62 protein-coding genes and 3 pseudogenes (1 of these 65 running past the window's edge) are annotated in these 55,286 nt (G+C 66.4%); 43 read left to right on the top strand and 22 right to left on the bottom strand.

Features of this window, described 5'->3' with window-relative positions; genetic code table 11:
- Window positions 1-960, top strand: the 3' portion of a protein-coding gene (locus tag ACLBYA_RS23030) for an RNA polymerase sigma factor (protein WP_447711774.1). It extends 267 nt beyond the left edge of the window; the window shows 960 of its 1,227 coding nt (coding positions 268-1,227); its start codon lies beyond the left edge, outside the window; the stop codon is at window positions 958-960.
- 48 nt (window positions 961-1,008) lie between these two features.
- Complete coding sequence (locus tag ACLBYA_RS23025) at window positions 1,009-2,088, top strand: RES domain-containing protein (RefSeq protein ID WP_447711773.1); 1,080 nt, start codon at window positions 1,009-1,011, stop codon at window positions 2,086-2,088.
- A 4-nt stretch (window positions 2,089-2,092) separates the two neighbouring features.
- Here the strand turns inward: ACLBYA_RS23025 and ACLBYA_RS23020 are convergent, their stop codons facing one another.
- Window positions 2,093-2,704, bottom strand: coding sequence for a cupin domain-containing protein (locus tag ACLBYA_RS23020; RefSeq protein ID WP_447711772.1), 612 nt, complete (start codon window positions 2,702-2,704; stop codon window positions 2,093-2,095).
- Window positions 2,705-2,991: 287 nt separating this feature from the next.
- Between ACLBYA_RS23020 and ACLBYA_RS23015 the strand changes: the two genes are divergently transcribed.
- The 12 genes from ACLBYA_RS23015 (at window position 2,992) to ACLBYA_RS22960 (ending at window position 14,464) form a co-directional block, all read left to right on the top strand.
- Complete coding sequence (locus ACLBYA_RS23015) at window positions 2,992-4,197, top strand: FAD-dependent oxidoreductase (RefSeq protein ID WP_447711771.1); 1,206 nt, start codon at window positions 2,992-2,994, stop codon at window positions 4,195-4,197.
- Between the two features lie 29 nt (window positions 4,198-4,226).
- On the top strand, window positions 4,227-4,613 hold the full coding sequence (locus tag ACLBYA_RS23010; protein ID WP_447711770.1) for a RidA family protein: 387 nt from the start codon (window positions 4,227-4,229) through the stop codon (window positions 4,611-4,613).
- Entirely contained in the window at window positions 4,610-5,467 is an 858-nt protein-coding gene (locus ACLBYA_RS23005; protein WP_447711769.1) for an alpha/beta fold hydrolase, read from the top strand. The genes ACLBYA_RS23010 and ACLBYA_RS23005 overlap by 4 nt, the downstream gene beginning before the upstream one ends.
- A complete protein-coding gene (locus tag ACLBYA_RS23000) occupies window positions 5,464-6,930 on the top strand; it encodes an amidohydrolase family protein (RefSeq protein WP_447711768.1) in 1,467 nt (488 codons plus the stop codon). Before ACLBYA_RS23005 ends, ACLBYA_RS23000 begins: the two co-directional genes overlap by 4 nt.
- Window positions 6,930-7,802: a fumarylacetoacetate hydrolase family protein gene (locus ACLBYA_RS22995; protein ID WP_447711767.1), complete on the top strand. Its 873-nt coding sequence runs from the start codon at window positions 6,930-6,932 to the stop codon at window positions 7,800-7,802. Before ACLBYA_RS23000 ends, ACLBYA_RS22995 begins: the two co-directional genes overlap by 1 nt.
- A gap of 139 nt (window positions 7,803-7,941) precedes the next feature.
- Window positions 7,942-9,186, top strand: coding sequence for an ABC transporter substrate-binding protein (locus ACLBYA_RS22990; RefSeq protein WP_447711766.1), 1,245 nt, complete (start codon window positions 7,942-7,944; stop codon window positions 9,184-9,186).
- Window positions 9,187-9,191: 5 nt separating this feature from the next.
- Window positions 9,192-10,052 (top strand): branched-chain amino acid ABC transporter permease, encoded by an 861-nt coding sequence (locus tag ACLBYA_RS22985; protein ID WP_447711765.1) that lies wholly within the window; start codon window positions 9,192-9,194, stop codon window positions 10,050-10,052.
- 5 nt (window positions 10,053-10,057) lie between these two features.
- Window positions 10,058-11,038 (top strand): branched-chain amino acid ABC transporter permease, encoded by a 981-nt coding sequence (locus ACLBYA_RS22980; protein ID WP_447711886.1) that lies wholly within the window; start codon window positions 10,058-10,060, stop codon window positions 11,036-11,038.
- Window positions 11,038-11,829, top strand: coding sequence for an ABC transporter ATP-binding protein (locus ACLBYA_RS22975; protein WP_447711764.1), 792 nt, complete (start codon window positions 11,038-11,040; stop codon window positions 11,827-11,829). The genes ACLBYA_RS22980 and ACLBYA_RS22975 overlap by 1 nt, the downstream gene beginning before the upstream one ends.
- Window positions 11,819-12,550 (top strand): ABC transporter ATP-binding protein, encoded by a 732-nt coding sequence (locus ACLBYA_RS22970; RefSeq protein ID WP_447711763.1) that lies wholly within the window; start codon window positions 11,819-11,821, stop codon window positions 12,548-12,550. The genes ACLBYA_RS22975 and ACLBYA_RS22970 overlap by 11 nt, the downstream gene beginning before the upstream one ends.
- A complete protein-coding gene (locus ACLBYA_RS22965) occupies window positions 12,547-13,533 on the top strand; it encodes an aromatic ring-hydroxylating dioxygenase subunit alpha (RefSeq protein ID WP_447711762.1) in 987 nt (328 codons plus the stop codon). Before ACLBYA_RS22970 ends, ACLBYA_RS22965 begins: the two co-directional genes overlap by 4 nt.
- Window positions 13,526-14,464, top strand: a complete 939-nt coding sequence (locus ACLBYA_RS22960; protein WP_447711761.1) for a PDR/VanB family oxidoreductase — start codon at window positions 13,526-13,528, stop codon at window positions 14,462-14,464. The genes ACLBYA_RS22965 and ACLBYA_RS22960 overlap by 8 nt, the downstream gene beginning before the upstream one ends.
- Here ACLBYA_RS22960 and ACLBYA_RS22955 read toward each other — a convergent pair.
- Both ACLBYA_RS22955 and ACLBYA_RS22950 read right to left on the bottom strand, forming a co-directional pair.
- On the bottom strand, window positions 14,449-14,868 hold the full coding sequence (locus tag ACLBYA_RS22955; RefSeq protein WP_447711760.1) for a pyridoxamine 5'-phosphate oxidase family protein: 420 nt from the start codon (window positions 14,866-14,868) through the stop codon (window positions 14,449-14,451). The two genes, ACLBYA_RS22960 and ACLBYA_RS22955, sit on opposite strands and share 16 nt — an antisense overlap.
- Window positions 14,865-15,698 (bottom strand): NAD(P)H-binding protein, encoded by an 834-nt coding sequence (locus ACLBYA_RS22950; RefSeq protein ID WP_447711759.1) that lies wholly within the window; start codon window positions 15,696-15,698, stop codon window positions 14,865-14,867. Before ACLBYA_RS22950 ends, ACLBYA_RS22955 begins: the two co-directional genes overlap by 4 nt.
- 81 nt (window positions 15,699-15,779) lie before the next feature.
- Between ACLBYA_RS22950 and ACLBYA_RS22945 the strand changes: the two genes are divergently transcribed.
- From ACLBYA_RS22945 to ACLBYA_RS22925, 5 genes are read left to right on the top strand one after another with little or no spacing between them, the layout of a single operon-like run.
- The gene (locus ACLBYA_RS22945; RefSeq protein ID WP_447711758.1) at window positions 15,780-16,736 is read left to right on the top strand and encodes an AraC family transcriptional regulator; all 957 of its coding nucleotides are present in this window, start codon (window positions 15,780-15,782) and stop codon (window positions 16,734-16,736) included.
- A 56-nt stretch (window positions 16,737-16,792) separates the two neighbouring features.
- Window positions 16,793-17,575, top strand: a complete 783-nt coding sequence (locus tag ACLBYA_RS22940; protein ID WP_447711757.1) for a cutinase family protein — start codon at window positions 16,793-16,795, stop codon at window positions 17,573-17,575.
- Between the two features lie 10 nt (window positions 17,576-17,585).
- Window positions 17,586-19,028: a serine/threonine-protein kinase gene (locus ACLBYA_RS22935; protein ID WP_447711756.1), complete on the top strand. Its 1,443-nt coding sequence runs from the start codon at window positions 17,586-17,588 to the stop codon at window positions 19,026-19,028.
- A gap of 9 nt (window positions 19,029-19,037) precedes the next feature.
- On the top strand, window positions 19,038-20,231 hold the full coding sequence (locus tag ACLBYA_RS22930) for a DUF7373 family lipoprotein (RefSeq protein WP_447711755.1): 1,194 nt from the start codon (window positions 19,038-19,040) through the stop codon (window positions 20,229-20,231).
- Window positions 20,232-20,271: 40 nt separating this feature from the next.
- A complete protein-coding gene (locus ACLBYA_RS22925) occupies window positions 20,272-21,264 on the top strand; it encodes an LLM class flavin-dependent oxidoreductase (RefSeq protein WP_447711754.1) in 993 nt (330 codons plus the stop codon).
- Here the strand turns inward: ACLBYA_RS22925 and ACLBYA_RS22920 are convergent.
- The 10 genes and pseudogenes from ACLBYA_RS22920 to ACLBYA_RS22875 all read right to left on the bottom strand — a co-directional run bounded on the left by ACLBYA_RS22920 (window position 21,245) and on the right by ACLBYA_RS22875 (window position 27,857).
- Entirely contained in the window at window positions 21,245-21,583 is a 339-nt protein-coding gene (locus ACLBYA_RS22920; protein ID WP_447711753.1) for an STAS domain-containing protein, read from the bottom strand. The two genes, ACLBYA_RS22925 and ACLBYA_RS22920, sit on opposite strands and share 20 nt — an antisense overlap.
- Window positions 21,584-21,684: 101 nt before the next feature.
- The gene (locus tag ACLBYA_RS22915; RefSeq protein WP_447711752.1) at window positions 21,685-22,659 is read right to left on the bottom strand and encodes an AraC family transcriptional regulator; all 975 of its coding nucleotides are present in this window, start codon (window positions 22,657-22,659) and stop codon (window positions 21,685-21,687) included.
- Between the two features lie 233 nt (window positions 22,660-22,892).
- Window positions 22,893-23,606 (bottom strand): GAF and ANTAR domain-containing protein, encoded by a 714-nt coding sequence (locus ACLBYA_RS22910; RefSeq protein ID WP_447711751.1) that lies wholly within the window; start codon window positions 23,604-23,606, stop codon window positions 22,893-22,895.
- Window positions 23,607-23,647: 41 nt separating this feature from the next.
- Window positions 23,648-24,404: pseudogene (locus ACLBYA_RS22905) on the bottom strand (alpha/beta fold hydrolase).
- Window positions 24,353-24,850, bottom strand: a complete 498-nt coding sequence (locus ACLBYA_RS22900) for a hypothetical protein (protein WP_447711750.1) — start codon at window positions 24,848-24,850, stop codon at window positions 24,353-24,355. The pseudogene ACLBYA_RS22905 and the gene ACLBYA_RS22900 overlap by 52 nt, the downstream one beginning before the upstream one ends.
- Window positions 24,851-24,974: 124 nt before the next feature.
- Entirely contained in the window at window positions 24,975-26,210 is a 1,236-nt protein-coding gene (locus ACLBYA_RS22895; RefSeq protein ID WP_447711749.1) for an MFS transporter, read from the bottom strand.
- Window positions 26,207-26,668, bottom strand: coding sequence for a MarR family winged helix-turn-helix transcriptional regulator (locus tag ACLBYA_RS22890; RefSeq protein WP_447711748.1), 462 nt, complete (start codon window positions 26,666-26,668; stop codon window positions 26,207-26,209). The genes ACLBYA_RS22895 and ACLBYA_RS22890 overlap by 4 nt, the downstream gene beginning before the upstream one ends.
- A gap of 25 nt (window positions 26,669-26,693) precedes the next feature.
- Window positions 26,694-27,026, bottom strand: coding sequence for a rhodanese-like domain-containing protein (locus tag ACLBYA_RS22885; RefSeq protein WP_447711747.1), 333 nt, complete (start codon window positions 27,024-27,026; stop codon window positions 26,694-26,696).
- Window positions 27,023-27,442, bottom strand: coding sequence for a hypothetical protein (locus ACLBYA_RS22880; RefSeq protein WP_447711746.1), 420 nt, complete (start codon window positions 27,440-27,442; stop codon window positions 27,023-27,025). Before ACLBYA_RS22880 ends, ACLBYA_RS22885 begins: the two co-directional genes overlap by 4 nt.
- Window positions 27,443-27,452: 10 nt before the next feature.
- Complete coding sequence (locus ACLBYA_RS22875; RefSeq protein WP_447711745.1) at window positions 27,453-27,857, bottom strand: MarR family winged helix-turn-helix transcriptional regulator; 405 nt, start codon at window positions 27,855-27,857, stop codon at window positions 27,453-27,455.
- Window positions 27,858-27,931: 74 nt separating this feature from the next.
- Between ACLBYA_RS22875 and ACLBYA_RS22870 the strand changes: the two genes are divergently transcribed.
- The 9 genes and pseudogenes from ACLBYA_RS22870 (at window position 27,932) to ACLBYA_RS22830 (ending at window position 34,280) form a co-directional block, all read left to right on the top strand.
- Window positions 27,932-28,933, top strand: coding sequence for an AAA family ATPase (locus tag ACLBYA_RS22870; protein WP_447711744.1), 1,002 nt, complete (start codon window positions 27,932-27,934; stop codon window positions 28,931-28,933).
- A gap of 7 nt (window positions 28,934-28,940) precedes the next feature.
- Window positions 28,941-29,810 (top strand): DUF58 domain-containing protein, encoded by an 870-nt coding sequence (locus tag ACLBYA_RS22865; protein WP_447711743.1) that lies wholly within the window; start codon window positions 28,941-28,943, stop codon window positions 29,808-29,810.
- Window positions 29,800-30,270 (top strand): hypothetical protein, encoded by a 471-nt coding sequence (locus ACLBYA_RS22860; RefSeq protein WP_447711742.1) that lies wholly within the window; start codon window positions 29,800-29,802, stop codon window positions 30,268-30,270. The genes ACLBYA_RS22865 and ACLBYA_RS22860 overlap by 11 nt, the downstream gene beginning before the upstream one ends.
- Entirely contained in the window at window positions 30,261-31,190 is a 930-nt protein-coding gene (locus ACLBYA_RS22855) for a hypothetical protein (RefSeq protein ID WP_447711741.1), read from the top strand. Before ACLBYA_RS22860 ends, ACLBYA_RS22855 begins: the two co-directional genes overlap by 10 nt.
- A complete protein-coding gene (locus tag ACLBYA_RS22850) occupies window positions 31,187-32,056 on the top strand; it encodes a vWA domain-containing protein (protein WP_447711740.1) in 870 nt (289 codons plus the stop codon). Before ACLBYA_RS22855 ends, ACLBYA_RS22850 begins: the two co-directional genes overlap by 4 nt.
- On the top strand, window positions 32,053-32,643 hold the full coding sequence (locus tag ACLBYA_RS22845; protein ID WP_447711739.1) for a hypothetical protein: 591 nt from the start codon (window positions 32,053-32,055) through the stop codon (window positions 32,641-32,643). Before ACLBYA_RS22850 ends, ACLBYA_RS22845 begins: the two co-directional genes overlap by 4 nt.
- Window positions 32,644-32,658: 15 nt before the next feature.
- Window positions 32,659-33,498, top strand: a complete 840-nt coding sequence (locus tag ACLBYA_RS22840; protein WP_447711738.1) for an SDR family oxidoreductase — start codon at window positions 32,659-32,661, stop codon at window positions 33,496-33,498.
- A gap of 8 nt (window positions 33,499-33,506) precedes the next feature.
- Window positions 33,507-33,866: pseudogene (locus ACLBYA_RS22835) on the top strand (DNA topoisomerase IB); the annotation flags it as partial.
- A gap of 156 nt (window positions 33,867-34,022) precedes the next feature.
- Window positions 34,023-34,280 (top strand): DUF7218 family protein, encoded by a 258-nt coding sequence (locus ACLBYA_RS22830; protein ID WP_447711737.1) that lies wholly within the window; start codon window positions 34,023-34,025, stop codon window positions 34,278-34,280.
- Here ACLBYA_RS22830 and ACLBYA_RS22825 read toward each other — a convergent pair.
- Window positions 34,274-34,822, bottom strand: a complete 549-nt coding sequence (locus ACLBYA_RS22825) for a hypothetical protein (protein WP_447711736.1) — start codon at window positions 34,820-34,822, stop codon at window positions 34,274-34,276. The two genes, ACLBYA_RS22830 and ACLBYA_RS22825, sit on opposite strands and share 7 nt — an antisense overlap.
- Window positions 34,823-34,845: 23 nt before the next feature.
- On the opposite strand from ACLBYA_RS22825, the gene ACLBYA_RS22820 reads away from it, so the two are divergent.
- Window positions 34,846-35,610: an endonuclease/exonuclease/phosphatase family protein gene (locus ACLBYA_RS22820; protein WP_447711735.1), complete on the top strand. Its 765-nt coding sequence runs from the start codon at window positions 34,846-34,848 to the stop codon at window positions 35,608-35,610.
- Here ACLBYA_RS22820 and ACLBYA_RS22815 read toward each other — a convergent pair.
- Window positions 35,607-35,774 carry a hypothetical protein gene (locus tag ACLBYA_RS22815; RefSeq protein WP_447711734.1) on the bottom strand — a complete coding sequence of 56 codons (168 nt, stop codon included), beginning with the start codon at window positions 35,772-35,774 and terminating at the stop codon, window positions 35,607-35,609. The genes ACLBYA_RS22820 and ACLBYA_RS22815 overlap by 4 nt on opposite strands.
- A gap of 53 nt (window positions 35,775-35,827) precedes the next feature.
- Here ACLBYA_RS22815 and ACLBYA_RS22810 point away from each other — a divergent pair, with 53 nt between their 5' ends.
- The 3 genes from ACLBYA_RS22810 to ACLBYA_RS22800 all read left to right on the top strand — a co-directional run bounded on the left by ACLBYA_RS22810 (window position 35,828) and on the right by ACLBYA_RS22800 (window position 38,469).
- On the top strand, window positions 35,828-36,019 hold the full coding sequence (locus tag ACLBYA_RS22810) for a hypothetical protein (protein WP_447711733.1): 192 nt from the start codon (window positions 35,828-35,830) through the stop codon (window positions 36,017-36,019).
- A 2-nt stretch (window positions 36,020-36,021) separates the two neighbouring features.
- Complete coding sequence (locus tag ACLBYA_RS22805) at window positions 36,022-37,200, top strand: zinc-dependent alcohol dehydrogenase (protein WP_447711732.1); 1,179 nt, start codon at window positions 36,022-36,024, stop codon at window positions 37,198-37,200.
- A gap of 135 nt (window positions 37,201-37,335) precedes the next feature.
- Window positions 37,336-38,469 carry a 1,4-beta-xylanase gene (locus tag ACLBYA_RS22800; RefSeq protein WP_447711731.1) on the top strand — a complete coding sequence of 378 codons (1,134 nt, stop codon included), beginning with the start codon at window positions 37,336-37,338 and terminating at the stop codon, window positions 38,467-38,469.
- Here the strand turns inward: ACLBYA_RS22800 and ACLBYA_RS22795 are convergent.
- The 3 genes from ACLBYA_RS22795 to ACLBYA_RS22785 are packed head-to-tail and all read right to left on the bottom strand — an operon-like array spanning window position 38,444 to window position 39,335.
- Window positions 38,444-38,836, bottom strand: a complete 393-nt coding sequence (locus ACLBYA_RS22795) for a VOC family protein (RefSeq protein ID WP_447711730.1) — start codon at window positions 38,834-38,836, stop codon at window positions 38,444-38,446. The two genes, ACLBYA_RS22800 and ACLBYA_RS22795, sit on opposite strands and share 26 nt — an antisense overlap.
- Complete coding sequence (locus tag ACLBYA_RS22790; RefSeq protein ID WP_447711729.1) at window positions 38,833-39,120, bottom strand: ArsR/SmtB family transcription factor; 288 nt, start codon at window positions 39,118-39,120, stop codon at window positions 38,833-38,835. Before ACLBYA_RS22790 ends, ACLBYA_RS22795 begins: the two co-directional genes overlap by 4 nt.
- A gap of 41 nt (window positions 39,121-39,161) precedes the next feature.
- Complete coding sequence (locus ACLBYA_RS22785) at window positions 39,162-39,335, bottom strand: hypothetical protein (protein WP_447711728.1); 174 nt, start codon at window positions 39,333-39,335, stop codon at window positions 39,162-39,164.
- Between the two features lie 88 nt (window positions 39,336-39,423).
- Between ACLBYA_RS22785 and ACLBYA_RS22780 the strand changes: the two genes are divergently transcribed.
- Entirely contained in the window at window positions 39,424-40,092 is a 669-nt protein-coding gene (locus ACLBYA_RS22780; RefSeq protein WP_447711727.1) for a winged helix-turn-helix transcriptional regulator, read from the top strand.
- Here the strand turns inward: ACLBYA_RS22780 and ACLBYA_RS22775 are convergent.
- Window positions 40,089-42,587: a DEAD/DEAH box helicase gene (locus ACLBYA_RS22775; RefSeq protein ID WP_447711726.1), complete on the bottom strand. Its 2,499-nt coding sequence runs from the start codon at window positions 42,585-42,587 to the stop codon at window positions 40,089-40,091. The genes ACLBYA_RS22780 and ACLBYA_RS22775 overlap by 4 nt on opposite strands.
- A 290-nt stretch (window positions 42,588-42,877) precedes the next feature.
- Here ACLBYA_RS22775 and ACLBYA_RS22770 point away from each other — a divergent pair, with 290 nt between their 5' ends.
- From ACLBYA_RS22770 to ACLBYA_RS22750, 5 genes are all read left to right on the top strand, one after another.
- Entirely contained in the window at window positions 42,878-43,135 is a 258-nt protein-coding gene (locus tag ACLBYA_RS22770) for a hypothetical protein (RefSeq protein ID WP_447711725.1), read from the top strand.
- 352 nt (window positions 43,136-43,487) lie between these two features.
- Window positions 43,488-44,792, top strand: a complete 1,305-nt coding sequence (locus tag ACLBYA_RS22765) for a DUF1963 domain-containing protein (RefSeq protein ID WP_447711724.1) — start codon at window positions 43,488-43,490, stop codon at window positions 44,790-44,792.
- A gap of 86 nt (window positions 44,793-44,878) precedes the next feature.
- Window positions 44,879-45,631: an SDR family oxidoreductase gene (locus ACLBYA_RS22760; protein ID WP_447711723.1), complete on the top strand. Its 753-nt coding sequence runs from the start codon at window positions 44,879-44,881 to the stop codon at window positions 45,629-45,631.
- Window positions 45,632-45,641: 10 nt separating this feature from the next.
- Entirely contained in the window at window positions 45,642-46,418 is a 777-nt protein-coding gene (locus ACLBYA_RS22755) for an SDR family oxidoreductase (RefSeq protein ID WP_447711722.1), read from the top strand.
- Window positions 46,419-46,430: 12 nt separating this feature from the next.
- Window positions 46,431-47,345 carry a hypothetical protein gene (locus ACLBYA_RS22750; protein WP_447711721.1) on the top strand — a complete coding sequence of 305 codons (915 nt, stop codon included), beginning with the start codon at window positions 46,431-46,433 and terminating at the stop codon, window positions 47,343-47,345.
- Here ACLBYA_RS22750 and ACLBYA_RS22745 read toward each other — a convergent pair.
- Window positions 47,262-47,882: a potassium channel family protein gene (locus ACLBYA_RS22745; protein WP_447711885.1), complete on the bottom strand. Its 621-nt coding sequence runs from the start codon at window positions 47,880-47,882 to the stop codon at window positions 47,262-47,264. The two genes, ACLBYA_RS22750 and ACLBYA_RS22745, sit on opposite strands and share 84 nt — an antisense overlap.
- Window positions 47,883-47,938: 56 nt before the next feature.
- Between ACLBYA_RS22745 and ACLBYA_RS22740 the strand changes: the two genes are divergently transcribed.
- Window positions 47,939-49,435, top strand: a complete 1,497-nt coding sequence (locus tag ACLBYA_RS22740; RefSeq protein WP_447711720.1) for a potassium/proton antiporter — start codon at window positions 47,939-47,941, stop codon at window positions 49,433-49,435.
- A gap of 9 nt (window positions 49,436-49,444) precedes the next feature.
- Here the strand turns inward: ACLBYA_RS22740 and ACLBYA_RS22735 are convergent, their stop codons facing one another.
- The gene (locus ACLBYA_RS22735; protein ID WP_447711719.1) at window positions 49,445-50,263 is read right to left on the bottom strand and encodes a mycofactocin-coupled SDR family oxidoreductase; all 819 of its coding nucleotides are present in this window, start codon (window positions 50,261-50,263) and stop codon (window positions 49,445-49,447) included.
- Window positions 50,264-50,344: 81 nt separating this feature from the next.
- Between ACLBYA_RS22735 and ACLBYA_RS22730 the strand changes: the two genes are divergently transcribed.
- Window positions 50,345-50,932, top strand: a complete 588-nt coding sequence (locus ACLBYA_RS22730; RefSeq protein WP_447711718.1) for a hypothetical protein — start codon at window positions 50,345-50,347, stop codon at window positions 50,930-50,932.
- Here the strand turns inward: ACLBYA_RS22730 and ACLBYA_RS22725 are convergent.
- A complete protein-coding gene (locus tag ACLBYA_RS22725) occupies window positions 50,906-51,487 on the bottom strand; it encodes a TetR/AcrR family transcriptional regulator (RefSeq protein WP_447711717.1) in 582 nt (193 codons plus the stop codon). The genes ACLBYA_RS22730 and ACLBYA_RS22725 overlap by 27 nt on opposite strands.
- Window positions 51,488-51,643: 156 nt before the next feature.
- Between ACLBYA_RS22725 and ACLBYA_RS22720 the strand changes: the two genes are divergently transcribed.
- From ACLBYA_RS22720 to ACLBYA_RS22710, 3 genes and pseudogenes are all read left to right on the top strand, one after another.
- Window positions 51,644-52,108: an MmpS family transport accessory protein gene (locus ACLBYA_RS22720; RefSeq protein WP_447711716.1), complete on the top strand. Its 465-nt coding sequence runs from the start codon at window positions 51,644-51,646 to the stop codon at window positions 52,106-52,108.
- A gap of 61 nt (window positions 52,109-52,169) precedes the next feature.
- On the top strand, window positions 52,170-55,064 hold the full coding sequence (locus ACLBYA_RS22715; RefSeq protein WP_447711715.1) for an MMPL/RND family transporter: 2,895 nt from the start codon (window positions 52,170-52,172) through the stop codon (window positions 55,062-55,064).
- A gap of 11 nt (window positions 55,065-55,075) precedes the next feature.
- Window positions 55,076-55,286, top strand: a pseudogene (locus ACLBYA_RS22710) (DUF732 domain-containing protein); the annotation flags it as partial.

The following is a 55,286-nucleotide window of genomic DNA, read 5'->3' as shown; positions in this document are numbered from 1 at the left end:
CAGATGGAGGTGGCCGAGGTGCATCCGGTGCGTGATGATGAACTGCGCATGATGTTCACCTGTGCGCACCCGGCGCTCGAGCCGGCCTCGCAACTGGCGCTGACGCTGCGGCTGATCTGCGGGCTGACGGTACCCGAGATCGCCAGGGCGCTCATGCAATCCGAGGTCGCCGTCGGTCAGCGGATCACCCGCGCCAAGGCCAAGGTGCGCGGTGCGAACATCCCGTTACGGGTGCCGCCGGCCGACCGGCTGCCCGATCGCCTTCCCCATGTCCTGGCGTGCATCTACTCGGTGTTCACCGAGGGCTACTGGTCGACGGCCGGACCGTCGGCGGTCCGCGACGATCTGTGCGACGAGGGGGTCCGACTCGGCGGTGAACTCTGCCTGCAGATGCCCGATTCTCTTGACGCACAGTCACTTGCGGCCCTGGTACTGCTGCACGACTCACGCCGCGCCACCCGGGTGGACGGCTCCGGCGCGCTGGTTCCGCTGGACGAGCAGGACCGCTCGCTGTGGAACCGGGCGACTATCGAACGCGGACTGGCCCGGTTGCGGCGCGCGCACGGTGCGCCCGGGAGCTATCTGCCGCAGGCGGTCATCGCCGCGACGCACGCCACCGCGGTGCGGTGGGAGGACACCGACTGGACCTTGATCTGTGCCGCCTACGATCGGCTGATCGTGTTGACCGATTCGCCGGCCGCGCGGGCCAACCGGGCGGTGGCGATCGGGTTCCGGGACGGCCATCGGGCGGGTCTACGGGCGCTCGACGAGGTCGCCGACGATCCACGGTTGGCGCGTTCGTCGACGGTGGCGGCGATCCGGGCCGACCTGCTGCGCCGTTCGGACCGGCCCGCCGAGGCCGCCGAATGGTATCGAAAAGCGCTGGCATTCAGTGGTTCCGCACCGGCTGAGGCCTTTCTGCGGCGAAGGCTGGCCGAGTGTCTGGACCAGCCGATATAGTCGGCTCCCGTGGAGGCGGTCGACCCTCGGGCAGTATGCGCGGCCCACGTGGCGGATGACTTTCTGCAGTCGCACATCCGGTCGGCGGCGACCGAAACGCACTGCAGCTACTGTGCTGCGACCTCGGACACCCCGTTCGCGGTGACCCACGTGGAGTTCGTCGCCGCGTTAATGGTGGGTGTCGGCGTCTACTACCAACAGCAGACGGCATCCGGCGAGGCGGTCGCCGCCCGCGAGGTGGCGGTCGACATCCTGGCCATCGCCGGGGTGTCGGACCCGGCCCTGGTCGAGGATGTCGTGACATCGCTGAGCGTCACACCGGGCTGGATGCACCGAGATCACCGCAGCGGCAATAGAATCGAACAGTTGACCTACAGTTGGGAAGCCTTCAAGCACATCGTCAAACACGAAATGCGGTACTTCTTCTCCACCCAACCCACCGGTGACGAGATGACGGCGGGCCAGGTACTCAAGGCGGTGTCCGATCTCGGCGAGCGCCATCCGGCAGTGTGGCCCGCGCCTTGTCCGTCGCCGCTGTTCCGGGCGCGGATGGCCACCTCGCACGGTGAGGCGTCGAGTTGGCAACACGCCTCCGAGATCGGGCCACCGCCGCCGGAGTGGGCCGCCGCCAACCGGATGAGCCCCGCGGGGATCAGCATCTTCTACGGGGCGACGGACCGCGTCACCGCGATCGCCGAGGCCGGTGCGCACGCCGCGTTCCGGTATGTCACCACAGCCGAATTCACGCCCACCCGCGAAATCCGGTTGATCGATCTGACGAACCTGCCCGAACCGCCCAGCATCTTCGATGCCTCCGCACATCAGGAGTTCTTCGTGCTGCGGTTCCTGAAGATGTTCATCCACGACATCACCCTGCCCGTCGAACTCGACGGCCACGAGCACATCGACTACGTACCGACCCAGGTGTTCACCGAATACTTCCGGTACGCCTTCCCCGGCCGGGTCGACGGACTGATGTTCCCCAGCGCCCAGGGGCCGGGGAACAACGTCGCCGTCTTCGTCGGACCGGATCTGTGCGCGGACGCCGGTGCCGAGGACGAGCGCACCACTCTGGTGATGGACCAGGGCACCCTGCAGGTCAGCCGCGTGATGACGGTGGCCCGCTGATCGGTCAGTGGCCGTACTGACCGTGGATGGGCAGGCGGACGACGAGGTAGAGGTGCGTCTGCTCGGCGCCGTCGTTCGCGAAGCGATGCGGTGCCTCGGCGTCCAGTCGAATCGAGTCGCCGTCGGCGAGATGGTAAGTGTCATCGTTGATCTGGACGGTCACAGCCCCCGATTGCACAATGACGATCTCCTGTCCCTCATGTCGCACGAACTCGGCCCCGGTGTGTGCCCCGGGCTCGAGGTGTAGCGCGGCGACCTCGATCCCGTGTTCACGGCTGCGTTGCAGGATGCGACGGGTGACGCCCGGGCCGATGGACAACTCGGTCTGCTGATCCGCGCGCACCAGCGACGAATCGGGTGTGGATGCGGGATGGAACAGATCGCCCACCGCGACGCCGAGCGCCGACGCGACGGCCACCAGTGAGCCGACCGAGACGCCGGTTTTCCCGCGCTCCAGCATCGAGAGCATCGACACACTCAGACCGGTCGCTGCTGCGATATCGACGAGCGTGAGTCCCTTCTCGACGCGGGTGCGCCGGATCTCCGAACCCAGTCGTCGTGTCGCGATATCCGACACCGCCTGCGGATCGGCTGGCGTGCTGTCCCCCACGGTCATGGCCGTTTCATCCTTCAATCTGACTGTCACTGAACTAGAGCGTGTGCAGTCACCCTGCCACAGTCGCGGCCAATCGTCGCATCCAACCAGGCACTTTCCCTGACGGTTACAGTCGTAATGAAGTATTTACAGTGCGGGTACGACTAAAACCGCTGGTCGTGATTACAGTCAGACTCAACTTCTTCGGCTGGTCCGAGAAGGTCACAGAGGAAATGAACCGCGGACGCACATTGCGTGCCGCGTCGGCCGTCCACGTCTTGCGGACGGCCTCACCACAAGGAGTCTTGGTGTCAGAAGACAAGATCGTCATCGTCGGCGCAGGTATCGGAGGCCTGGTCCTCACGCTCGCCCTGCAACGCGCGGGGATCGAGGTACAGGTTTACGAAGCGGCTGAAACTCTGGACGAGGTCGGCGCCGGCGTCGCGCTGTGGTCGAACGCGACCCGACTGCTGCGCGGCCTGGGTCTGGAGGACGAACTGGCCGAGTTCGGTTCCGAGCCCACCCAGCTGATCATCCGTGACGGCGTCGACGGTGCCGACGTCATCCGCCTCGAGCTCACCGAGAACAGTTGGTACCGCGAGGAGTTCGGTGCCCCCTATTACGGCATCCATCGCAAGAGCTTCCAGAAGATCCTCGCCGACCGCGTCGAGCCCGGCACCATCAACCTCGGTCATCGCCTGGTCGGTCTCGAGCGCCACGGCGCAGTCACCCGGCTGCGGTGGGCCAACGGAACCACCACCGACGCCACCCTGGTGGTGGGCGCAGACGGAATCCGGTCGGTTGTGCGCTCGTGGATGTTCGACGGCCTGGACTACACCATGTTCTCCAAGACCAGCGGCTTCCGCGGGGTTGTCCCGATGGCCGATCTCACGCAGCTGCCCGACCCGACCGCGACCCAGTTCTGGGTCGGCGACGGAAAGCACTTCCTGCACTTCCCGATCGGGCCGGACTACACCCACATCACCTTCCTGGCAGTCGTCGAAGATCCGAAGATCTGGCCGAACCCGTACGGTTCGCGCGTCGATTGCACGCCGCAGGATGCGGTGGAGCCCTTCCTGGATTGGCACCCCGCCATCGCGGAGATGATCAACGCCGCTGCTCCCGAGGAGCGGTGGGGCCTGTTCGGTGTGGGCCCCATGCCGACCTGGACCAAGGACAATGTGGTGCTCCTCGGCGATGCCGCCCATGGGTTGCTCCCGCATCACGGGCAGGGCGCCAACCAGTGCGTCGAGGATGCCGTGATCCTGGCGGACCTGTTGGCCGAGCCCAGCGATGCGTCGTTGGAGGAACGACTTCAGCGGTACTGCGATCTGCGGATGGATCGCGCCCAGCGGGTCCAGAAGATCTCCTGGGTCAGCAACCGGTTGTTCCACCTGCCTGCCGGTCCGGAGATCCCGCTGCGCGATGCCACATTCCGCAATCTCTACGAGAACGTGCGCTGGATCCACGAGTACGACGCCAGCACCGCTGTCGCGCAACCCTCAGTCGTCTGACCCCCACTCCCTCAGCCCAGGAGCACCACATGATCAGCTACATTCCCACCGTCGAGGGGCTCGGGTCCTTCGGCGACTATTCGCCGGTATCGACGGCCGACGGTCTGGTGGCCGTCGCCGGACAGTTCGGCACCGACGACGCGGACCCGGCGGGTCAGGTGCGCGGTGCGTTCGCCAACGTCGGTAAGGCACTGGCGGCGGCCGGCCTCGGATTCGACGATGTGGTGAAGTTCAACACCTATGTCGTGGGCAGGGAGACGATCCCGGTGTTCATGGCCACCCGTAAAGAGGTGTTCGCCGAGATCTATCCCGCCGGTGTGTACCCGCCCAACACGCTACTGGTGGTCGCGGGGCTGGTGGAGGAACGCTTCGTCGTCGAGATCGAAGCGCTCGCGCAACCCAAGGCCCGTCCGTGACCACGGCCTTGGCGTTCAGCTACGGCCGAGATGACGTCATCTCGTATCCGTTGACGGTCAACGGAATCCGAACCCGGGTCATCGAGTCGCAGGGTGGGACCACACCGCTGCTGTGCCTGCACGGCGTGGGTTCGCGTGCCGACAGGTTTGTGCCGGTGATCCCGGGTCTGGTGGCCGCCGGATTCCACGTCTATGCCGTCGACTTTCCCGGCCATGGGTTCGCGGACAAGTCCGACACCATCGATTACCGGCCGCGCGGATTCGCCGACTTCATCGGCGGTGTACTGGATACGCTCGGGCTGTCCGAGGTGATGATCGCCGGCACGTCGTTAGGCGGCCAGGTTGCCGCCCGAATTGCCTGTGACAGGCTGGATCTGGTGTCCGCGGTCGTGCTCATCGGCACCATGGGTATCTCCGAACTGGCCGAAGCGGACATGGTGGCGCCGGAGAATGTCAGCAACGGCAGTGTCGAGGCCGTGCGCAACAAATTGGGTTTCCTGGTCTCGGACCCGGCGATGGTGACCGACGCCTGGGTACGGGAGGAGTCCATGATCAACTCGTCCGCCGGCGCCGCGACGGCACTGGCATCCGCTGCAGCGCTGCTGAATTCGGAAGCCAATGCCGACCGCCAAGACGATCGCCTTCGGACGTTGCGGCCCGATCTCCCGGTGTTGATCGTCTGGGGTGAGAACGACCGGTGGACCCCGCTGCCCATGGGTCGTGCCGCCCATGATCTGCTGCCGGGATCACGGTTCGAGGTGATGACGGGCTGCGGTCATGCCCCGTACTTCGAGGACCCGGCCACCTTCGTCCAGATCGTTTCCGACTTCGCCGTGAAGGAGGGCGTGCTGTGAGCGACCGGTGGTTGTTGATCGAGAACGGCACGGTGGTCGACGGGGATGCGAATCCTGCGGTGCCGGATTGTGCTGTGCTGGTGTGTAATGCGCGGATCGTGAAGATGGGCCGTGTTGATGTCGAGACCGATGTGCCCCGCGGTGCGCAGCTGACGCGGATCGATGCCCGGGGCAAGACGGTGATGCCCGGTCTGATCGACGTGCATTGCCATATGACCTACGGGTTGGCGCGCACCGAGGAAGAGATCTCGATCTACACCCCGCCGGAGCTGCGGACGTTGATCGCCGCGGCGAACGTGGAGAAGGTGCTCTCGGCCGGGGTGACGTCGTTCTCGCAACCGGGTGGTTCCTACTTCATCGGCGTCGGGCTGCGTGAGGGCATCAAGCGGGGGTTGGTGCACGGCCCGCGAATGACTTCGGCGGGACGGTATCTGACCACGAGTAACGGTTTGACCGACTGGTTCCCGGATGCCACCGGTAACCCGGAATCGTCGATCGGCAAGCTCACCAACACCGCCGATGAGATGAAGGCCGAGATCCGTCGCCAGGCCAAGGCAGGCGTCGATCTCATCAAGCTCGCCGATTCGCCCTACGGCGACTTCCAGGCGTTCACCGATGACGAGTTGAAGATGTGTGCCGATCTGGCCCATCAACTCGGATTGAAGATCACCATCCATGCCCGTGGTGATGGGGAGATGAACGCGGCGGTCAATGCCGGGTTCGATCACATCATGCACGGCAACTACATGTCCGATGCCACCATCGAGAACCTGGCCGAGAGTCAGATTCCGTTGGCGCCGACGCAGTTGTTCATGCATCACATCGTGGAGTTCGCGCAGATCTCCCGCAATCGCCCGTCGATCGTGGAGGCGACCAAGCGAATGAACGACGCGACGATGGAGACGCTGCACCGTGCGCATGCGGCGGGGGTGAAGTTCGCGATGGGCACCGACAGCGGCTTCGCCACCGTGCCCTACGGGGTGTGGCATGCCCGTGAGCTCGAGATGCTGATGCTCTACACCGGGATGTCGAGCCTGGAGGCTATCCGGGCCGGCACCAAGCATGGTGCCAATGCGGTGAATCTGCCCGATGATGTCGGTGTCCTTGCGGTGGGGAAGTTGGCCGACATTCTGGTGGTGGACGGGGACCCGGTCGCCGACATTCGGGTGCTGTACACCCCGGGCAAGATCGAGACCGTCATCCTCAATGGTGAGGTGCAGACGTTCCCGGACAATATTCGGGAGCGGTTCATGCGCAATGACTACCTGCCGCACGAGTACGGCTGGGAAGTGCTGTCCTATGAGCGGGTCTACGAGGGCGCTCCACAACCCAGGACGCAGCTGGACTGGACCAGCGACCAACGCCTCGACGTCGTCAACGACGTCCGTAAGCACGAAAAGGTCGGCGCTGCAGCCAAAGCCGACAATCTCGCATATCTCAACGGCGAAGGGACGGGGCACTGATGCGGTACGTGAGTTTTGCACACAACGGCAGGCCGGCGGTCGGTGAACTCGCCGACGACGGCATCGTCACCGAGTTGTACTGCGGAGCACCGTCGCTCGGAGTGCTGGCACTCATCGAGGACGGAGTCGGAAACGGTGTCACCGCGGCACCCCGCCGCGGTCGCACCTACCACGTCGACGAGGTGACCCTGGGCGCACCGTTTCCGCGATTGCGGCGAAACATCTTCTGCGTCGGCAAGAACTACCGGGAGCACGCCGCCGAATTCGCCGGTAGTGGCTACGATTCCAGTGCGGCACAGGTGATTCCCGAACGACCGATCATCTTCACCAAGGCGCCGTCGACAGTCTGTGGTCCCGACGCGCGAGTGACGGTGCCCGCGGGGCTTTCCGCCGAGGTGGACTACGAGGCGGAACTCGCCGTGGTGATCGGTGTCGGCGGGCGCGGCATCATCGCCTCCGACGCGATGGACCACGTGTGGGGGTACACGTTGTTCAACGATCTGACCGCACGTGATCTGCAACGGGACCACAAGCAGTGGTTTCTGGGAAAGACGCCCGACGGCTTCGGCCCGATGGGGCCCTGGGCCGTCACCAAGGATGAGATCGACCTGGCCAACACCATGATCACCTGCACGGTCAACGGTGAATTGCGACAGAAGGCCACCACGGCCGACCTGATCTTCGATGTGCCGACGCTCATCGAGGTCATCTCATCGGTGATGACCCTGCAGCCCGGTGACGTGATTGCCACCGGTACACCCGCAGGCGTCGGAATCGGTTTCGATCCACCACGATTCCTCGCCGACGGTGATCTCGTCGAGGTTGCTGCCACCGGCCTCGGGGTCTTGCGTACCCGGATGATCCTCGAATAGCTCCGAGCGGTCAACAGTCAACACCGCCGTAACTTCAGTGCAACTTAGTCAGAACTAAATGCAGCTTAAATACGGACAAGCAGTCATTCCCGCCCAGCCAACTCGACGCGGGCCTGACTCAATCGAAGGGATATCCACAGTGAAGAGAAGTCTGATCGCCTTCGGGGCGGCGCTGTCGTTGGGGGTGGCGCTGACAGCCTGCGCAGACGGCAGTACCGGTGCGGACGGCAGTGGGTCGATCGTGTTCGGGCAACTGGTCGGTGTCACAGGCGATTACGCGCCGTTCACGCCGCCGGCCATCGCCGCGGCCGAGATCGCCATCGACGAGATCAACGCCGACGGAGGCGTTCTGGGCCGGCAGGTGCGCCTGGTCACCGAAGACAATCGGTCCACCGTCGACGGCGCCGTCGCCGGTTTCTCGAAGCTGACCACCGCCAGTGGTATCGCGGCCCTCGGGAGTCTGGAATCCGACGGACAGATCGCGCTGTTCGACAGCATCGCCCAGCGGCAGGTGCCCAACATCTGCCCCTCGTGCGGCACCACCTTCCTCGACGAACGTGGCGGGGACTATTCCTTCCGCATCACCGCCTCCGACAGCGATGCGGGGCTGATCGTGGCACAGGTCGCCCGCGATACCGGGGTGCAGCGCCTGGCCATGATCGTGCAGAACACCGAGGGCGCTTCCGGGCCCGCCGAGGTCGCCGCCGAGGCTTTCCGTCGCGCGGGTGGCGAGGTCAACATGGTGACCATCGAACCGGGCGCGTCGTCGTACAACAGCGAGGTGGCCCGGGCGCTCACCGGTAATCCGGACGCGTTGTATCTGGCGGCGGGTATCGAGGCGGGTATTCCGATCCTCCGCGAGATCGATCGCCGCGGCTATGACGTGCCGATCTTCGTGTCACCCGACCTCATCACCAACGAGATCGCCGCGTTGCCCAACGCCGACAACCTGCAGGCTGCGCTGACGGCATTCGACACCGACAGTCCCGCGTATCTGTCCTTCGCCGAGCGATTCGAGCAGAAGGTCGGGCATGCACCCGAACCCGGCATGTACGACGCCAACAGTTATGACCAGTACATCCTCTTCGCGCTGGCGATGGAGGCCGCCGGTACCACCGACGGACCGGCGGTGGCCGCCGAGATCATCGATGTGGCAAGCGCTCCGGGCACGGTGGTCTACTCGTACAAGGAGGGCAAGGAGGCACTCGAGCGCGGCGAGGACATCAACTACGAAGGCGCCTCCAGCTCGCTGGACCTCAACGAGAACGGCAACCTGCTGTCCCCGCTGTTGTCGATCATGACGGTGCAGGACGGCGCCTGGGTCCCCGGCGAGGCGATCGCGGTCGATGCCTCACTGCGTCCCGCCGAAGCGGGCGGGAGCTGAGCGGCGTGCAGAATCTGCTGTTCGGGATCCTCACGGGTGCGGTCCTGGCGGTCGCGACCTCGGGATTCGCCCTGTTGCGCAACACCGAGAGATTCCTGCATATCGCACATGGACAGTTCATGGCATTCGGTGGGCTGCTCGCGGTTCTGCTGACCGAGTATGTCGGTCCACTGGTCGCCCTGCCCGCGGCGGTGCTGATCACGGCCGGCCTCGGGGTGGCGTGCGGCCGGTTCCTGTTCGATCCGGTGAAACCCCAAGGGGCGAACGTCATGCTGTTCACCTCGGTGGGGCTGGCGTTCGTGGTCTTCTCGATCATGCTGGTCGCCTTCGGGGCCAAGATCAAGGTGTTCCCGATCGAGCTCGGAATCGCCCGCAGTGTGGGACCGTTCGCGATCGCACCGGGCGAGGTCGTCCTGCTGCTGGTGGTCTTCGCGGTCATCGGCGGACTGTGGGTGCTGCTCAGCCGGACAGCCACCGGCCGCAGCATCCGCGCGGTGTCGTCCAACCGGGAGCTCGCCCAGATCCGCGGTGTGCCGACCGCCAGGATCAGCTCGATCGTATGGGCGCTCAGCTCGGGCCTCGCCGCGGTGGCGGGCATCATGATGGGAATCCTGGGTTCGACATCGGCCGAGGCCGGTTGGACCTACATCCTGCTCGTGCTGGCTGCTGCCGTGCTCGGAGGTGTCAGCAATATCCTCGGTGTCGTCGCCGCCGCGATGCTGCTCGGCATCGTGATGGATCTCAGTGCGCTGGTGGTGGATACCGCCTTCCGGCCGGTGATCGCCTTCTCCTTGCTCATCGCCGTGCTGCTCGTCAGGCCGCAGGGCATCTTCTCCTTCGCCGCACGAAAGGAGGCCGTCGCGTGATCTCGATGTCCTTTCTGGCCACGGTCGCCACTCTCGCGCTGGTGTACGCCATGGCCGCCCAGCTGCTCAACCTCGAATCGGGTTGGGGCGGAATGTGGGATCTCGGCGTCGCCGGTCTGATCGCCATCGGTGCCTACAGCTACGTCCTGCTGACATCGGCCACCGACGCCATGATCCCGGGCCTGGGCCTACCGGTGCTCGCCGGCATGATCGGAGCCGGAGTGGTCACCGCCGCGGTGGCGCTGCTGATCGGCTGGCCCGGCCTGCGATTACGTGGCGAGTACTTCCTGATCTCCACCTTCGCCTTCGCCGAGATCATCAGACAACTGCTGATCATCGGAAAGGAGTTCACCGGAGGCACTTCCGGTATCGCGTTCGTGGCGCGTCCCCTGGAGTCGGCCTTCCGGTTCGATGCCTATCCGTATGTGCTGCTGGCGATCACCGCGGTGCTGACCGTCGTGGTCTACCTGATCTGTTCCAGGATTGCAGGCTCGGTCTACGGCATGGTGTTGCGGGCGGCCCGGGACAACGAACCGCTGGCGATGGCCACCGGAACGTCGATCAAGCAGATCCGGCTGACGACGTATGGTTTCGTGGGTCTGCTCATCGGTGTGTTCGTGGCACCGTCGCTGGTCTGGTTCCTCGGTGCCGTGGTGCCGTCCGCCTTCGGTGCCACGCTGACGTTCACGATCTGGGCGGCACTGGTCATCGGCGGCCTCGGCAGCCGGATAGGCCCGATCGTCGGGGCGTTGGCACTGACGGCGGCCAGTGAAGCGGTACGGATGATCGAGGTGGCTCCCGCGCAGGCACATCTGCTGTCCGCGGTGCAGCCCGCACTCGTCGGCATCCTGCTGATCGCGGTCCTGCGATTCCGGCCATCCGGATTGTGTTCGGAACAAGCCTCATTCGTGCAGATGCGCCGGGGACTGGGCGGGGCGGCCCGACCACAGATCACCCGCCGCCTCGTGAAGGAAGGGGTCGCCTGATGGTCGACCAACTCGTGCTCACCGGTGTCGACAAGTCCTTCGGTGGCGTCCACGCCGTCCGCGACGTCAACCTGGCAATCGACGCCACCAAGGTGACCGCCCTGATCGGGCCGAACGGTGCGGGCAAGACCACGCTGTTCAACGTGATCTCCGGATTCGGCACACCGTATGCCGGGACCATTCGATTCGGGGACACGGACCTGACCGGCTGGGCACCGCACCGGGTGGCCCGCGCGGGTGTGGTGCGGACCTTCCAGACCCCGATCGGATTCCCGACCATGACCGTCGCCGAGAACATTGCGGTGGCCATCGCGGTGGGCTCCGTCGGTCAGGGTCTGACCCAGCCCTGGAGCCCGTTCCTGCGCTGGCGTCGGGACCGAGCGGAACGCAGGAACGCGATGACGCAGGCACGGGAGCGGTTGGCGGCGGCCGGAATCGAGCAGCTGGCCGATGTGCCGGCGGCCGAGCTGTCACCCGGTAACGCCAAACTGGTCGAGATCACCCGTCAGCTCGCACTGAAACCGCGGATGCTGCTGCTCGACGAACCGGCCGCTGCTATGGCCGTCGATCAGATCAAGACGTTGTCACGGTTGATCAGGGGCATCGCCGACGACGGGATCGGGGTGCTGGTGATCGACCACAACCTGGGATTTGTCCTGGAACTGGCCGACACCGTGCACGTACTCGAGTTCGGTGCCGTGGTCGCCTCGGGAACGCCGGAGGAGATCGGCAAGAACGCACGCGTACGCGAGATCTATCTCGGAGGAACGGAGAATGCCGATGCTGCTTGACGTACGGGAACTGGTCACCGGATACGGCAGCCTGGAGGTGGTGCGCGGTGCGTCGGTGCGGGTGCGCGCCGGAGAGATCGTGGCCGTCGTCGGGCCCAACGGGGCGGGTAAGTCGACCCTGCTGAAGGCCATCGCCCGGTCGCTGCCGGTGCTCGGCGGGGCCCTGGAGTTCGGCGGCGTAGACATCTCCACCATGCCGCAGACCAAGATCGCCGAACGCGGTATCGGTTACGTACCGCAGAGCGGCAACGTCTTTCCGGAGCTCTCGGTGGCGGAGAATCTGCAGGTGTCGTTCCGTGGGTCCGCGACAGCACTGAAGACCGAGTCCGAGAAGATCTTCGAACGGTTCCCGCGGCTGCGCGAACGCAAGACACAGGCTGCCAGCACCCTGTCCGGCGGTGAACGGCAAATGCTCGCGATCGCGTGCGCACTGCTGGGGCAACCGTCACTGCTGCTGCTCGACGAGCCGACCACGGGACTGGCGCCGATCGTGGTGTCCGAACGTATCGATGACATCCTGCGGCTGCGTGACGATGGCGCCGGGGTGTTGTGGGTGATCGAGGAACACCCGCGGATCTGCCTGCCCGCGGTCGACCGGGTGCACTTCATGGCCGACGGCAACCTGGCGCCGGCCATCCCCGCTGCCGACCTGCTGGTCGAGGGCGCCTTGGAAGAGCTGTTCTTCGGAGCGGCGACGATGGGCGAAGGAGCTCAGCTGTGAACGGTCTCAACGGTTTCTGGCACCCGCTGACCACCTCGGATCGGGTGGCCGACCAGCCCCGCCGGTTCACCCTGCTCGACGACTACGTGGTCGCCTACCGGGACGACGAGGGTAATGTCGCGGCGTTCCGGGACATCTGTATCCACCGTGGCGCGGCGCTGTCGCTGGGCTGGGTGCGCGAGGGCAAGCTGGTCTGCCCCTACCACGGTTGGCAGTACGACCAATCCGGTGCGTGCGTGCGGATTCCCTCGCGGCCTGCCGAGGCGCCGATCCCGAGCTCCGCCCGTGCGTATCGGTACGAGGTTCGGGAACGGTACGGCCTGGTATGGGTTGCGGTCAGCGATCCCACGCTCGGGGTGCCCGATTTTCCCGACGATGTCGAGCAGCCCGGCTGGAAATCGTTCATCAGCTACAACGAGGTATGGAAGACCTCGGCGGCGCGGGCGGTCGAGAACTTCATGGACTTCTCGCATTTCCCCTATGTGCACGAGGGGTTGCTCGGCACCGAGGACAACGCCGAGATCGCCCCGTACACCGTCGAGAAGCGTCCCGATGGGTTGCACTACTGGCTGGAACAGGAGGAACCCAGCGACCTCTACGGCGCCGGCGGTAGCCAACTGGTCCGCTACGAGTACACGCTGATGGTGCCCTTCACCATCCACCTCAAGAAGATCGAGGTCGGCACCGGTCGGGAAACCTACATCACCCAGTTCACCTCACCGCAGACCGCGACCAGCACCGAGCTGTTCGTGTTCATCGTGCGCAACCACAGCCACGACGAGCCCGACAGCAAGTTCGGCGATTTCACAAACAAGATCATGGAACAGGACCGGGTCATCGTGGAAAGCCAACGACCCGAACATCTTCCCGAGTCGCTACGCGAGGAGTTGCACATCAAGGTCCCGGATGCCGCGAGCCTGCTCTACCGGCAACGACTGGCCTCGCTGGCCGCGGTCGAGGTCGCCGGACCGTACGGTGCCTGACACCCACCGGGTGCGCATCATCGAGCGGATCCTGGTCGGTGCCGATGTGGCGATCCTGCGGCTCACCGGTGATGCGTTGCCCGGGTGGACTCCGGGCGCGCACATCGACGTGGTGCTGCCCTCCGGTCTGGTCCGGCAGTACTCCCTGTGCGGTCGACCCGACGCGACCGGCGAGTACACCATCGCGGTGCTGAACCAGCCCGACGGCCGCGGCGGCTCGCAGGAGGTGCATCAGAAGCTGGACGTCGGAACGGAACTGACGATATCGGCACCCCGCAACCGGTTCGAACTGATCGCCGCGCCGCGATATGTGTTCGTCGCAGGCGGCATCGGGATCACCCCGATCCTGCCGATGATCGAGCAGGTGGCCGCGGGCGGACTGCCGTGGCGGCTGATCTACGGTGGGCGGTCACGCTTGTCGATGGCGTTCCTGGACCGGCTCGAGCAATGGGCCGAGCACGTCGAGCTGGTCCCGGAGGACGAGCGGGGGCGCATCGACATTGCCACCGCGTTGGCCGGCGAGCGAGGCGCCGCGGTCTACGTCTGCGGACCCACCGGCCTGATCGACGCGGCGGTACACGGATGTGATTCCGGCCGAGTGTATTTCGAACGGTTCACCGGTGTGGAGGCAACCGCTGCCGGTGACCGGCCCTTCGAGGTCCAGCTCGGGCCAGGCGGGCCGGTCGTGGCGGTGCCCGCCGACCAGACGATCCTTGCGGCCGTGCTGTCGGCGGGAGCCGATGTGCTGTACTCCTGTGAAGAGGGCAGCTGCGGCAGCTGCGAGACGACCGTGCTCGACGGTGAAGTGCTCCATCGTGATTCGGCGCTCACCGATGCCGAGCGGGCCGCGGGTTCGATGCTGATCTGCGTGTCACGGGCGAACTGTCCCCGGCTGGTCCTCGATATCGAGGCGCCTCACGTGATGCTGTAACGGCTCACCTTGTCCGGTGCGATGATCACCCGGAGCAGCTCGCCGGCTGCCATCGCCTCCAGGCTGTCGGCCAGCTTCGGGTCGGTCAGGTCGTAATACCGGGCACCGAGTCGGCGCGCCAGATCCGCCGCACCGTCCGGGGTGATGGTGACGGCCCCGGCCACCGAAACCCAGTGCTCGGGTTCGCCGACCGGCGCGGTGACCACCAGCGAGGCCCGCGGATCGCGCCGCAGCCGACGGACCTTGACCGCGTCCGCCTCGGTGAAGATCTCGACGGTACCGTCATCGCTCGCCTCGAACCACACCGGCCGTGGCTGGGCCGGGTCGGGTCCGACTGCGGCGGTGAAGAATCCGTAGAGCGGCCGATGTAACAGCTCCAGATCCGTTGCAGTCAGTGCACTCATCGGTCCCACGCACCCGCCGCGGCGGCCCGCGCCACGTAATCCTCGAACCGCCGGGGTTCGCGCCCGAGCACGGTGGCGACCGTGTCGGTGGTCTCGGCGATCCCGCCATCGGCCATCAAGGTGAACATCGCCGCGACATGCTCGGCATCGGCTTCGGCCGCGCCGGCGTCCACCAGCGCTTCGCGGTACTCGTCCGCGGTGGTCTGCTTGTAGGTGATCGTCCGGTCGGTGGCACGCGAAATCAGTTCGGCCGCTTCGCCGAACGTAATCGATCGCGGCCCGCTCAGTTCGTACACCCGGCCGCCGTGTCCCGGCTCGGTCAGCACCCGTGCCGCAACATCGGCGACATCGTCGAGGTCGATGAAGGGTTCGGGCACCTCACCGGCCGGTAGCGCCAACTCGCCTGCCACCAGCGGAGCGTGGAAGATGTCCTCGTCGAAGTTCTGGGCGAAGTTGTTGGGCCGCAGTATGGTCCACTCCAGATCGGATCCGCGTACGGCATCCTCGGCCGAGCGCATATCCAGCCCGAACGTCGAATCGCCGTAACCGTCGGCGCCGCGCCCGGACAGTGCCACCACTCGTTTCACACCGGACTGCTGCGCGCGGGTGATGAAATCGTGGGCCGGACCCGGCCATGGTGGCGCGACGAGATACACCGTCCCGACGCCGTCGAGCGCGGCACCCCACGTCTGCGGTTGCGCCCAGTCGAAGGTGGTGCCGGCCGACCGGGATGCCCCCCGCACGGGCACACCGCGTAAGCGCAGTCGGGGCAGGATGCGCCGACCGGTCTTACCGGTGGCGCCCAGGACCAAAGTGATGTCATTGCTCATGACACCTATTCGACCCGTAGGTGCCGGACGATTCCATGGCTGAATGGCCCCGATACATGTCCATTCCTCTACGCTGACGATATGGATGCCTTCGGTGACCTCTTCCGCGGGGTACGGGCACACGGCTCGCTGTTCGGCGGTTCGACGCTGGCGCCGCCATGGTCGCTGCATTTTGTCGACGGCGCGCCGCTGACCCTGTGCACCGTGCCGACCGGCGGCGGCTGGGTGATCACCGAGGGCGGCATGTCCGAACCGTTGCGTGCCGGGGACACCGTGATCGTGCGCGGGCCGGAGACGTTCACCTTCGTCGACGACCCGGATACCGTGGCCGACCCCGTCGAATGCGGTGCGGAATGCGCGGCGCCGGAACTAGGCGGGACCCGATACCGCCTGGGCTGGAACGATTTCGGTGACCGGGGCCATGATGCGACCACACTGATCGTCGGCGCGTATCCAGTACGCGGTGAGATCAGCCGACGGCTGCTCGACGAGCTGCCGCCGGTGCTGCGGGTGCCCGGCGGTGGCGAGGGCGACGCCGTACTGGAACACCTGGCCGCCGAGGTCGCCATCGACGCGCCCGGCCAGCAGGTGGTGCTGGACCGGCTGCTGGACTGGATGCTGGTGTGCACACTGCGCGCCTGGTTCGACCGGCCGGGCGGTCAGCCGCCGGCCTGGTGGGCCGCCCAGCGCGACCCTGTGGTGGGCGCCGCGTTGCGGCTGTTGCATGCCGACCCGGCTGCGTCCTGGACCGTGACGACGTTGGCCGACCGGGCCGGGGTGGCGCGCTCCACCCTGGCCAAGCGGTTTGCCGAGCTGGTCGGTGAGCCGCCGTCGGCCTACCTCACCCGATGGCGGATGACGCTGGCCGCGGACCTGCTGATCGAGGCCGATGCCACGGTGGCCGAGATCGCGCGGACGGTCGGTTACTCCGATCCGTTCGGGTTCAGTTCGGCGTTCAAACGGGTCCGCGGTGTCAGCCCCACCGAGTTCCGGCGTGAACAGGGTCGCCAGTTCGCAGGGTCAAGCCTGCGGGCGTAACACCTGCATGCCCCGCCGCCGATATAGAGCGCGTGATCATTGCATTGCGAGCGGCCGTGGCAGCGTCCGTGTTGGCCGCATCTGCCCTGCTCGTGGCACCCACCGCGAGCGCCGAGCCGACGTGTGCGGATGTGCACTGGATCGGTGCGGCGGGCTCGGGGCAGCGCGACGGTGCCCAACTGGCCGCCGACGCCGGCATGGGCGACGTGGTGTACGACTCCTACCAGCAACTTTCCGCGGAACTCGCGGCCAGCGGTAAGACCATGACCGCCGAGGCCGTGCAGTACCCGGCCGCGCCGGTGCCGTTGGCCGGCGGGCTGGGCGGCTGGATGAACTTCATGGACAGCGTCGAGGACGGTACCGACGCCACCGCGGAACAGCTCGAGGCGTTCACCGAGCGCTGCCCGATGACCAAGGTGGTGCTGGCCGGGTACTCCCAGGGCGCCATGGTGGTCCACCGAAATCTGCACGATCTCGCCGACAACCCGCAGGTGGCCGCCGCGCTGTTGGTGGCCGACGGTGACCGGTTGCCGGCCGACACGACCATCAACATGGGCTCCACCGCCGCCCTGCCGGGTGCCGGCAAGGGCGTCGCGCAGGAGCACTCGTTCCTGGCGTCCACCGATACCTCACCGCTGGATCCCGTGATGGGTGCCCGCACGGTCAGTGTGTGTGACGTGGGTGACCCGGTGTGTGACTACAACCCGGAGGCCGACGAGATCCCCGCGGCCTCGATCGCCATTCACACTGCGTATGCGCCTGCGACCAGCGGTCTGCACGCCTGGGGTGCCCCGCTCTATCAGCTCGTGATGAATTCCGTTGCGGCGCCGTTGACCTAGTGTGGGTGTGGTGTCAATCCGGTTGGGCACCCGATTCGGGCCGTACGAGCTGCGGTCACTCATCGGGGTCGGCGGAATGGGCGAGGTGTACCGCGCCTACGACACCGTCCGTGAGCGCATGGTGGCCATCAAGCTGCTGCGCCCCGACCTCGCGACCGACCGCAGCTTCCAGGAGCGGTTCCGCCGGGAATCCCGGCTGGCGGCTCGCCTGCAGGAACCGCATATCGTCCCGGTGCACGATTTCGGTGAGATGGACGGCGTCCTCTACATCGACATGCGGCTGGTCGAGGGACCCAGCCTGAAGGATCTGCTGCAGACCGCGGGCGCACTGGCGCCGCGGCGGGCGGTGTCGGTCATCGGGCAGGTGGCGATGGCGCTGGACGCCGCCCACACAAACGGTCTGGTCCACCGCGACGTCAAACCCGAGAACGTCCTGCTGACGCCCGATGACTTCGCCTATCTGGTCGATTTCGGCATCGCCCACCACGGCGCCGAACCGGCGGTGACGTCGACGGGTCTGGTCGTCGGCTCCAGCGGTTATCTGGCACCCGAACGATTCAGCGGGGAGCGGGGCGGTCCGGCCGCCGATGTCTATTCGCTGGCCTGCGTGCTCTACGAATCACTGACGGGCATGGAACCGTTTGCCGCGGGCGATGTGCGACAGGTGTGGGCCGCGCACATGTTCTCCGCGCCGCCGCGGCCGAGCATCATGCGCCGCGGTGTCAGCCGGGCATTCGACGATGTCATCACCCGAGGGATGGCCAAGGACCCCCGGGACCGGTTCGCTACCGCGGGTGAGCTGGCCCGCGCCGCCGCCCAGGCGGTGGACGGATCTGCACCGGTCGCGATGCCGGTCGTCCCCGTCGCGCCGCCGACCACGCAGCAGTACTCCGCGGTTTATGCCAATCCGAATCCGTCGGTGGTCGCGCCGGTTCCCGAGCGTCCGCGCCGGCGTCTGTCCGGACGCTGGGTCCTGGCCGGCACGACAGTCGGATTATTCGCCGCCGCAGCCGCTTTGGCTTCGGTGCTGGTATTCGGTGCCGATTCGCCGACCCCGCGGTCGCCGCTGGCCGTGCCGTCCTCGGCCCCGCCGGCCCCGCCGACCTCGACGACCGCCGCGGTGTCCGCCGTCTCGGGGACAGACGAACAGGGATTCGTGGGGCACACCGCCCGGTGTGATCCGAAGAGCACGCCGGTGTCGCTGATCCGCACATCGCAGTCCCTGGCCATCATCTGCGAAACCACGAACGGCGATTTCTACTACCGCGGTGAGCGCCTACGGGACGGTGCAAACCTGCGAATCCAACACGCACAGCGATCCGGTGACGGATTCGTCGCCACCAATCCCTCCGATGGCGCGCGTTATGAGGTCATGCCGGGCATGCTGACCATTTCCAGTAACGGCAACGTGGATTCGGCCGAGCCTGCCCTGGAGTACGGCGCCACCGACTAGGGTCGGGGCGTGAAACGGATCGGGGTGCTCGCCGTCGCGGTCGGTGTACTGACGGCGTGCGGATCTCCCGATGGGCCCGCGACGGACAGTTCCCAAGCCCTGGCCACAGCGCAGACCTCGCTGCCACCGACCGTGAGTGCCGCCCAACTGGACGTCGGCACTTACCCGATCGCGCCCCGGCCGCCGCTGGGCCGGGCCGGTGATCCAAAGACCGGCGCGGTGGTCGACGCCCAGCGCCTGGCCGATCACGTCATCGGGCCCTGGGATGCCGACAAAGAGCTCGTCGAGCCGTACCTGAGCACCTTCTACCTGCTGGACACCCCGATGACGCTGGCCCAGTTCTCACCGGATGCCATGGCGCTGCAGGCCGAGAGTCATGGATTCATCAATGGTTTCGCCTCCGCGCGGCAGGCCACGGACAAGCACGTGATGATCAACGCCGTGCTGCGCTTCCCGGACGATGCCGCGGCTGCCGCGGCCGCCGCCGCGATGAACACGGCCACCGCCGAACAATCGATCCGCGGTGTCACGCCGTCACCCGCGACCATTCCAGGCCATCCCACGACGGTGGCCTCTACCTATCCGTTCACCCCCACCGGATCCGACCGCGAGTGGGCGGTCATCCGGGCGTTCACCCCGCACGGCCCGTTCGTGTTCATGCAGCTGGTGCAGTCCGCCGAGGGGATCGATCGGGCGGCGACCCTGGTGCAGAAGGCAATTGAGGTGCAGGGACCGCGGGTGGACGAGTTCGTCGCGGCCCCACCCGATGCCCTCGCCGATGTCGAACTGGACCCGACGGGGTTGCTGGTCAAGACGCTGCCCGTCGCGTCGAATCCGAATTCCACCAAGAATGCCGTCTACAGCGCTCGCGGCGCCATGCACTTCCAGACCAATCCCGTCGAATCCAAGACGCTGTTCACCGACACCGGGGTCAAGGCCGTCGCGATGGGCGCCGCCAACGTCTACCAGGCACGTAACCCGGGCTCGGCGTTGATGATCGTCAACGCGTTCAGCAAAGAGATCCTGGGTGCGGGTGAAGCCGCGGATGCGGTGCCGAACCTGCCGGAGAGCCATTGCGCCACCCGTGGCAAGGCCTTCTACTGTGTGGCGCTGGCCGGCGAATATGCGGTGGAGGTCAACGGCGAGGCGCTGCCGGATGTGCAGCAGCGCACCGCGGCACAGTACGTCCTGCTCACTGCCTGACCCGTGGTTCAAACACGGTTGTTAGGCTACCCTAATAACTGTGAACCCTCGGCACAGCGGACCGTCCTTCGGCGTCTTCCTCAATATGGGTGCGGCGCTGGGGTCGACACCGGCCGAAGTCTTCGATCTGACGGTCCGGCAGGCCGTCCTCGCCGAACAGCTTGATTACGAACATCTTTGGATCACCGAGCATCACTTCATCCGATTCGGCATCAATCCGAGCGCTCTGACCGCGGCGGCGTTTCTGCTGGGCAGGACGACCCGTGTCACAGTCGGCACCTCGGTGGTGCTGTCCCCGTTGTGTCACCCGGTGGACCTCGCCGAGCGCACGGCGCTGCTCGACCAGTTCAGTGGTGGCAGGTTCGCCCTCGGTCTGGGCCGCGGTGGTTACCGGCGCGATTACGAGCTGCTCGACGTCGATTTCACCCGCTGGGACTCCGAACCGCACGGTAGTGCACAGCAGCTCATCGACCTGTGGGCAGCCGGCGGTGAGCTCCAGCCGGCGCCCCGGACCGACCCCCATCCGCAACTGCTGCTGGCCACCTCCAGCGCACCGGGTCTCGCGGTCGCCGCCAAACACGGTCTTGCCCTGCAGCATTACTTCGCCACGCCGGCGGAGGCCAGGCGGCAGCTGGAGGAGCACTACCGGGAACTGCGCGCCGAGGCGGCACCGGAACCGGATCACCTGCATACGATCATCGCGATCGTGGACGGCCGTCCGGACGCCCGCGACCGGCTGGCGGCAGCACTGCGCGTCTCGTTCCGGGAGGGTGACCACCCGCATGTCCCGCAGGCCACCAACCGTCACGTCGACAAGGACGGTAACGAACTGCAACCCAGCGATATGGCGGGTGTCGTCGCCGCCGGTGCGATCATCGGGTCTGCCGCGCAGGTCACCGACGAACTCGGCGCGTTCATCGAACAGACCGGCGCGCGCAGGCTCGCGGTGTTCCACGAGGCGATCGGTGACCCGCGGGTGGCGCTGGCCTCGCTGGAGGAGTTCGCGACCGAGGTCAGACCCCAGCTCGGATGACGAACAGTGTGCGGCGCACCGCCGGACCGGTCCGGATGGTCAGGTCGACATCGGCCATGATGCAGCGCCGCTGCAGGGTGGTGAGCATCTCGCCGCCCACGCAGCCGAAGAATCCGAGCTCGGTCAGGTCCAACACCATCCGGTTGCACAGTAGCGCCTTGCTCAACGCGTAGTGCAGCAAGTTGTCGGCATTGGAAGCGTCGATCTCGCCGGTCACCGAGATGAGCGCGAGATCGAATTCCGGCCACTGGGTCGATATCCGGAGATGGCGGGACTGCCTGGCCGGAGCCGGCGCCGTGCTGGGAAGGCTCTCGGTCATGGGCAGGCCCTCGCTCGACGTGAGATCGCTGAGTGGCTGCTGCTGAACCGATTTCAACGGTACTCGCGGTATGCATCCAGATTGCGACGGCGAATATCCAGTCAGCGACGCAGTGTCTCGTGTGGGCTCTCGCCGTAGGTACGCCGGTAGAGCACGGCGAACCGCCCGGTATGGGCGAAACCCCACCTGGCGGCAGTCGCGGCGACGGTGGTCATCGACCGGTCCCCGGCGATCAGCTCCTGACGGGCCTGGGCCAACCTGATCGACCGCAGATAGGCCGTCGGAGTGGTGTTGAGGTGCCGACGGAACAGGTACTGCACGGTGCGCGGTGACAGATACAGCGCAGCCGCGATGTCCCGGACGCTGATATCGCGGGATGCGTTGTCGTGTATGAACTCAACGGCCTGGCGCAGCAGGGCCGGTTGGTCGGCGCCGGCATCCTCGGATGATGTGCCGTCCGGCAGATCGTTGGGGAAGGTGCTCAGCAGTGCGCTGGCCAGCATGCGGCCCGCCGACCGCAACACGATCGGGTCGGTGGCGGCATCCTCGGCGGACAGCAGACGATCCAGGAACCGTTCGGTGGCGTCGAGGGCATGTCCGGTCGTGGTGGCCGAGGGCAGCAGACCGGTGAAGCGAGGGACGGCCTGGGCTGCTGTGTCGATCGCGGCGACCTCGGTGAGCAGCGTCCTGGCGACCACCACCGAGCGCAATTGGGCGTCGCTGGACCGCAGTTTGACACCGCCGATACCGGTGGAGGCGAGCACCCACTCGCCCGGTCCGGCGGTGCCGGTCAGTCCGGCATGCTCGACCTCGACCCGGCCACGCAGCACACACAGGGCCACGACGGCGGGTACCTGGTCGGCCTGCAACAACACCTGCCCGGTGTGACCGACCTCTTCGATGGCGTACGTGTCGACATCCACGCGGGAATGTGTGCACGAGCAGGCGGACGAATCTGCGCTGGTGATGGTGAAACGGGTCGAGTACGTCTGATCGAGATACTTCTGGATCAGCTCGGACTCGCTGGAGTCGATTCCCGCACGTTCCAGCGAGGGCTCAACGGGGTCGGACGTCATCTGGGCTCCACAAAACAGCTCCGGATGGGCGTCGTACCTGAACCCGCGGTCGATTCAGTGTAGCCAAGCAGGTCACTCGTCCGTTGGTGCACTTCTACGCACTGGTCGCCATCGCCTCCCGTCAACCCGGCCAGCAGTACCGCGGTTCTGGCGATGATGGCATCACCTGGCGGTCAGGCGCAGTGCCGCAAACGCATGATCAAATCAATCCTGGCCACAAAGCGAACGTTGGCTCACCCGGCGGCTGAATCGTCCTGCCCACGGGACCGGATGACCTGTTCGGCGAGGTCTACCAGCGGCGTGTTGCTCTCCTGGGAGAGCTTGCGCAGCAGCCCGAAGGCGCCCGCCGCGTCGATGTCGAACCGCTCCATCAACATGCCCTTGGCCTGGCCGATGACGTCACGGGAGGCAAGTGCACTGCGAAACTGTTCGTCGCGCACCAGCAGATTCCACGCGACCGCGGTATGGGTGGCCAGGATCAGGCCGAGCTCGACGGAGTCGTCGTCGAAGGCGTCGACCCGCTCGCCGTAAAAGTTCAACGCGCCCATGGCTTCCCGGTTCCGGAACAGCTGGAAGGCCAACGACGAGCGGACACTGGTGTTCTGGATGGTCTCGCGGCAGAACTCGGGCCATCGTGCTTCGGTCTCGACGTCACGGATACGCATCATGTGTTGTTCCCAGGCTGCTTCCAGGCACGGCCCCTGCTTGGTGCGGCGCTGGATATCGTCGATCTTGTCGGCGACCGAATCGGTGGCGGCGACCGACTTCACCTCGCCGGCGCGGGTCGCCACGGTGATGCTGGCCGAGGTGGCACCGGGTAGTGCGCTCGCCGCGCTCGACGTCAGATCGCGCAGCGCGGTTTCGGTATCGCTGGGCTGGCTGCGTTCCAGGTCACGCAGCAATTCGGCGAATCGCAGCGCGACCGCATCACGTCGGGGTGTGAGCACAGAGCGAGTGTGCTCGGGTCGGCCCGGTTGCACAAGTGCGCTCAGCCCTCGAGAAAGTCCAGAACGGCCGGTGCCGTCTGGGCCAGGTGTCGAAGCCGTTGTAGTGCTGCACCTTTCCGGCCGCGCGTAGCTCACTGGCACGCTCCCAGGCGTCCTCGGGCCACGGTGGGTCGATCAGGTCAGCACCCTTGATGAGGCAGCTGATCTCCAGCGACGTCCGCTTCGGATGGTCCCAGTCACCGGCCCCACCCCGGATCGTCAGGGTGGGAATGGTGATGGCGTCGGACTGCTCGTCGGGCACCCCCGGAATGGTCTGGCCGGGCTTGGGGACGAAGTCGTCGATCCAGCGCCGCATGACCGTCGGGTCGGCGTCGAGATCGAGTATCCGTTGCCGGTTGGCCGGGTTCGTGGCGATGCGGTCACGCCATTCCGGCACGGTCAGCAGTCCCGCGACGCCCAATCCACGCACGGCCTGGATGCTTGGCACGATGTAGTAGTTGCCGAGGGCAAACGACCCGTAGACACCGCCGGCGATGACACACGTCCGCCCCCCAGGGCGGTGAGCAGGTGGTGCAGCGTCTCGGCCCGCATATGCGAGTCGCTGGCCCCGTAGAACTGCACATCGGACAGACCGCAATTGGGTCGGTCCCACAGCAGCACGCGGTATCCGCCCGCCATCAGCGCCTGCGCCAGCGGTCGCAGCCCGGGGATGTCCTTGCCGAACCGGCCGCCCGGCGTCAGGACGATCAGATCGACTGTGTCGCCGGGTATTTCGTAGACGACGGCGCCGCCGTTGATGTGGGCTGTGGGCGCCGGACCACGTTATCGCGAACCGGCGTCACGCGGCGCCGTTGGCGCTCATCACGATTCATCCGGCGGCAGAGTGTGCGCAGGTTGCCCGCCGACAGGGCGTGGTGGCGGTCGATCAGCAAATCGAGCTGCTGCCAGCTCAGCCCGTCGAGGTCGCCGTCGGCGTCGTGGGTGGCGATCACCACGCCGCCGCGCAGCAGGGGTGCATTGCGGGCTGTGAAAGAGGTTGTCGCCAAGAGGAGTTCGGTCGCGGTGCGATTGACGCGTCGTTGGCAGCCGCGGCCGGCCGTGCTGAACCAGAAGTCGAACTGTCGGTCGGCGCTGGTCAGCGCCTGCAGTCCCTGATCGTTGACCAGATCGGTGATATCGGAGGTGGTGTAGGCGCGGGTCTCATAGCTGGCGCCGCTGGCGCTGAGGTAAAGGACGGTATTCATGCAGGTGATCCATTCGTCTCTTTCGTTGTTACCAGGCGGACGCGTGTTTGCGTCTGTGACTGGAGTTACCCATGTGACAGATGGGCCAAACCTTGATAACGAATCGGTAGCCGAAATATTCCGATCAGGGCAGCGGGCCGGTCAGCTTCGACGGCCGGCACAGCACCGCGACCAGCAGGGTCAGCGCCGCTGCCACCCCGAATGCCGCCTGCACGCTGACCGTATCGGCCGTCCCGCCGAGCACCGCCGCGGCGATGGGGCGGGACCCGAGAAATCCGACCAGCCACAGCGCCATGATGCGGCCGCGCAGTTCCGCAGGCGCACGTTCCTGCATCACCGTGCTCAGCCCGGACAGCGCCCAACCGAAACCGAGACCGGCCAGGGCGAACCCGGCCACCGCGATCCCGGGCACCACGCTGCCGGCCAGCACCGCACAACCCAGACCGAGTCCGGTCAGGCCCACCGCGGATACCCGGGCCGAGGCCATCCGGCCGCCCAGGGTCGCCAGTGCTGCCATGCCGACGGCCGCGCCGATCCCGAAGACCGCCGACAGCGTGCCGACCATCCGGGTGTCCCCGCCCAGGGCATCGGCCAGTGACGGTGCCAAGGTGATCGACGGGTCGGCGGCGATGCCGACGGTGGTCACCGCCAGCAGTGCCAACAGCAGTGGGCGGTCCCGCCACACGTACCGCAGGGCGGTGCGCACCCGGTAGTCGGTACCGGCCGGGCGTTCCGGACGAGCGGGGAAGCGGATGATGACCAGCAGCACCGCGAACACCATGTGTAGTACCGCGCTGACCGCGAATCCGGTCGCCGCGCCGAAGTGGGCCGCCAGGTACGCGCCCGCCGCGGGTCCGGCGATGCGCCCGATGGTCATCGGAATGCTGTTGAGCGCCATGGCCGTCGAGAGTTCTCCGGCGCGGATCAGATCCGGGACGATGGACTGCATCGCCGGGCCGCCGACCACGAAGCCGAATCCGACCAGCGTCGAGCCGAGCAGTACCGGCATGGCCAGCGACATGCCCTGCAGACCCGGATCGGCGAACATCCAGGCCGCTATCGATCCCGATCCGGCCACGCACAGCACCCGCCCGAGCTGGATCTGCCGGGCCGGGTTTCCGGTGTCGGCCCATTTGCCGCTGATCGGGCTGAGGATCAGTTGCGGGGCGAACTGGACGACGCCGACGAGCCCGACCACCAGGGCAGAACCGGTAGCGTCATACATCACGACGGCCGCGATGATGCTGTGCGTCCAAACCGCGACGATCGAGAAGATCTTGCCCCAGAACAACCCCCCGAACACCGGGTCGACCATGAGGCGCAAGGCTCCGCGCGGCTGTACCTCGGTGGTGGCGGTCATCGGGCCGATTCCTCGACCCGCTCGGTGAGCTTCTCCAGCAGGGTGACGAGCGTGTCGACATCGGCGCCCGGCCAGTCCGCGACCGCGTCGGCGACCAGGTCCCGACGGCGTTCGGTCACCGCGGTCAGGGCCTTCTGCCCGGTATCGGTGAGCACCAGGACGCTGCGGCGCTGGTCCTCGGGAGCGGCGGACTTGGCGATCAGCCCCGCAGCGACGACGGCCGACACCGTCCGGCTGGCGGTGGAGTGTTCGACGGAGAGGTGTTCGGCGACATCACCGATGGATGCGCCGCTGCCTTGCAGCTGGTGGCGTTCGACCGCGCGCAGCACCCGCAAGGTCGAGACACTGGTCACCGGACCGGCACCATCCAGCAGGCGGCGCCGCCAGTTGGGCCGTTGGCGTGCCACGTGAATTCGGGTCAGCAGCTCATCCAGTTGGTCGTATCGGGATGGCGGCATAAAAATATGTTTAGCACATACATATTTATCCGTCGGTCAGTGGTCCACCCGCCGAGCGCCACTGGATCAGTCCACCGCGCATGTTGACGGCTTTGAACCCGTTCTCCACCAACAGGTTTGCCGCGCCCACCGAGCGCAGCCCGCCGGTGCAGAAGGTGATGAGCAGTCGATCTTCGGGCAGATCGAGGCAGCGATCGGTGATCTGCTCCAACGGCATGTGCACCGAACCGGGGATGTGCACCCGGTTCCACTCGAAGCTGCGGCGCACATCGACGACGAGCGCCCCATCGGCGACGAAGCGCAGCGCCTCGGCCGCTGTCACGGCCGGCGGTCGGTGCAGATAGTGCCGGAACCTCACGCGTACTCCGATCCGGGTCGGACGATCATCAGCACCACCACGACGGCCCACAGCAGGTTGAAGATGCCGGTGATCATGCCGAGTTGGCGCCGGCGCGGGTCGCCGTCGCCGAGGGCTGCCCGCTGTAGGGGTGCGATCCCGACGACCAGCAGGCCGCCGGCGATTCCGGTGAGCACCATGGCGATGAGCACCCATATCTCCGATGCCCGGCCCTGGGCGATGGCCAGCGCTATACCGACGATCGGCACGATGACGGCCAGCGCGCCGTAGATCCGGGTGATGCGGTGCAGGGCCGCGGCGACCGCCATGCCGTCGCCTGCCGCGGCGTATCGGGGAAACAGGCTGGTGGCGACCGCGACGGGACCGACGAACAGAATGCCCGCGACGACATGCGCGGACAGTAGCACCGACTCCATAACCTTCAGTCTAACTGAAGGTTATGGAACTCCGCAGTGCCTCGACCAGCACGGGGTACTGGGCGACGAAAGCGGCATCGAGGCGGTGCACCTCGGTGGCCGCACGGTCCAGCAACGCGGTGCCCGCCGCGGTCACCTGCAGCGTGGAGGCCGCTCCCGCGTGCGCCGTTCCGTCATCGACCAGGCCGTCGGCGGCGAACACCGTCACCGCCGCATGCGCGCTCTGCACCGTGATACGCGAGCGCCGGGCCAGCTCCGAGAAGGAGATGCCCGGGGTGCCGCGGATATGGCCCAGCAGACCGTACTTTCTGGTGGTCAGGCCGAGCGGCTTGAGCGCATCGGCCAGCGCCGCCTCCCAGACCCGGCTCACCGTCAACAGCCCGATCGTCGGGCTGAACGGGGGCGGCTCGGACATGGGGGAACACTACCCGCGCTTGGCGACAGCAAAATCTGGGTACCCGAGACGCGCTCATCCATACGGAAGGATCCATGACCGCATCGCGACTACAGGCCGACGAGGTATCGATTACCGACGCCAGGAACGTGGCCGCCGCCGTGGCTGCCGAGTTCTCGACCAAGGTGGTGGGTCAACATCACCTCCGTGAATCCATGCTGATCGCGCTGCTGGCGAGCGGGCATCTACTGGTCGAGAGTGTGCCCGGGTTGGCCAAGACCACCGCGGCGCGGGTGGTCGCCGAGTCGATCGACGGCACCTTCCGGCGCATCCAGTGCACCCCGGACCTGCTGCCCAGCGACATCATCGGCACCCAGATCTACGAGGCTGCCAGCAACTCGTTTGCCACCCAGCTCGGACCTGTGCACGCCAACATCGTGCTGCTCGACGAGATCAACCGATCCAGCGCCAAGACCCAGAGCGCGATGCTGGAGGCGATGGAGGAGCGGCAGACCACCATCGCCGGAGTCGAGTACCCGATACCGGCGCCATTCGTGGTCATCGCCACCCAGAATCCGGTTGATCAGGAGGGCACCTACCCACTGTCGGAGGCCCAGACCGACCGGTTCATGCTCAAGGAGCTGGTGGCCTACCCGTCGGTGGAGGACGAGGTCGAGATCATCGACCGGATGGACGCCGGCCTCTACGACCGTGAGCACCACGCCCGGGCCGTGGTGAGCGTCGAGGACATCCGGCGTGCACAGCTGACCGTGCGGACCGTGCACATGGACCGGGCACTGATCGAGTACGCGGGCCGACTGGTGGCGGTCACCCGCGAACCCGACCGACACCTGCCCGGCAACATGGCGCGACTTGTCGAGTACGGGGCCAGCCCGCGTGCCACCATCGCGTTCTGCCGTACCGCACGGGCTTTGGCGCTGCTGCGCGGCCGCAACCACGTGCTGCCCGACGATATTGCGCGACTCGCACACCGGGTGCTGCGGCACCGGCTGATCCTCGGATTCGAGGCCGCCAGCGCGCGCATCACTCCCGACACCGTGATCGATGCGGTGTTGCGTGCCGTCCCGGTGCCGTGAGGCCGACGTGGGTATACACCTCGACGCTGCCAAGGCGTACGTCGGCCGCGATGCCGCCGGCCTGCTCAGTGGCGGGCGATATGCCCTGGTGCACACCAGAAGCCTGGAATTCGACGAGCTACGGCCCTACGTACCGGGCGACGATATCCGTGATATCGACTGGAAGGCGACGGCTCGGTCCGGGCACACCCTGATCAAGCAGTTCGTCTCGGAGAAGCACCACAAGATCCTGGTGGTGGCCGACGGGGGCCGCAACATGCGCGCCGATACCCCGTCCGGTGAGCTGAAAAGCCAAGTGGCCGCGCATCTGATCGGTGCCGTCGGACTGTTGACGCTGCCCCGCTCTGATGAGATCGGGCTGGTCACCGGTGATCGCCGCGGTGCCGTCGACATCCGGTTGCGCCGCGGTGAGACCCATGTCGAGCGCCTGCTGCACCGCTACCACCAACACGTCGGAGCCGATCCGGATGTCAGCAGCATCGTGGTCCAACTCGAATGGGTGGCCCAGCATCACCGGCACCCGCTGTTGGTGTTCGTCATCTCCGATGAGCCCGGTATCAGCGACCGACTCCGCGATGTGCTGCGATCGTTGGGGGCGCGCCATGATGTGCTCTGGGCGATGATCGCCGACCGCCCGGCGGTGGAACCCGATGATCCCGCACCGGGCTACGACGTCGCCGACGGGCGTCGGGTTCTCTCGGCGGATCTGCTGGGCGACCGGGTGCTGCGTGCCTACCTGCAGGCAGAAGAGCAACGCCGACAGCAACTTTCGGAGTTCCTGACCGGCCTGCGTGTGCCGCATGCGCGAATCGTGTCGAGTTCGGGCATCATGGCAGCGCTGGTGGCGATGACCGGGGTGTACGCGCGTGCCGGATGATCTGCTACGCCATCTGATCGACGCGCCGGATGCGGCGACCGGATGGATATGGGCGGTGGTCGCCATCGTGGCGGCCATGATTGCCTGGTACGTCGCGCTGTTGTGGTGGACCGCGCCTGGCCGCGCCGACCGTCAGCCGGGGATCGTCACCACCGCGCGGACGGCACTGACCCGACGACGGGCTTTGCGGGCCATCGCCGATACCCGAAACCGATACCGCGCAGGTGATCTCAGTGCGGCAGCGGCGGCGGCGGAGGTGAGCCGGCAGGTGCGACTCTTTCTGCGGGACACCACCGGTGAGCAGGTCGAGTACCTGCAGTTGCCCGATATCGTCGGGACCCTGGCACCGGCGGCACCGGTGCTCACCGAACTCACCGACGCCCAGTTCAATCTCGGGACCGTCGTCGATGTCGACGCCGTTGCCGACGCCGCCGTGGAACTGGTCCGCCGATGGACCTGATGTGGTGGGCGGTGCCGATCGCGGCGTGTCTCGGGCTGGCCGGCGCCGTCGGGATGGCGCTGTTATGGCCGGGTCGCACACCGCTGCGACCACCTCGTGCGTTGGCCAATATCGACCGGTTGACCGGACTGCCGGAGTACAAGCGGGCCGCCCGTTTGCAGGCAATCTCGACGGCGGTGACCATCGGGCTCCTGGTCCTGGCTTTCGTTGCGATGGTGGTCGCCGCCGCGCGGCCGACCGGTTTGCCGGCGCCGCAGCGCGAAGCCGCCGCGGATCAGCCCGAGGACATCATGGTGTGCATCGGCGGCTCCGACGGCGACCCCGAAGTGCAGGCCGCCCTGCGGTACTTCGCCGACGAGGTCCGCGACTTCACCACCGAACGCATCGGACTCAGCTCGGCCGATCGCCGGGTGATCCCGTTGACCCGCGACTACCAGTATGCGGCAGCAACATTCGCCCAACCCGGTCCGCTGGCACCCCGGGTCGACTATGCCGACTACACCCCGAACGTCGCGGACACCCTGGCCTTGTGTCTGACCGGGTTTCCGCGGTTCGACGCCGAGACCGCGCAACGGCGGTCGATCATCTATGTGGGCCCCGGCGCGACGCCGAACACTGCCACGTTGTTCACCGATGACGCGGTGCGCACCTTGGCCCGGGAGGCGGGTGTCCAGGTCAATGCGGTCACCTCCGGTGCCGGGTTACCCGGTGCACTCGCCGAGGCCACGGGAGGCCGCGCCTTCACCCAAACCTCCGATACCGCTACCCGATTGGTCGATATCCGGCGTCACCCACCCGCGTCGGCGCCCGATGCCGATGGTGTCGCTGCAAGGTCACCGGAGACGCCGGAACTCGCGGTGCTCGCCGCACTGCTGGCCATTGCCGGCGTCCTGATCCTTCCGGTGGTGATCCGACGATGACCCTGCAACCGGCACTTCCAATGTGGTTGTTGGCCACGGCCGCCGTCGTGGTGCTCGTTGCCGCGCTGGCGCGGTCACGAGATCGCAACTGGCTGCTGATCGCCGCCGCGGTACTGCTGCTCGGCGCGCTGCTGCGGCCGGTCATCGGTGGCACTGACCCGACGATCACCCGGGTCGCCGGCGATCAGGAGCCGAACGTCTTCCTGCTGGTGGATCGGTCGGCCGATATGACGGGACCGCGGATGGCCCAGGCCCGCAACGATATCGGCACGCTGATCGACCGGTACCCGGACGCCCGGTTCGCGCTGATCGGATTCGCCGACCGGCCCTCCCTGGACTGGCCACTGTCGGCGGATACCTGGAGTCTGCGGCCGGTGATCGATGCGACGGAACCCTACCGGGACCGGCCCGACGATCTCGCCAATGCCGGTGCGGCCGGAAACATCCTGCGCTATCAACTGATCGGTGCGATGCAGCAGTTTCCGCGCGCCCGGAATCTGGTGTTCTACCTCGGGGCCGGGACGCCCGAGGCGGCTGCACCCATCCGGGAGTTCGAGCTCCCGCCGGACTCCGTGGACGGTGGCGCCGTACTTGGCTACGGCGACCTCGGCGAACCGACCCTGCGGGCGGTCGCCGATCAGATCGGTGTGTCCTATGTGTCACGGGCGGGCGCGTCACCGCTCGACGATGCATCGACCGCGGGCACCGGCGAATCGGCCGAGGTGGCGGCCACCCCGGCGGCCTCGGGTGTCGAGCTCTACTGGCTATTCGGTGCGGCGGCGGCAATTCTGGTGCTCGTCGGTGTGTACCGCGGGCTGCGCGATATCCGGCGTAACCGTCTGGACCGGGTGGCGGTGGGCCGATGACCCGCAGACGCCTGCTGCTCGGATCGGTACCGGTCGTGGTGGTCCTGTTGGTGCTCGCCGCGCGCTTGTTGTGGACGGGAGTGGCCGAAAACGCGGTCCTGCAGCACTTCTCCGATGGTGTGATCGCCGCGCGCGAGGACCGCCTCGACGATGCCGAAACCGATCTCCTGGCAGCGCTCGCCGGCACCGACCCGGCCGAGTCTTGTGCGGTGCGGGTGAACCTGGAACTCGTGCAGGAGACCCTCGGCGACCGGATGGCGTTCCGGTCACCCGAGGCCGTCGACCACTACCGCAATGCCCGCCAGATCGTCGAGCAAGCGCCGCCGAACTGCTTCGCGGGCAACACCGACCCTGATCCGGACCGGCGCACGGTCCGCGAGAACGCTGCGGCCCGACTCGACGACAAGATTGCCGCGATCACGGCGCTGCCTCCACCGCCACCACCTCCTCCGCCACCGGTGGCGATCCCACCGACACCGGCATCCGGGGGTGCGCCGCCGACGCCGGAAGACCAGCGACGGCTATACCCCGAACAGGGCGATCCATTGGAGAAGCTGGGGGAGATCCTGCGTGATGCCGCGAGTTAGGTATACGGTCTAACTATGAGTGCAGTGACAGTCATCACAGGCGGCGCCGGCGGAATGGGCGTGGCCACCGCGAAGATCATCGGCCGCGACCAGCACGTCGTGCTGGCCGATGTCCGTCAGGACCGGTTGGACTCGGCGTTCGCGACGCTGGATGGTCTGGGAATCTCCGCCACCGCCCTCAACTGCGATGTCACCGACCGCCAGGCCGTCGACGACCTGTTCAAGACTGCCGCCGCGACCGGTGCGGTGACCGCCGTCGTGCACGCCGCGGGTGTGAGCCCGGCGATGGGGGACGCCGAGTACATCCTGCGGACGAATGCATTGGGCACCCTGCACGTCAACGAGGCGTTCTACGACACCGTCGCCGAGGGCGGCGCGATCGTCAACGTGGCGTCGATGGCCGCGCACCTGCTTCCCGAGGAACTGTTCCCGGTGGCCGCGTTCCCGACCGCTTTGCAGGATCCCGAAGCGTTTGTCGCGGCGCTGCTGCCGGCCTGCGATATCGGCGGAGACGAAAGGCGGTCGGGGATCGCGTATGCGATCAGCAAGAATTTCGTCAAGTGGTACAGCGCGGCACAGGCCGAGCGCTTCAACGGCCGTGGGCTGCGCATCGTGTCGGTCTCACCGGGGTCGGTGGACACCGAGATGGGACGGCTCGAGGAGGCCGGCGGGGCCGGGGCGCTGGTGGCCGATGCTGCGGTGCCGCGCTGGGGCAAGCCCGAGGAGATGGCCGAGTTGTTCGCGTTCTGCGTCAGCGCCAAGGCCGGTTACCTGACCGGCACCGACATCCTCAACGACGGTGGCGTCGTGGCATCTGTTCGCGAACGGGCCAGGGCGGGCGCCGAAAACGGGTAACCCGCTGTATGCGGTTACGGCGCAGTGATGTCAGCGGCCCAGGTATCACCCGGCGGCGCAGCGGCACCGGGTTCGCTTACTGCGGACCCGATGGTCGGCGGTTGGATGACGCCGCCGACCGGGCCCGGATCACGGATCTCGTCATACCGCCGGCGTGGCGCAAGGTGTGGATCAGTCCGCATGCCAACGGACACATCCAGGCCATCGGCACCGATGTCGCCGGCGGTCGGCAGTACCTGTGCCACCAGGGCTGGCAGGACGAACGCACCGAGGAGAAGTTCGATCGAGCCCTGGAACTCTCGGTGCTGCTTCCGGATTGGCGAGAACTCGCCCGGGATCTCGCCGGGCGTGGGCTGAGCCGGGACCGGGCCGCGAAGAAGCGCAACCCGCAGGACGCCCGGGCGATCTTGGAGAAAGCCACCCGCACGTTGTTGCGCAAGGTCGTCAAGGGTTGATCGCACGGTTTCGCCTTCGAGCACCCCGGGAATTCAGCTCGGACAGTGAACCTTCGGGAGGTGATGGCGATGCCGAATCCGTCGCTCAAGAACGAAAAGATGTACGAAGACTTACGCGAGCAGGGCAATTCGAAGGAGAAGGCGGCACGGATCTCGAATGCCGCCGCCGCACGGGGCAAGTCCGCCGTCGGGCGCAAGGGTGGTGAATCGGGTTCCTATGACGATTGGACCGTCGACGACCTCAAGAAGCGGGCCAAGGAATTGGGGATGTCCGGTTACTCCGGACTGACCAAGGACAAGCTCATCGACAAGCTACGCAATCACTGAACTGAGATGCCCAGCCCGTCGGCCAGCGTGAGGAACGCGGCCGCGAACGGGCTGTCTGCGGTGTCGCGGCGCACCGCACCCCAGTCGATACGCTCGCGCACCGCGCGGGCCGCGGGCAGCAACGACGCGAAATCGCAGTAGTGCTCGTTGAGTGCCCGCAGCGTCTGGGTGAGCACCAATGTGACAGGCAGGACCGGCATCCGGATCGCGAGCACGTCGACTTCCTCGGCGCACGCCAACGTCTCGGCGGTGACCGCAGTCCCGTTCAGGCGATGCAGGACATCGACGAGCACATCGCCACTGTGCGCCTTGAACAACCAGTCCTCGGGCGGACGCTCGATGCGGAAGCCGGCCTTGCACAGGGTGGCCGCCGCCGCTTCGGTGTCCGCCTCTGCCACGACGAAATCGACGTCATGCGAAGGCTCCGGGCCACCGGCGACCCAGAACGCATAGCTGCCGGCAAGGGCGAAGCGCGGACCGTGTTCCTTGAGCGCCGATGCGGCGGTCCGCAACGCCGCTCGCAGCTCCTCAGGTGTGGACATGTCATCCTGGGTACCCAGCTGGCATGCGGATAGCGACGTTCAATATTCTGCACGGCCGCACGGTGGGTGACGGTGTGCATCCCGAACGGCTGGCCGATGCCGTGCGGCAACTCGATCCCGACGTGTTGGCGCTGCAGGAGGTCGATCTCGAACAGCAGCGGTCGGGACGCGCCGACCTCACCGCTGTGGCGGCCGAGGCGATGGATGCCAAGGCGCACCGATTCGTCGCCGCCATCTCGGGGACTCCCGGCGCCACCTGGATGGCCGCGACCGGCAAGGAGCAACCGGGTACCGCGGCCTACGGTATCGCTCTGCTGTCGCGATATCCGGCGACGAGCTGGCAGGTGGTCCGGTTGCCGCGGATTCCGACGCGGTTCCCGATGTATCTGCCGGGGCCGAACAAGGTGATGATCGTCGACGAGGAGCCGAGGGCGGCGGTGATCGCGCAACTGGACACGCCCCTGGGGCCGATGTCGGTTGCCAACACCCATCTGTCCTTCGTGCCCGGCTGGAACCGTCGGCAGTTGCGGCGGCTGTGCCGGGACCTGCGCGGCCTGCCCGGTCCGCATGTGCTGACCGGCGATCTCAATCTCGGTCCGGCCGCTGTCACCCGGGTATCCGGATTGCGCTCGCTTGCCGGCGCGCCGACATTTCCGGCCGAGAATCCGACCAAGCAACTGGACCACATACTCACCGACGACCCCGCACTGTGCGCGCGTAACTGCGACGCACCGGCGGCTGCGCTGTCGGACCATCGTCCGCTGGTGGTGGATGTCGAGTTGGGCTAGTCCTCGGAACGAGCCTCGGCGCCGGTCTCACCGGCATCGAAGTCGTCGTCGGAGAAGGTGCGCCCGACATACGAGCCGCCGTCCTCGCCGTCTGCTCGCGAACTCGCCACCTTGGGGTCGTCCTCGACATCGCTTTCACTACGTTCGGAATTCGGACCGTTCATGGCCGAGCGGATACCCGAGATTGGCGCGGCGGAAAACGGGAACGCTGATTGGCATGGCTACTTATCGAGTATTGAATCCCAAGGGCGATGTCGTCGACACCAAGGACATCGAAAGCGCCGAAGACGCCCATGCCTGGTTCGTCGATCAAAAGGCCGACAATTCCGAGTTGGGCTGGCGGATGGAGGTGCGTTCCGGTGACGGCGGATGGGCCTTCTTCGACGACAGTGAGGGCGCCTCGGACTGATCATGAAAGCAGTGACGTGGCACGGTAAACGCGATGTCCGGGTGGAACAGGTATCCGACCCGAGAATCGAGCAGTCCACCGACGCGATCATCGAGGTGACGTCGACCAACATCTGCGGTTCCGATCTGCATCTGTACGAAGTGCTCGGAGCCTTCATGAGCCCGGGTGACATTCTGGGCCACGAGCCGATGGGCATCGTGCGGGAGGTCGGTGCCGATGTCACCAACCTAAAGCCCGGGGACCGGGTGGTGATCCCCTTCCAGATCTCATGCGGCAGTTGCTTCATGTGCGACCTGCAGCTCTACACCCAGTGCGAGACCACGCAGGTACGGGAACAGGGGATGGGTGCAGCGCTGTTCGGATACTCCGAGCTCTACGGGCAGGTTCCCGGCGGGCAGGCCGAGTTGTTACGTGTGCCGCAGGCGCAGTTCACCCACATCAAGGTGCCCGACGGGCCCCCGGATTCGCGCTTCGTCTACCTGTCCGATGTGCTGCCGACCGCGTGGCAGGCGGTGATGTACGCCGACATCCCCGACGGCGGTTCGGTCACGGTGCTGGGCCTGGGCCCGATCGGTGATATGGCGGCCAGGATCGCCGCGCACCTCGGGTATGAGGTCATCGCCGTCGACCGTGTGCCCGAGCGGTTGGCGCGCGCGCAGGCGCGTGGGCTGCGGACACTGAACGTCGACGAGAATCCGCAGATCGGCGATGCTATCCGCGAGATCACCGGAGGCCGCGGCACCGACTCGGTCATCGACGCCGTCGGCATGGAAGCCCACGGATCGCCGATAACCAAAGCCGCACAACAGGTCACCGGCCTGTTGCCCGATGCGCTGGCCAAACCGTTGATGGAGAAGGCCGGGCTCGACCGGTTGGACGCGCTGTACTCGGCCATCGATATCGTGCGACGCGGTGGGACGATCTCGCTGATCGGTGTCTACGGCGGGATGGCCGATCCGTTGCCGATGCTCACGTTGTTCGACAAGCAGGTCCAGTTGCGAATGGGACAGGCCAATGTGAAGAAGTGGGTGGACGACATCCTCCCGTTGCTCACCGATGCCGATCCACTGGGTGTGGACAGTTTTGCCAGCCACACCCTGCCCCTCGATGAGGCTCCGCATGCCTACGACATCTTCCAGCGCAAGTTCGAGGGCGCAGTCAAAGTCATCCTGACCCCCTGACCACTGCTTGTGTACCGTACCCGGCATCCGGGTACGGTTGTGCTGTCCGGGGGATCGATGACGACTGCGAAATCGAAGGACGGCAACTTGGTACGTGATCTGAGACACACCAATGGAATTGATCGAAAACACACGGTGGGCCGCAGAACACTTCTCAAACTTCCGCTGTTGGTGCCGCCCGCGGCAGCCGCGGTCAGTGTGGCGCCACCCGCTTCGGCGGTGGCGGACCGTTGGTCCAACGACCGGGCGCATCGCTGGTTCCGGGCCCAAGGCTGGCTGGTGGGCGCGAACTACATCACCTCGAACGCGATCAATCAGCTAGAGATGTTCCAGGCCAACACCTTTGATCCGATGCGCATCGACAACGAATTGGGCATGGCGCGCTCGATCGGGTTGAACACCGTGCGGGTGTTTCTGCACGACCAGCTGTGGACGCACGACCGGGTAGGTTTCCACAAGAGGCTGGGACAGTTCGTCGACATCGCCGCCAAGCACGGAATTCGGCCGCTGCTGGTGCTGTTCGACTCGTGCTGGGATCCACTGCCCAAGGCCGGCCCGCAGCGGGCGCCGACACCGGGTGTACACAACTCCGGCTGGGTGCAGAGCCCGGGTGCCGAACGCCTCGACGACCGACGATACCGGCAAGTATTGCAGGAGTATGTAATTCGTGTCATAACCCAGTTCCGAAACGACGAGCGGGTGTTGGGCTGGGATCTGTGGAACGAGCCGGACAATCCCGCTGCCGTGTACAAGGCGGTCGAGCGTGAGGACAAGCCGCAGTTGGTCGCCGACCTGCTACCGCAGGTGTTCCGCTGGGCGCGCACGGTGGATCCGATCCAACCGTTGACCACCGGCGTCTGGGAGGGCGAGTGGGGTGATGCGTCCAAGCGCAGCGAAATGGCCGATATCCAACTGGGTCTCGCGGACGTCCTCAGTTTCCACAGTTATGACAACCCGGCTGGTTTCGAACGACGGATCGAAGAACTCCAGCCGTGGGGCAGGCCGATGATGTGCACCGAGTACCTGGCGCGCACCGAGGGCAGCACCATCGAGGGCGTGCTCCCGGTGGCGAAACGCCGCCACGTGTGGCCGTTCACCTGGGGTCTGGTCGCCGGGAAGTCCCAGACGTTCTTCCCATGGGACTCTTGGGACAAGCCGTATGACAAGGTCCCGCCGAAGGAGTGGTTCCACGACCTGGTGTTCGCCGACGGTCGGCCATACCGCCCGCACGAGATCGATACGCTCAGATCTCTTGGAAGAGTTGGATGAGATTGCCGCAGGTGTCATCAAGCACCGCGGTGGTCACCGGCCCCATCTCGGTGGGCGGTTGGGTGAAGCGTACGCCGAGTTCGGACAGGCGACCGTGTTCCGCGCGCACATCGCCGACGGCGAAGGCCGTCATCGGGATTCCGTCGTCGACCAAGGCGTCCTTGAACGGGCGTGCGGCAGGGTGTCCGTCTGGTTCGAGCACCAACTCGGTGCCGTCGGGGTGCTCCGGTGACACCAGGGTGATCCATCGCGGACCGCCGCCGCCCATCGGCACATCGTGCTTGAGTTGGAAGCCGAGCTTCTCGGTGTAGAACGTCAACGCCTTGTCCTGATCGTCGACGAACACGCTCGTGTAGCTGATCTTCATGGTGTATCCCTGTCTGGTCTGGCGAGCCAGCGCGCGACGATCGGTTCCAGGGGAGCGGTGTTGATGTGATGGAACTTGTACCGCCCCTCGCGTCGGACGTCGATCAGACCGGCTGCCTCCAACACCTCGAGGTGCTGCGAGATCGCCTGGCGTGACGATGCCAGGCCGTGCCGGGTGGTCAGGCGTCCGCAGATCTCGAACAGCGTCTGGCCGTCGCGTTCGGTCAGTTCATCGAGAATCGTGCGGCGGGTGCCGTCGGCCAGGGCCTTGAACACGTCACCCACGACGCCGCCATAGGCAAGTCATTACTTGCCTGTCAACGCTTCTACAGCCGGTACATCTCACGCGCCATGGCGGCGGTCTCGATCACCTGGTCCCGCTTCGGCGGATAGTGGCGCCGCTCGCGCGGCGGTCTCGGTGGGGCCGGCCGCGTCCAGGCGCGCCACCAGGTGGCCATGAGCCCGCGGAGCGCGGGATGGGCGTTCGAGTAAGTAGACATGTTTTGAAAGCTAACATAAAAAACAGAAGTGCAACATAAGAAATCAAAGTTGACATCAGAAACATGGAGCGAGGGGTACGGTGAAGGCATGACACGGCGGAATTACGCGCAGTTCTGCGGCCTGGCACACGCACTCGACGTGGTCGGAGAGCGCTGGACGCTGCTGATCGTGCGTGAGCTGGGTTCGGGTCCCAAGCGCTACAACCAGCTCGCCGACGCACTGCCCGGGATCGGTACCAGCCTGCTGGCGACCCGGGTGCGTCAGCTGGAGGCCGACGGTGTCGTCGCCCGCAAGCTGCTGCTCGATCAGCCCAGCGCGGCGGTCGCCTACGAGCTGACCGGTACCGGCCGCGAACTGGCGGCCGCGGTGATCCCGCTGGCGCTGTGGGGTGCCCGGCATCTGCTCGACGGCGCGGATGCCGACGAAGAGGTGTTCCGTGCCGAATGGGCGCTGGGCTTCCTGGCCGGCAGCGGGGACACCGAGCTGCCGCGAGATTTCGAAGCGACCTACGAGTTCCACATCGGTGACAGCGTGGCGTGCCTGACCATCCGGGACCGGCGGATGTCGGTGACGCCGGGGCCGGCTGCGCAGCCGGCCACCGTGGTGGTGCGGTCACAGGCCGAGGTGATCGGTGCGATCGCCGGCCGGCGGACGACGGTGAGCGATGCGGTCGCGCAGGGGGAGATGACGGTCGCCGGGGACCCGCAGGCACTGCGGGTGCTCACCGACCTGGTGCAGCGGCGGGTGGCCGCTTAGTCGGGGCCGGCCGTGGTCAACCGGATGACGGCCATGCCCTGTTCGTCGGACTCGGCCAGATCGACCTCGGCGACGAATGCCCAATCATGGTCGCGCGCCGGATCATCGAGGATCTGGCGTACCAGCCACCGGCCGGGTTGCCGCTCGATCATCAACAGCGCCGGCCCGCGCGCATCCGGGCCGATACCGACATCGGCATGTTCGTCGAAGTAGGCATCCCCGGCCTCGGCCCAACGCTGGGCGTTCCACCCCGATCCGGCGTCCAGTTCGCCGAGCTCGGCCCAGCGTCGTCGCGCGAACAGTTCCACCCGTCGGAACATGGCGTTGCGCACCATGGCGGTGAAGGCGCGCTCGTTACCGGTCAGCGGCCGTGGGCGGGCCGGCATCGCGACCGGAACATCATGCGGCTGATCCGGACTGGTCAGCTGCTCCCATTCATCGAGCAGGCTTGAATCCACCTGGCGCACAAGCTCACCGAGCCACTCGACGATATCGGTGACCTCCTCGGTGCGGGCCGAGGACGGCACCCCCGACCGCAGCGCCTTGAAACAGTCGGACAGGTAACGCAGCACCGCGCCCTCGGATCGGGTCAGCCCATACTCGCTGACGTACTCGCGGAAGGTCATGGCCCGCTCCCACATCTCGCGGACAACCGACTTCGGGGACAGCGCGGCGTCCGCGGCCCACGGATTGGTCTGCAGGTACACCGTGTACACGTGTTCCAACAGCTCGACCAGTGGTTTCGGATAGCTGACCTCGTCGAGCAGTTCGATGCGTTCGTCGTACTCGATGCCCTCGGCCTTCATCGCGGCGACCGCCTCACTTCGCGCCTTCTTCAGCTGCGCGGCGGTGATCTGCCGGGGATCCTCCAGGGTCGCCTCGATCACCGAAACCACATCCAGTGCATAGGTTTCCGATGCGGCATCGAGGACGTCGACAGCCGCGAGCGCGAAGGTGGACAGCGGCTGGTTCAGCGCAAAATCCTCGGGCAGGTCCACGGTCAGCTGGTAACGCGGCGGCGGGCCTGCGGCCCGCTCCAAGATGCCGGCCTGCAACAGCGACCGGGCGATGCCGACGGCCTCGCGGATGAGCTTGAGTTGGCGCTTGCGGGGTTCGTGATTGTCGGTGAGCAGCCGGCGCATGGCCTGCCAGGGGTCGCCGGGGCGGTCCACGACGTCCAGGATCATCGCGGTGCTCACCCGCATGTTGCTGGTCAGTGCCTCGGGACCGGCCTCGATCAGCCGGGTCATGGTCTTCTCGCTCCACGGCACCATGCCCTCGGGCACCTTGCGGCGCACCAGTTTTCGTCGCTTTTTCGGATCGTCGGCGACCTTGGCGAACTGCTTGAGGTTCTCCACCTCGTGATCGGGCGCCTGCACCACCACATTGCCGACGGTGTCGAAGCCGGCGCGGCCCGCCCGTCCGGCGATCTGGTGGAACTCGCGGGCGTTGAGCAACCGGGTGCGGGTGCCGTCGTACTTGGACAGCGCCGAAAACACCACGGTGCGGATCGGGACGTTGATGCCGACGCCGAGGGTGTCGGTACCGCAGATGACCTTGAGCAGGCCGGCCTGGGCGAGTTGTTCGACGAGGCGCCGGTACTTGGGCAGCATGCCGGCGTGGTGCACCCCGATGCCGTGGCGCACCAGCCGCGAGAGCGTGGAACCGAACGCCGTAGAGAAACGGAACGCGCCGATATGGTCGGCGATCGCCGCCTTTTCCTCCTTGGACGACATGTTGACGCTCATCAGTGCCTGGGCCCGCTCCAGTGCCGAGGCCTGGGTGAAGTGCACGACGTAGATCGGGGACTGCCGGGTGTTCAGCAGGTCGCCGATGGTCTCGTGCATCGGGGTGGTGGCGTAGTTGTAGAACAGCGGGACCGGTCGCTGCACGCCGGTCACCAGCGCCGTCGGCCGTCCGGTGCGCCGGGTCAGGTCGGCCCGCAGGAACGAGACATCGCCGAGCGTCGCCGACATCAGCAGGAACTGGGCCTGGGGCAGTTCCAGCAGCGGCACCTGCCAGGCCCACCCCCGGTCAGGGTCGCCGTAGTAGTGGAACTCGTCCATGATGACCAGGCCGATGTCTGCCTCGGCCCCCTCGCGCAGCGCGATGTTGGCCAGGATCTCAGCGGTGCACGCGATGATCGGGGCGTCGGCGTTGACGGAGGCATCCCCGGTGAGCATGCCGACATTGGCCGCGCCGAACACATCACACAGCGCGAAGAACTTCTCGCTGACCAGGGCCTTGATGGGGGCGGTGTAGAAACTGGTGCGGTCGGCCGCCAGTGCGGCGTAGATGGCGCCGGTGGCCACCAGCGACTTGCCCGAACCGGTCGGGGTGGCCAGCACGACATTGCTGCCGCTGACCAGTTCGATCAGCGCCTCCTCCTGCGCCGGGTACAGCGCGGTGCCATTGCCTGCCGCCCACTCGGCGAACGCGATGAGCAGCGTGTCGGGGTCGGCATCGGAGTCCGGGGACAGGGGAGGGGCGGTCATGTTGGCTACCAGCCTGCCCGACGGCGTCCGGATCGGAAGGGCGGGGGTTCGTAGGTCGGGCGAACGTTGATCGCCAACGCCCTGACGTTCGGAGCCGTTGTGCGCTAGTAGTGGACTCAACCCAAGCGGAGAGCAGACGCGCAGGAGGTACGTGTAGTGGTCAATTCCGAGGTCGAACGTACCGCCATCGACCACGTCATGGGCCTTGAACGGGAAGCCGGTCGTTCCCCTCAAGACGTGCATCTCCGGGGAGTTCCGTATGACATCGATAGCCCACCGCGAAAATCGAGGTGAAGGCTTTCAGCAGGTCGGCGCGAGGCCAGGGAGTCCCTCTCGAGCACCGCCAATTCGAAGCCGCGAATCAGGATCCGGACAACTACTACCTATACGTCGTCGACAACGTCGCGAACCCAGGCCATGCGATTGACGTGCGGGTCCTCCACGGTGCGTCCTTGCGCACATTGTTGGATCGTTGTCGGCCCACGACGACCTACTGGCCTACTTTTCGAACAGGCGAGTATGACGGGACCGCGCCGGGCGTCGACTGAACGAGACCGCGAACGACAGCAACTAAAAGGCGTCGGGCCCTCATCGCTTAGTCGGTCTAATCGACGGCGACATATCCTGATTCGGTGACTGACCTCTTCCAGATCGGTTCCACCCACTTCGAGTTCGCCCCCGATTCCACTGTCGTGTTCGACGACGGCGGCATGCGCTTCGAGTTCCGCGCCCAACCCATCGACGGGTTCGCACCGGGTTTCCGCAGCGGCACCTTCGGATTCACCGACAAGTACGACGAGCCCTACCGGGTGTCCACGCTGCCCGTCGTGTGGCCCATGGGTCGACGACTTCTACATCTGGGAGGAGGGCTTCGAGTTCGGCGCGAAGTTCTTCGGTCAGGTGACTGTGACACCGCAGCGGATCGAACTGCGCGGCGTCGTCCGCCACGATTACGAGGACACCGGACCTGCCGTCCACATCGTGCGGGGCGTCACGCCGCAGCCGGTCACCCTGGGCGCCCACACCTACGGCAATCTCGACGAGGCGTTGTCCGTCGAGCCGACCCGGGTACGACGAATCCTGTTCCGGGACTGGGACGGACGCTTCCCCGACGAACTGCGCCGGTTCACCGATCTGGAGTTCCTGTCGTTGGAGCAGTTCAATGCCAAGAACCCGGACACCGAGATCCCCGACTGGATCGGTGACCTGACCTCGCTGACCCACCTGTACCTGCGCAGCACTGCGCTCACCTGCATCCCGGACCGGCTCGGCGAGCTGGACCAGATCGACAAGGTCGACATCGAGAAAAAGTACGAGGCGCTGCTCCGCGATATCACCTACCGGCCCGACCTGGCGGTCGCCGTCGACCGCGAACAGTTCCTGGCCCGCAGCAGTCCTTTGCACGTCGACATACTGACGGCCGCGCTGCAGCGACATGGCCTCGGCCATGCCGAACAGACGCTGCTCACGCACGCCCGCCGGGCCGTCCGGCTGCGCACCACCGAAGCCGACGAACCCGCGACCATCGGCGGCACCCGCATCGGTGGTGCCCCGGACCTGCCCGCGGATTTCGACTACCCGCTGACCGACGGCCGGCACTGGCCGTTCCTGGCCCAGCTGAACCTCGACGAACTCGCCCCGCTGCAACCCTGGCTGCCACGAACCGGCCGGCTGTACTTCTTCGGTGAGGGGCAGGACCACGGCGACGGCATCCACGTCGTGCACTCCGATGCCGACACCGTGCAGCCCTATCGGTGGCCGTCGGACGCCGAGTTCACCGGTGACCAGGACGGGCCGTATGCCGGTTTCCGGATCCACGCCGATGCGACGGTGTCGGTGCCCGACCTGTACCGCGCCCACACGGTGTACCCGGACGATCCGGTCCTGCTCGGCATCGAGGCCGATGACGACCTGCTGAAGGCCTACTGGGCGTTGCAGGAGGAGCTCACCGGCAACACCGACCGCCGAATCGGCACCCACACCGTCAACGCCTACGTCTTCACCCAGAACGACACCCCGCAGGACCAGGCCTCATGCGCGCAGGGTGGGCTGCCCGAGGAGTGGATCACCCTGCTGACCTTGGAGTCCGATACCAACCCCGGCTTCTGTTTCTGGGATGCGGGCACGTTCACCGTCTGCATCCACGAGAAGGACCTCGCGGTCGGCGACTTCTCCCGCGTGCAGTGGAGCCTGGAGAGCAGCTGACTACGGACTTTCAAGGGCTGCCGCAGACCTCCGGCACGGAAAGCTGAACAGTGACAGTTCAGAACTTCTTGCGGAGGCATCACGAAATGAAGGTTGTGGTGATCGGCGGCACCGGTCTGATCGGATCGAAGGTCGTCGCCAAGCTCATCGAACTCGGCCACGACACGGTCGTCGCATCGCCGCGGTCCGGGGTGGACACCATCAGCGGCGAGGGCGTCGCCGAGGCGCTGGACGGCGCCCAGGTCGTCGTCGACGTCACCAACTCGCCGTCCTTCGCCGACGACGACGTGTTGGCGTTCTTCACCACCTCGACCGCCAATCTGCTGGCCGCCGAGCGTGTACAGGGTGTCGGCCACCATGTCGCGCTGTCGGTCGTCGGCGCCGCCGGTGTACCCGACAGCGGTTACATGCGCGCCAAGGTCGCGCAGGAGAAGCTGATCGTCGACTCGGGTGTGCCCTACACGATCGTGCGGGCCACCCAGTTCTACGAATTCGTCGAGGCCATCGCCGGATCGGCCACCGACGGCGCGACGGTGCGGCTGCCGCATGCGGCGATGCAGCCCATCGCCGCCGAGGATGTCGCCGAGGGGGTGACCCGGGCGGCGGCCGGTGCCCCCGTCGACGGTCCCATCGAGATCGCCGGGCCGGAGAAGATCGCCATGGACGACTTCGTCCGCACCGGGCTGGCGGCCAAGGACGACCCGCGTGAGGTCATCGCCGACCCGCAGGCACCGTATTTCGGCGCGGTGATCGACGATCGCAGCATCGTGCCCCTCGGCGCGGCGGAGTCGTTGACGGTCTTCGAAACCACGTTTGCACAATGGCTTTCGGCGCACTAGCGGCGGGTCGGTGCGGATAGTCGTCGTCGGCGGCACGGGGCGGATCGGCTCGAAGGTGGTGGCCGAACTGGCCGCCCGCGGCCATGACGCGGTCGCCGCGGCCCCGTCGACCGGGGTGGACGCGGTGACCGGTGCCGGGTTGGCGGATGTGCTCACCGGCGCATCGGCGGTGGTGGACACCTCGAGCTTCGGGTCATCGGACTGCACGGAGGCCCGTGGATTCTTCGCGACCACCACGCTCAATCTGCTGGCCGCCGAGGCGGCGGCGGGCGTCGATCACCACATCGTGTTGTCGATGGTGGGTGCCGACCGGTTGGCACCGGTCAGCGGGTACCACGCGGCCAAAATGCTGCAGGAGCACCTCGTCGCGGCCGGGCCGATTCACCACACCGTGGTGCGGGCGGCCCAGTCCTTCGAGTTGCTGCTCGCGGCAGCCGAATTCGGTGCGCACGGTGACACGGTGCGGGTACCGCCCGCGCTGGTCCAGCCGATCGACTGCGCCGATATCGCCGAGTCGCTTGCGATCGCCGCCGTCAGCGGTCCGCTCGACGATGCCATCGAGGTCAGCGGTCCGGTGACCTATCGGTTCGACGAGATCATCCGGATCGCATTCGTCGCCCGCGGCGACCGTCGCGCCGTCATCGCCGACCCGGCGGCCCCGTTCCGCGGCATCCGGATCGACGAGCGTGCGTTGCTGCCCGCCAGAGGTGCGGTCCGGTTCGAGACCCGGTTCGAGGACTGGCTGAGACTACGGGTTTCCAAGGGTCCGGGATCAATGCCCGGCTGACATCGTCGAACCATGGCGACAATCCTGCTGCAGACCACCATCACCGCGAATTCCGAGGACTGGGATATCAGCCGGTTCTCGCTGCTGGTCGCCGAGCTGCGGGCCGCCGGGCACCGGGTCGTGGCCCGCAACCGGATCTCCCGGGGTGACGATCCGGTGCTCAGCCATGTGGACAAGCTGGGTATCGATCAACTCTGGCTGATGGCAGTCGATCTGGGCGACGGGCTGAGTGAAGCCGATGCCGCCGCGATCATCCGGTTCCGGGCCAACGGCGGCGGTGTGCTGACCGCCCGCGACCACCAGGACCTGGGGTGCTGTCTGCTGCAACTGGGCTCACTGGGACAGCTCAACCAGTTCCACGGTGATGACCCCGAGGCCCCCTGCGACGATCAGGACAACCCCGATATCGCCTGGCCGAACTACCATTCCGGGGCCAACGGGGACTATCAGCCGGTGCTGGTCGACGGTGCGGTGCACGAGTTGTTGCGCACCGACCGCACCCACAGCGGGCGGGTCGAATGGTTCCCGGCGCATCCGCACGAGGGCGCGGTGTCGGCGAACGTCCCACATGCCACGGTGCTCGCCCAGGGGCGTAGTCAGCACACCGGCCGGCGGTTCAACCTGGCGGTGCTGCTCGACGGTGAGCGCGCCGCCGACGGCAGGCCGATGGGCCGCGCCGTCGCGGCGTCGACCTTCCACCACTTCGCCGACTACAACTGGGATATCGAAACCGGCGCACCGTCATTCGTCACCGAGCTGCCCGGGACCGGGATGAAAGAGGATCCGTACCCGTTGCACGCCTTGAAGGATTACGTGCGCAACCTCGCGGACTGGCTGTCGGTGTCAACCGTCGGTGATCAACAACAGTTCGTCACCCGCGGTGAGAACATGGTCGGGTCGCGGTACCAGGACGGTGTCGTCGCGTAACAACGTCACCAACGCCGTGTTCGGCGGCAGATCCACCTGGTCGATCCGGCGGCCTACCAGCGGATTATTCTGTGGCAGAGTGATTTTCGTCAGAGCCGCTTGGCCCTCGCGCAGACCCATCAGCCGGACCAGATGGCCCACGTCGATGGCGCCCTCGATCCCGGCGACCAGTGCACCCGGGGTCGACACGGCCACGTCCACACCCCAGGAGGTGTTGAACAGCCACTGGTTGTCCACATCGTTGATGCGGGCCACCACTCTGGGCACCCCGAACTCCGTTTTGGCGAGCAGCCCGATGACCAGGTTCGCCTTGTCGTCTCCGGTCGCGGCGATCATCACGTCGCAGGTCTGTGCCCCGGCCTCCTGCAGTGTGGACAGCTCGCAGGCGTCACCGAGCAGCCAGTCCGCCGCGGGCACCGTGTGCGGTTCGAAGCGACGGCGCTCCTTCTCGATCAGCAATACCTTGTGCCCGTACTCGAGGAGCTCACGGGCCACCGAGCGGGCGACGTTCCCGGCACCCGCTATCCCGATCCGCAACTTGGCAACCGCCACCCCGATATCTTGACTTATCGCAGTAGGGGGACGGAACCGAAATGACGCTGCACGAGCTGTACCTGGCGCTGCTGATCGGCGGCCTCGTGCTGCTGGCCAGCATCGTCGGTACCCGGGTGGCCACCCGGGTCGGCTTCCCGGCGCTGCTGTTCTTCCTGCTCGTCGGGGTGGTGCTGGGACGTGACGGGCTGGGCCTGGACTTCGACAGCGTGGAGGCGGCCCGCAACATGTGCACCGCGGCGCTGGCGGTGATCCTGGTCGAGGGCGGGTTGACCACCCGGTTCGCCGATATTCGAAAGGTGTTGGCACCGGCCGGTGCGCTGGCCACGGTGGGCGTGTTGGTGAGCACCGTGATCACCGCCGCGGGAGCGCATTTCCTGTTGGCCTTCGAGTGGCAGCTGGCCCTGCTGGTCGGTGCCATCGTGTCGTCCACCGATGCCGCCGCGGTGTTCTCGGTGCTGCGGGTGCTGCCGCTGCCCCGGCGGCTGGCCGGGCTGCTGGAGGCCGAATCGGGTTTCAACGATGCGCCCGCGGTGATCCTGGTGCTGATGTTCAGCGTGGTGCCGTTCGTGTTCGAACCCGCGGGTACCCTGTGGGAGATCGTCTTCGAATTGGTCGCCGGCGCGGTGATCGGGCTGGCGGTCGGCTTCCTGGGGGCATTGACCTTGCGGCGCATGGCGTTGCCGGCGTCGGGCCTGTACCCGATCGCGACCTTCGGGCTGGGTGTGGTGGCCTTCGCCGCGGCCGGAAGCGTGCACGGCAGCGGTTTCCTGGCCGCCTATCTGGCGGCGGTGGTATTGGCCAATTCCGGTCTGCCGCACCGGTCCACCACCCGGTCGTTCGCCGAGGGGCTGGGCTGGCTGGCGCAGATCGGGTTGTTCGTCCTGCTGGGTCTGCTGGTCGATCCCAGCGAGCTGCCCGGCGACCTGGTGCCCGCCATGGTGATCGGCATGGTGCTGCTGCTGGTGGCCCGCCCGGTGTCGGTGGCCGCCTCCCTTGTCGGATTCGGCATCCCGCTACGCCAGCAACTGTTCCTGTCCTGGGCCGGGTTGCGCGGTGCGGTCCCGATCGTGTTGGCGACGTTCCCGATCGTGGCCGGGGTGGCGGGCAGCGAACGGCTGCTCAACATCGTGTTCATCCTGGTCGTGATCTTCACGCTGATCCAGGCGCCGAGCCTGCACCTGGTGGCCCGGCTGCTGGGCCTGACCGAGGTGGGCGCGACCCGCGAGATCCAGGTCGAGGCGGCGCCGCTGGATGTGCTCGACGCCGAACTGCTGACGATGAAGGTGCAGTCGCCATCGCGGCTGCACAATGTGACTATCCTGGAACTGCGGCTGCCCGATCCGGCGGTGATCACGCTGATCATCCGGGACGGCCACACCTTCGTCCCGCTGCCCGACACCCGGATCGCCACCGGCGACGAACTGCTGATCGTCACCACGAGCCGGACCCGGGCGGCCGCCGAGGCGCGGCTGCGCGCCGTCAGCCGCCGCGGCAAGCTCGCCTACTGGTTCGACGAGTACGGCGACCCCGAATAACCTTCGAGCTCAGTCCATTCCGTTGGCCAGGGTCAACGCATCCCCGGACCGGCAGCGGCCCTCGTCGGAAACCAGGTATAGCACCGCATTGGCGACATCCTCGGGTGTCAGCAGGCCGGGCCGTGGGCGGCCCTTGGCGAACACCTGCTCCACATCGGCGCGGCCCGGATCGGGCAGATCCGGCCGGATGACCCGGTACGTCTGCGGGTTGTGGATCATCGGGGTGTCCACCCCGGACGGCATCACCGCGTTGACCGTGATGCCGTGCTCGGCGACCTCGAACGCAAGGGACCGCACCAGCGCGAGGACCCCGGCCTTGGCCGCCGCGTAATGCGCTGCATCGCGGGCGCCGGTGGTGGCGACACTGGACGAGGTGGCGACCAGCCGCCCGGACCGCTGGTCGATCAGATGCGGTAGCACCGCACGGAAGGTGTTGAAGACCCCGGTCAGGTTGATGTCGATCATGGTGCGCCAACGCTGTTCGGACATCGTGGCCAGCGGCGCACCGCTCGCGATTCCGGCGTTGGCGATGACGATGTCGATATGCCCGAACCGGTCTCGGGCGTTTTCGGCCAGCACCTGCAGCGCCGCGAGGTCGCGCACGTCCGCGGTGACCGCCAGGCACTGCCTGCCGTGCGCCTCCACGGCGCGGACGGTCTCGGCGATGTCGGCGGGGGTGGGCAGGTCGTAGTCGACCTCCTCGATCTGCGTTGCGGCATCGCAGAACACGATGTCGGCGCCGTTGCGGGCCAGTGTGACAGCGTGTGCGCGGCCCTGCCCGCGGGCACCGCCGGTGATCAGGGCAATCCGGCCGTCCAGTGTGGTCATGTAGGACAGACTGCCCGCGGTCGGTGAAGTCATCGGCGTGGCGGGTGGCCGGAACCGTCGCGACGTGGTCAGCTGATACAGATGTATTCCACGCGCGCACTGCAGCTGACCCTCGCTTTCGCCGCGGCCGGTGCCGCGCTGCTCGCGGTGTCCGCTCCGGCCGGCGCTGCCCCGGAATCCGACAGCCAGGGCTACGTCAAGTCGTTCGCGCGGTGCGCGGCCCCGGAGGTGCCGGTGATCTTCGGTGCCACCTCGACTTCGCGGGTGGCCGTCTGCGAGGACTCGGACGGCAACTACACCTACCGCGGCGTGCGGGTGCGCGACGGCGCGCAGTTGGAGCTGTCGGCCACCAGTTCCGGCAGTGACTATGTGGCGTTCAACGAGGGCCAGTCCTACACGGTGACGTCCGAGGCGCTGGTGTTCAGCGTCGGCGACGATGTGGTCCGCGAGGAGAGGTGGACCGATGTGCACCAGCCGGGTGCCGCGGCAACCTCCGACGATTCGACCACGTCGACGACATCGACGACGTCTGCGCCGACCACTACCTCTGCTACCTCGGCGCCAACCACCGTGACGACGACCGTCACCCCGACGTCGACGACACCGCTGCCGCCCCCGGGGCCTGCCGAGGTCGGCGGCCAGCTAGGCGAGGTGTTCAGCGGGTCGTGAGGCCGCCAGCATCCGCTGGGCACAGTCGAGCAGGATGCGGTGCAGATCATGGTCGCCGATGTCCTGCAGATGCGGTTCGGCAGTACTGCCGAACACCCCCGAGGTGATCATGCCGATGGTCACGCGGGTCTCGGCATCGTGGTTGGCGCCGATCAGCAGTTCGCGCAGGCTGTCGGCCACCGCCTCGAACTCCTGATGTGACTGCACCAGCGCCAACACCGCCGGGTCGCCGTAGAACAGCGAGCCGATGCGCCGATGCCGCACCGCGAGTTCCACGAACCCGCTGATCGCGGCATCACGGCGGGATTCCGGGGACGGGATCGATTCGGCGATGCGGACCAGGCGCTCCATATCGTCGAAGACCGGTCGCACGACCGCCAGCACGATGTCGTCCTTGGTGTGGAACTGGTAGTAGATGGCGGCCTTCCGCACCCCGAGGTGGTCGGCGATCATCTGCAGCGAAGTACCGTTGACCCCACGCTCGGCGAAGAGATGCAGCGCAGCCTCGATGACCCGTTCGCGCGCAAACCCGCGCTGCGATACCGGCTTGGCCACCTTGCCCCCTTGTAAGTAGCACTCGTCACATTCTCTAGCCGTGTGACTTGTACAAGCTTAGCCGCCTGGCTAACCTGACCGCAGTCGGTAAGGGTACGCTCACTGGCGTGTGAGCGCAGCATATCGGCGCTTTCGGACGACACCGGCCCACGCGGCATGAAAGGCCAACGAGCGAATGGCATCTCAGCAGTGAACGTGCTGAAGAAGATTTGGATCCCGCTGGTGATCGTGGCGGTGGTGTTGGTGAGTACGTTCACGGTGCTGCGGGTGCGGACGTTCTTCGGGACGGGCCCGGGTTACATCTCCACCGAGAACAGTGCCGCCGACGACACCGAGCCGTTCGACCCCAAGGTGGTCAAGTACGAGGTCTGGGGTGAGCCGGGCGCCACGGCGAACGTCAACTACATGGATCTGGATGCCAAGCCGGTGCGTGCGGACAATGTGACGCTGCCCTGGGAGATCACGCTGAGCACGACCGCGCCATCGGTGTTCCCGACGATTTCGGGGCAGACCGATGGGACCACGTTGTCGTGCCGGATCACCGTCGATGACGAGGTCAAGGACGAGCGCACCGTCGACGGGGTGGGCGCGCACACGTACTGCCTGGTGAAGAGCGCATGAGCGAGCGCAGCGAGCGAATCATCGGCACCGAATGCGGACTCCGAGCTTGCGAGGAGAGCGCATGAGCGAGCCGACCACCGACCAGATCCCGGTCGCCACACAGCAGCATCGTGGCGGTATCGCCAAATGGATCCGGACGCTGGCGGTGCCGATCATCATCGGCTGGGTCGTCGTCATCGGTTTCCTGAACGTCTCGGTGCCGCAGCTGGAGACCGTCGGGCAGCTGCGTTCGGTGTCGATGAGCCCGGAGAACGCGCCGTCGGTCATCGCGACCAAACGCGTGGGCAACGTGTTCGGCGAGTACACCTCGGACAGCTCGATCATGATCGTGCTGGAGAGCCAGAACCAGCTCACCGAGGCCGACCGCGACTTCTACAACGACATGATCGACCGGCTGGAAGCCGATCCTGAACATGTCCAGCACGTGCAGGACTTCTGGGGCGACCCGCTGACCGCGTCGGGCGCGCAGAGCTCCGACGGCAAAGCCACCTATGTGCAGGTCTACACGGCCGGTAACCAGGGTGAGGCACTGGCCAACGAGTCCATCGAAGCCGTCCAGAACATCGTCTACAACATGCCGACACCGCCCGGGCTGAAGGTTTTTGTGACCGGGCCGGCGGCCATGCAGGCCGATCAGCAGATTGCCGCCGATCGCAGCCTGAAGATGATCGAGGGTCTGACCTTCATCGTCATCATCGTGATGCTGCTGCTGATCTACCGATCGATCGTGACGATGATCGTCACGATCGTCATGGTGGTGCTGTGCCTGCTGTCGGCACGCGGGGCGATCGCCTTCCTGGGTTATCACGACATCATCGGTCTGTCGGTGTTCGCCACCGGTCTGTTGGTGACGCTGGCCATCGCGGCCTCCACCGACTACGCGATCTTCCTACTGGGTCGATATCAGGAGGCCCGCTCCGCCGGTGAAGACCGGGAGTCGGCCTACTACACGATGTTCCACGGCACCGCGCATGTCGTGCTGGGCTCCGGCCTGACCATCGCCGGTGCGACCTTCTGCCTGCACTTCACCAACATGCCGTACTTCGTCACCCTCGGTATCCCGCTGGCGATCGGCATGGTGGTCGTGGTGTTCGCCGCGCTGACGCTGGGACCGGCCATCATCTCGGTGGTCACCCGGTTCGGCAAGACGTTGGAACCCAAGCGCGCCATGCGGACCCGCGGCTGGCGCAAGATCGGTGCGGCCATCGTCCGCTGGCCCGGCCCCATCCTGATCGCCACGATGGCCATCAGCATGATCGGGCTGCTGACCCTGCCCGGCTATCAGACCAACTACAACGATCGCAATTACCTGCCCGAGGATCTGCCCGCGCAGCAGGGTTACGCCGCGGCGGACCGGCACTTCTCGCAGGCCCGGATGAACCCGGAACTGCTGATGGTGGAAAGCGATCACGATCTGCGCAACTCGGCGGACTTCCTGGTGATCGACAAGATCGCCAAGGCCATCTTCCGCACCGAGGGTGTGGGGCGGGTGCAGGCCATCACCCGGCCGCAGGGCACCCCGATCGAGCACACCTCGATCCCGTTCCAGATCAGCATGCAGGGTACGACTCAGAAAATGAACGAGAAGTACCAGCAGGACATGATGGCCAACATGCTCAAGCAGGCCGACGATATGCAGACGACCATCGCGAGCATGGAGAAGATGAACTCCATCACCGTGCAGATGGCTGCCACCACGCATTCGATGGTCGCCAAGATGAAGGACATGTCGCTCGACATCGCCGAATTGCGGGACAACATCGCCAATTTCGACGACTTCTTCCGGCCGCTGCGCAACTACTTCTACTGGGAACCGCACTGCTTCAACATCCCGGGCTGCTGGGCGATCCGCTCGATCTTCGACACCCTCGACGGCATCGACGTGATGACCGACAACTTCGAGGACATCATCCCGGACATGGAGCGCCTCGACGCGTTGATGCCGCAGATGGTGGCGTTGATGCCCTCGATGATCGCGACGATGAAGAACATGCAGAAGTACATGCTGACCATGTATCAGACGCAAAAGGGCATCCAGGATCAGATGTCGGCGATGCAGGACAACTCGTCGGCGATGGGCGAAGCGTTCGATGCCGCCCAGAACGACGATTCGTTCTATCTGCCGCCGGAGACCTTCGAGAACGAAGACTTCAAGCGCGGTATGAAGAACTTCCTGTCGCCGGACGGGCATGCGGTGCGGTTCATCATCAGTCACGACGGTGATCCGTTGAGCGCCGAGGGTATTGCCAAGATCGACGCGATCAAGAACGCCGCCAAGGAGGCCATCAAGGGCACCCCGCTGGAGGGATCCAAGATCTATCTGGGCGGCACCGCGGCGACCTTCAAGGACATGCAGGACGGCGCCAACTGGGATCTGATCATCGCCGGAATCGCCTCCATCGCACTGATCTTCATCATCATGCTGATCATCACCCGTGCCGTGGTGGCCGCAGCGGTGATCGTCGGCACCGTGCTGATCTCGCTGGGGTCGGCGTTCGGCATCTCGGTGCTGATCTGGCAGCACCTGATCGGTATTCCGTTGCACTGGATGGTGTTACCGATGTCGGTGATCATCCTGCTGGCCGTGGGTGCGGACTACAACCTGTTGTTGGTCGCGCGGCTGAAAGAGGAGATCCACGCCGGCTTGAACACCGGCATCATCCGGGCGATGGGCGGTAGCGGTTCGGTGGTGACGGCCGCCGGCCTGGTGTTCGCGTTCACCATGATCTCGATGGCGGTCAGCGAGCTCACCGTCATGGGCCAGGTCGGTACGACGATCGGGTTGGGTCTGCTGTTCGACACGTTGGTGATCCGGGCGTTCATGACGCCGTCGATCGCGGCACTGTTGGGTAAGTGGTTCTGGTGGCCGCAGATGGTGCGTCGCCGTCCCGTGCAGGTGCCCTGGCCCAAGCCGCCGACGGAGCCGGTCCCGGTCGGCGCGCCGGATACGAAGTAAGGGAGTTGGGTATGGCGACAACCAAATTGGCGGCTGCGCTGGCCGGTGTGTGTGCGGCGGCAGCGGTGGTGTTCGCTGCTCCGGCACACGCCGACCCGGACTCCGCATTCGCCAAGGAACTGCACACCTACGGCATCTACGGGCAGAAGGACTTCAACGCCTGGATCGGCAAGATCGCCTGCAAACGCCTCGACCGCGGCATCGACGCCAATGCCCAGGACT

The sequence above is a fragment of the Mycobacterium sp. C31M genome, assembly GCF_053345865.1.
The sequence above is the reverse complement of the archived record's forward strand: the minus strand, read 5'-3'. Positions and strand labels throughout refer to the sequence as shown.

Excerpts from the sequence above, each read along its gene's own strand:
- ACLBYA_RS22805 (WP_447711732.1), top strand. The coding sequence starts at position 36,022 with ATGAAAGCAGTGACGTGGCACGGTAAACGCGATGTCCGGGTGGAACAG.
- ACLBYA_RS22785 (WP_447711728.1), bottom strand. The coding sequence starts at position 39,335 with ATGTCTACTTACTCGAACGCCCATCCCGCGCTCCGCGGGCTCATGGCC.
- ACLBYA_RS22975 (WP_447711764.1), top strand. The coding sequence starts at position 11,038 with ATGGTCGACCAACTCGTGCTCACCGGTGTCGACAAGTCCTTCGGTGGC.
- ACLBYA_RS22720 (WP_447711716.1), top strand. The coding sequence starts at position 51,644 with ATGAAAGGCCAACGAGCGAATGGCATCTCAGCAGTGAACGTGCTGAAG.
- ACLBYA_RS22730 (WP_447711718.1), top strand. The coding sequence starts at position 50,345 with ATGTATTCCACGCGCGCACTGCAGCTGACCCTCGCTTTCGCCGCGGCC.
- ACLBYA_RS23020 (WP_447711772.1), bottom strand. The coding sequence starts at position 2,704 with ATGACCGTGGGGGACAGCACGCCAGCCGATCCGCAGGCGGTGTCGGAT.
- ACLBYA_RS22870 (WP_447711744.1), top strand. The coding sequence starts at position 27,932 with ATGACCGCATCGCGACTACAGGCCGACGAGGTATCGATTACCGACGCC.
- ACLBYA_RS22995 (WP_447711767.1), top strand. The coding sequence starts at position 6,930 with ATGCGGTACGTGAGTTTTGCACACAACGGCAGGCCGGCGGTCGGTGAA.
- ACLBYA_RS22895 (WP_447711749.1), bottom strand. The coding sequence starts at position 26,210 with ATGACCGCCACCACCGAGGTACAGCCGCGCGGAGCCTTGCGCCTCATG.
- ACLBYA_RS22750 (WP_447711721.1), top strand. The coding sequence starts at position 46,431 with ATGGCGACAATCCTGCTGCAGACCACCATCACCGCGAATTCCGAGGAC.
- ACLBYA_RS22950 (WP_447711759.1), bottom strand. The coding sequence starts at position 15,698 with ATGAGCAATGACATCACTTTGGTCCTGGGCGCCACCGGTAAGACCGGT.
- ACLBYA_RS22875 (WP_447711745.1), bottom strand. The coding sequence starts at position 27,857 with ATGTCCGAGCCGCCCCCGTTCAGCCCGACGATCGGGCTGTTGACGGTG.
- ACLBYA_RS22780 (WP_447711727.1), top strand. The coding sequence starts at position 39,424 with ATGACACGGCGGAATTACGCGCAGTTCTGCGGCCTGGCACACGCACTC.
- ACLBYA_RS22820 (WP_447711735.1), top strand. The coding sequence starts at position 34,846 with ATGCGGATAGCGACGTTCAATATTCTGCACGGCCGCACGGTGGGTGAC.
- ACLBYA_RS22845 (WP_447711739.1), top strand. The coding sequence starts at position 32,053 with ATGACCCGCAGACGCCTGCTGCTCGGATCGGTACCGGTCGTGGTGGTC.
- ACLBYA_RS22840 (WP_447711738.1), top strand. The coding sequence starts at position 32,659 with ATGAGTGCAGTGACAGTCATCACAGGCGGCGCCGGCGGAATGGGCGTG.
- ACLBYA_RS22810 (WP_447711733.1), top strand. The coding sequence starts at position 35,828 with ATGGCTACTTATCGAGTATTGAATCCCAAGGGCGATGTCGTCGACACC.
- ACLBYA_RS22920 (WP_447711753.1), bottom strand. The coding sequence starts at position 21,583 with ATGACCGAGAGCCTTCCCAGCACGGCGCCGGCTCCGGCCAGGCAGTCC.
- ACLBYA_RS22915 (WP_447711752.1), bottom strand. The coding sequence starts at position 22,659 with ATGACGTCCGACCCCGTTGAGCCCTCGCTGGAACGTGCGGGAATCGAC.
- ACLBYA_RS22740 (WP_447711720.1), top strand. The coding sequence starts at position 47,939 with ATGACGCTGCACGAGCTGTACCTGGCGCTGCTGATCGGCGGCCTCGTG.
- ACLBYA_RS22735 (WP_447711719.1), bottom strand. The coding sequence starts at position 50,263 with ATGACCACACTGGACGGCCGGATTGCCCTGATCACCGGCGGTGCCCGC.
- ACLBYA_RS22715 (WP_447711715.1), top strand. The coding sequence starts at position 52,170 with ATGAGCGAGCCGACCACCGACCAGATCCCGGTCGCCACACAGCAGCAT.
- ACLBYA_RS22980 (WP_447711886.1), top strand. The coding sequence starts at position 10,058 with ATGTCCTTTCTGGCCACGGTCGCCACTCTCGCGCTGGTGTACGCCATG.
- ACLBYA_RS22795 (WP_447711730.1), bottom strand. The coding sequence starts at position 38,836 with ATGAAGATCAGCTACACGAGCGTGTTCGTCGACGATCAGGACAAGGCG.
- ACLBYA_RS22880 (WP_447711746.1), bottom strand. The coding sequence starts at position 27,442 with ATGGAGTCGGTGCTACTGTCCGCGCATGTCGTCGCGGGCATTCTGTTC.
- ACLBYA_RS22970 (WP_447711763.1), top strand. The coding sequence starts at position 11,819 with ATGCTGCTTGACGTACGGGAACTGGTCACCGGATACGGCAGCCTGGAG.
- ACLBYA_RS22815 (WP_447711734.1), bottom strand. The coding sequence starts at position 35,774 with ATGAACGGTCCGAATTCCGAACGTAGTGAAAGCGATGTCGAGGACGAC.
- ACLBYA_RS22775 (WP_447711726.1), bottom strand. The coding sequence starts at position 42,587 with ATGACCGCCCCTCCCCTGTCCCCGGACTCCGATGCCGACCCCGACACG.
- ACLBYA_RS22890 (WP_447711748.1), bottom strand. The coding sequence starts at position 26,668 with ATGCCGCCATCCCGATACGACCAACTGGATGAGCTGCTGACCCGAATT.
- ACLBYA_RS22945 (WP_447711758.1), top strand. The coding sequence starts at position 15,780 with ATGGATGCCTTCGGTGACCTCTTCCGCGGGGTACGGGCACACGGCTCG.
- ACLBYA_RS22850 (WP_447711740.1), top strand. The coding sequence starts at position 31,187 with ATGACCCTGCAACCGGCACTTCCAATGTGGTTGTTGGCCACGGCCGCC.
- ACLBYA_RS22825 (WP_447711736.1), bottom strand. The coding sequence starts at position 34,822 with ATGTCCACACCTGAGGAGCTGCGAGCGGCGTTGCGGACCGCCGCATCG.
- ACLBYA_RS22760 (WP_447711723.1), top strand. The coding sequence starts at position 44,879 with ATGAAGGTTGTGGTGATCGGCGGCACCGGTCTGATCGGATCGAAGGTC.
- ACLBYA_RS23010 (WP_447711770.1), top strand. The coding sequence starts at position 4,227 with ATGATCAGCTACATTCCCACCGTCGAGGGGCTCGGGTCCTTCGGCGAC.
- ACLBYA_RS22855 (WP_447711741.1), top strand. The coding sequence starts at position 30,261 with ATGGACCTGATGTGGTGGGCGGTGCCGATCGCGGCGTGTCTCGGGCTG.
- ACLBYA_RS22900 (WP_447711750.1), bottom strand. The coding sequence starts at position 24,850 with ATGAATACCGTCCTTTACCTCAGCGCCAGCGGCGCCAGCTATGAGACC.
- ACLBYA_RS22830 (WP_447711737.1), top strand. The coding sequence starts at position 34,023 with ATGCCGAATCCGTCGCTCAAGAACGAAAAGATGTACGAAGACTTACGC.
- ACLBYA_RS22955 (WP_447711760.1), bottom strand. The coding sequence starts at position 14,868 with ATGAGTGCACTGACTGCAACGGATCTGGAGCTGTTACATCGGCCGCTC.